The following is a 43,885-nucleotide window of genomic DNA, read 5'->3' on the forward strand; positions in this document are numbered from 1 at the left end:
GAAAAACGCTTATTTCCACTGATTTGCTGTTTATTGACAAACATAATTGCTTCTATTAGGTCCTGTTCTGAGATGTTGGGACAGCTTTGCCTGATCTCATTTAAGACCTGTCTTACTGTTCCTTCTTTTACAAGCAACTGCCTTATACTGCAGTCCACACTAATCAACCCAAAACACTTAACAGTAATCATACACCATAGTCTTCCAAACCTAACTTCTTCAGTCTACGTTTTGTTGGCACACCCTGGTCATCCCAGCCTCTGATTTTGTAGTAGTCCTTAAGCATTCCTTGCAGTTTAACCTGACTGTCAGCATCCTCTGCCCTTTGCAGTTCACTGGTAAGTCTCTTGGGCAGAGTATCATCACTACCCTTCAGACCTTGTCTCAGGTTGATAATCCTTTCTAGATTATAGCCCCTTTCACCAGTCTTGATAAAGCTTCCAATCGTTGCATTAAAGCCTGTCACTGCTTTAATGGAATATGGATGGGGCAGGATACTCTTAAGGTTAAAGTTCATTAAACTTGTATGGTTATGCAAAAGGCCCACTAGCCAACTAAAAGAAGGGATTGCCTTGTTAATAAACCTTACAAGACTCTGATTCGGATTTTTCACCAACACCTCTGGTAGTAATGAATAAGTGGTAAATAGACAGGTACCACCAGCTGATACGGCCTCCATCAAATCCTGAAAGAAGATGGTATAGGCAGCTTTTCCGCTGGCAATCTTTCCACTCACGTTCAGTCCCAGCCCTTCAAGCACAACCAGATAACCTCCGTTTAAGTGACAACCCCCTCTGTTTGACGTTGCATACCCTAAGCCCATTCCCTGAGCTGCACGTGGTTCATAAGCAGCAATTTCCAGACCCTTAACATTCATGGCAAAGTCACTACCGCCATATCTTTCTGAAATGCGTTTTGTTCCTTCCGCCAATACATCTCCAATTCCTTCACGAGTCGCTACTTGTTTAACTAATTCCTCTAGAAGTGAGCAATCGCCAAACGTTAAACCATTCTTCCATAAACCTTTTTCATTGAGCTCCATTGCAAAACCAACACTACTGCCAAAGCTAATGGTATCAAGTCCATACTCGTCACAGAGATGATTGAGGTTTAAGATACTTTGCAGATCATTGTTCAGCAGATTGCTGCCAAGCAAGCCCAAAGTTTCTAGCTCAGGCCCTTTAACTTCTTTTCCATAGGCTTTAACCACCCTGCCACACTGTATTGGGCAAGTCACACAGCCCTTATTTTTTATTGTATAATCTTGCTTTAATGTTTCACCATTAATCGCTTCAAAGTCGTCATAATTACCCCTTGAATAATTCTTGGTCGCCAGTTGATTGCGAAAATTCATCATACTTACAAGCCCAGCAGTTCCAAGCTTTGGCAGCTGTTCACCTGTAAGTAGATGTGACTTAAGCTTTTTAATCCAATTCTGGTTGTGCTTTTTGAAACCTTCCTGAGCGGAAATTTCTATGTTCTCTTTTCCGCTGGCAACAATCCCTTTAAGATTCTTGAAGCCAAACACAGCACCAACTCCACCACGCCCCGCTGCACGCTCCTCACTGATCACAGCAGCATACCTGACCATATTTTCACCAGCAATTCCTATGACGAACTTGCCTCTGCCTTTTCCACCCAACAGGTCTTGAGCCTCACCTGTATTTTTGCCCCATAAATGTTCAGCATTTTTGATTGTAATATCTTCAGATGTAATATCAATATAGACCTTTTCTTTGCTTTTTCCGCAAATAACAAGTCCATCGTAACCGGCACGCTTAAGGTGCAACCCAAAGCTTCCACCACAATTTGAGGAAACCAACAGACCTGTTAAAGGGGAAATTGTGGACACATTGAATCTGGAGGAACAGGGTGATGTTGAACTGGTAAGAGGGGAAGTCGTGATCACAATTATGTTTTCCTCAGAAAAAGCTTCCACCTTACTCTTGAAAGAATCATAAATGACTTTTGCAGCCAGCGTTTTGCCGCCTATAAACAGTTCTCGATCCTGATCGGATACAAGATAGTCTCCTACTATACCACTGCTCAAATTAATCTTAGCGATTTTCCCAGCATAACCAACCATATTCACCTACTCCTTAATCACATGATAAATCTTCATCATATCCTCTTTCAACATAATCTTTGGCACAGGATAAAGCGGGTTGCTTTCTGCCAGAGCACGTTTTACCATCAGTGGAATATCGATCTCCACAATACCTTTGAACTTTTTGGGAATGCCCATACTTTGATTGAGTTGTTTTATGGCCTCAATAAACTTCATTGCCTTTTGTTGCTTGGTGTCGGTCGGTGCACTTATACCAACCAAATCAGCTAATTCTGCTAAAGATTGGTGCACTGATTCACCATAATACTCTAGGACATAGGGCAAGATGATAGCATTAGCTAGTCCATGAGGAGCCGAGTAAAATCCGCCTAGGGTATGGGCGATGGCATGCACATAACCAACATAGGCCCGTGTGAAGGCAAGTCCTGCCAAATAGGAAGCCTGTTGCATATTAGCGCGGGCGACAAGGTTTGTACCGTTGGAATATGCCTCAAAGATGTTTGCAAAAATTAACTTTATTGCCTCTCTGCTCAGCTGCTTTGTCTGTGTTGTGTTACTTCTGCCAATGTAAGCCTCGACGGCATGTGTCAAAGCATCAATTCCCGTAGTCGAAGTAATATGCGGCGGCAGATTAATAGTAAGCACCGGGTCAAGTACAGCATAATGTGGAATGAGTGAAGTGTCATTAATGGCATACTTTTCATGGGTCTTGCTGTCGGTTATCACGGCAGCAATTGTGGTTTCACTCCCTGTACCAGAGGTTGTTGGAATGGCAAATAGCGGTGGGATCTTTTTCAAAACTTTAAAAACGCCCTTCATCTGAGAAATGGTCTTTCTAGGTCTTGCTACGCGCGCACCCACACCTTTTGCGCAATCCATCGGCGACCCGCCACCAAAAGCAACAATACCTTGGCAATTGTTTGCTTTGTAGATCTGCAATGCTTCCTCAATATTATCAATGGTTGGGTTCGGAACAGTCCTGTCATACACAACAAAGTCCACACCCTCAACACTTAAGCCTTTAAGTAATTCATCGAGCAGTCCAAGTGAGGCAATAATCTTGTCAGTTACTATCAAAACGCTGTTAATACCTTTGCTTTTTATTAGCTTGGGCAGCTTTTTCAAGCTGTTTGCTCCTTGAGTTAACTCGGGCTTACGCCAAGGCAGCAGGTAAGAAACCAATTTAAAAACACTTTGATAAATCCTGCAATACAATTTATACATTATAAACCCCCTCTTTCTATTCAAAGTTAATGGCAATTATATGTAATGATTACTTTTTTCACAACCCCCTAACCCTTCATATGTACTTATCTGTCGTCCGACCGACCGATAGGCCCTAAAAAAATTATTCAACCTTCGAAAAGATATCGGCTATGCCGTCAATGGGAATTTTTTCCACACCAAGTCTCCACTGAATTGTAAATCCGTCAAGTGCTGCTAGTATTATATAGGATAATACGCTATAATCGGCTGTTCTATTTTTTAATACCTTTCTCAAACCATCTTCCAGTGTTATTCTCCACTCCTTATATTTTTCTCGGAAGCGTTGCTTAAGAGGTTCATTGCTTGTTACTGCATCACTAATCAGGTAAAGATGTAGCTTACCTCTGGTTTCTGCAGTGGATATTCTTTCGAATACCACCTTTAATATTTCCTCTGGCGCGATATTCTGTTCAATATTATCTATCCAGGATAAAAGCTCTTCTGTTATTTGTTTAAGATGAATATCCGCAATGTCATAGATAATATCATTCTTATTCGAATAATAGTAATATAATGTTCCTTTGCTTATGCCAACTTCTTTTGAGATATCTGCCAGACTGGTATTTTTGACGCCCTTCTGGGCAATCAATTTACTTGCTGCATCAAGGATACTTTGTCGTGCACTGGTTAGTTGTCCTTCTGTATCTTCTTTACTCATTATTTCACCCCATATCTCGGTCAGTCAGCCACCCGACCGACTTAGTAATTACATTGTAATTTTATTTTGACGAGTAGTCAACATGTTGGCATGGCGTCATAGCAATTCACAACTACGAATTAACTAAATAATTTAGCCCAAAAGGGACCGTATTGAAACTAAGTTGATATGCTCCTCCCCTGGTAGTAGGTTTTATTATTTAACCTGTCTACCATGGGGGGAACATATCAGTTTCGCCACGGCCCCTTTGCTTTTCCCACGATGGTGTGATTAATCATCTCTTTCTCTTATTAAGGAAGAGATTTTTATATATCCAAATTTATTTACTCCCTAAATGAGAAATAAGCGATAGATCCAGGTCTTTTTCTTTCACTAATTTTCGCTTGATTTGGAATTGAACTGCCACCTCGAAAATTACAGGATAGATCTTCTTTACCAATTCTGAAGGGAGCTCTAATTCATTGCCAAGATTAATAAGGCGCTGTAAAACTTCTCTTTCCCGAGCGGTATCCTTCACCCGATCCAGACGCTTTTGATCCGCTACTTTCTTGACGATTTGCATCCGAGCAGCTAGACATTCGATGATTGTTTGATCAATATCGTCAATTTGATTGCGCAAGGATTCAAGTGACTCCTCATCCTTTGTCTCACCACAGGCGAAGATTCTCTTGACCGATTCGGCGACTACACCCAGTTCCCCAGCAAGTTGGATAAACTGTTCAGGGTGCAAAGACTGGGCTCCATCGCTGACTGCCTCGGCAGGATTAGGGTGCATCTCGATCAATAGCCCATCCGCTCCGCAGGCAATAGCGGCCTTAGATAGGGATGCGATCAAATCTCTTCTGCCCGCTGCATGACTTGGATCGACAATCACAGGTAGATGTGAAAGCTCTTTAGCGACTCCGACTGCACTAAGATCTAAGGTGTTACGAGTACTGGGTTCATAGGTGCGAATTCCCCGTTCACAAAGGATAACCTGCGGGTTGCCAGCAGATAAAATATATTCAGCCGCCAGCAGCCATTCTTCTATCGTTGCCGATAAACCCCTTTTGAGAATTATCGGTTTGTTGATTTTACCAGCCATTTTTAGAAGCTCGAAGTTCTGCATATTTCGGGCACCGATTTGAATAATGTCAATCTCGTCGACCACTAACTCAAGGCTTGGAGCATCGATGACTTCTGTAACACAAAGTAAATCCTGTTCCTTAGCAGCTTGCACTAAATAATTAAGCCCCTCCCTGCCCAAACCTTGGAAACTATAGGGGGAAGTACGTGGCTTGAAAACCCCACCCCGCAGAATTTTTCCTCCCGCTTTTTTTACGGTCTCAGCCGATTGACTCATCTGAATACTTGATTCTACCGCACAGGGTCCGCCTATGAGAATAATTTCCTTGCCCCCAATAGTTACCCCTTTAACCTCAATAGAACTACGTTCCGCCTTCAGTCCTGCTAATTTCAAATCTTTCATAGTAATTGCCTCCCTTATTTTAAATTAAAAAAGTCCACGGCACATCCCCTTATAGGGACGAAAGCCGTGGACTTCCGCGTTACCACCCATTTTGACCAAATTGGTCCTCTCAACAAAGGTACAGTCTATCAATTCACATTTGTCGAATATCTCAGTCTAGCTATAACAAAAATAAAAAACTTCTCATCCCATGTAGGGACGAGAAGTTATATCTCGCGTTACCACCCAACTTAAGCCAAAAAGGCCACTCGACAAAGGTACGGGAATTGATATCCGATACCCCCTTCCTGTTAACGGTGAAGAACCGTCCTGGCCTACTTGATTACGTTCAGCCGGGCAGCTCGGGAGGGAACTTCACCTATCATCACACATAGAAGAGTTTTCAGTCGAGACTCTTCCTCCCTGAAAGGTAATAAATAGACTACTTTACTCCGTCTTAGCTTTTAAAAAATTTAATTAATTGTATTATAACACTACTAGGAATTTTGTCAACTATTATTATAAATTGATAAAAACAGAGCCCATCAATCTGGGCTCTGTTTGGATGACTAATTCACGTTCTACTTAGGATTTGGACCAAGCCAATAAGGCTGTAGCGATTGCAACCAATGCCAACGGCAGTATTTATAACTTGTCAATCAGTCTGAATTTGCCATGAACTTCATCTCAAAACATAGTATAACCCGTTTCTAAAGTATTATACATGGTCTGGTTTTTTTCTCTTCTAGCCTCAAATAGTCATCACTGGTGGCTTTCGTCACTTCAGACTATCGTTAACTGAAGCCTCGATGTCCGGCTTTAGCTGAACGAGTTTACCTAAGTCTTCCCTCTAACTTAACTCATGAATAAATATTCCGCTTCTCAGCTTCGGCTCAAACCAAGTCGATTTGGGGGGCATCAATTGACCTGCATCGGATACTTCAAACAATTCATTAATTGAAGTCGGAAACATTGAAAAGGCAAGCTTCATATCACAGTTGGCTCTTTTTTCAAGTTCTTTAAGCCCTCTTATTCCACCGACAAAGTCTATTCTTTTATCTGTTCTTATGTCGATGATATTGAGAACTGGAGTTAAGATATGATTTTGAAGCAATGCAACATCGAGCCCGTCAACAGGATTCGTTGAACGGATTTCATCCTTTGCCGTTAACTTATACCATACTCCCTCTACGTACATCCCAAAGGTAGATTTTTCTATAGGTTTATAGGGTTCTGCCCCCATTTCTTCCACTAAAAAGGCTTTAGATACTTCAGCCAAAAATTCATCTTTACTATGCTGATTTAGATCTTTCACTACGCGGTTATAATCCAAAATCATCAATTGGTCATGTGGGAAAAGCACAGACAGGAAGAAGTTGTATTCCTCGTCTCCAGTATACCCTGGATTTTCCTCTCTTCTTTTTAAGCCAACCTTTACCGCTGAAGCTGTTCTATGGTGGCCATCCGCTATATAGATGCTTTGTATGGTTTTAAATTCTGTAGATAAAGTTTCTATGTCGCTTTCCTGATCTACTTTCCATACTGTATGTCTAACTCCATCAGGAGCTACAAAATCGTATAATTGAGTTTCCTTCTTTATCGAATCCACCACTTGATTGATAATTTTTTGAGAACGATACGCTAAAAATATAGGCCCTGTTTGAGCATTACAAATATCGACATGGTTTATTCTATCAATTTCTTTGTCTTCTCTTGTTTTCTCATGCTTTTTGATCACATTACCGAGATAATCGTCTATTGCTGCACAGCCTACTAAACCAGTCTGGGAACGGCCGTCCATTGTCAGTTCATAGACATAGTAGCAGCACTGACCTTCCTTAATTAATAGACCGTCATTGATCATATCTTGAAGACTATCTCTGGCTTTCTCATAGACCTTAGTATCATAAGGATTGAAGTCCTTATCAAATTGTGTCTCTGCTCTATCAATTTTTAAAAAGGATAAGGGTTGCTTTAATACTTCTTCTAAAGCTTCTTGACGATTATAAACATCATAGGGGAGTGCTGCCACTTTACTGACAACATCTTCTCTAGGTCTTAGCGAATTAAAAGGTCTAATAACAGCCAATGCTCTTTCCTCCACATCATAAAGCTCTTCTGAAACGGTGGTGTGAAACAAGGGGACAGGCACCCAGGCACCTTGTTTCTCCACCAGCGAAACACGATGCCTGTCCCCTTGTTTCGCTGGTCCTCTTGACCTTCGTACTGATTATTTAATGATTCTAACTTTTAAAACCCCGTCAATTTCTCTGATTTTCTTTTCTAATTCAGGGGTCGAAGGGGATTCAATATCAAGTACGGTATAGGCATACTGTCCTTTGCTTTTATTGATCATGTCCGGAATATTGATGTTTTCTTTGGCGAAAGTTGATGTGAATTGGCTTAGCATGTTCGGGATATTTCTATGATTAATGGCAATCCGACCAGCTTTAATACATACCCCCATGTCACAGTTTGGATAATTGACTGAATTTATGATATTTCCATTTTCAAGGTAGTCCATTAATTGCTTGACTGCCATAACTGCACAGTTATCTTCTGATTCACTTGTCGAAGCACCTAAATGAGGAATGGTAATAACTCCTTCGATACCGCACACTTTAGGATTTGGAAAATCCGTAATATATCGACTGACTTTTCCGGACTTCAAGGCTTCAATCATATCCTCATCAATGACCAAGGAATCTCTTGAAAAGTTGAGTATTTTCACTCCATCCTTCATGATAGCAAATGTTTCTTTGTTAAACATTCCCTTCGTGGTATCGGTTAGAGGGACATGAACCGTAATAAAATCACATTCTCGATAAATCTCTTCTAACGATTTAGTAGGTTTAATGAATTTTGAAAGCTTCCAGGCTGCATCCACTGAAATGAAAGGATCATATCCGTAGACCTCCATCTCCAGCTTATTCAAGGCATTAGCAACTAAAACTCCTATCTCGCCTAGTCCTATGACCCCGAGTTTTTTGCCTTTTATTTCTGTTCCGGCAAACTTCGATTTATTTTTTTCTACGAGTTTAGCAACCTCTGGATCATGTTGACAAGAGTTTACCCAGTTAACTCCGCCAAAAATATCACGTGAAGCAATAATTAATGAAGCAATGACAATTTCTTTTACGCCATTGGCATTAGCGCCTGGGGTATTAAAGACTACCACTCCACTTTCGGCACACTTATCCAAGGGAATATTGTTAACACCAGCACCTGCTCTGGCAATAGCCTCTAACGAAGGGGGTAGCTCCAAATCATGAACACTAGAACTTCTTACGAGCACGGCATTTGCATCATTAAAACGATCAACCATTTCATAATGATCCGAAAATAGGTCTAATCCAACATTGGCTATGGGATTTAAACAGTTAATTTTAAACACGGTTACATCCACCCCTTAAATTATTGATTATCTTCTTCAAATTTCTTCATGAATTCAACTAAAGCCTTGACCCCATCTTTTGGCATCGCATTGTAGATACTTGCTCTCATGCCACCTACGCTTCTGTGTCCCTTTAAGTTCTCAAATCCAGCAGCCTTAGCTTCCTTTATAAATTTAGCATCCAATTCATCAGAATCCGTGACAAAAGGGATATTCATTAAAGAACGATCCTTCTTTACAACTGTCCCTCGATATAACTTACTGGAATCAAGGAAATCATATAAAATAGCGGCTTTTTCCACATTCCTTCTTTTCATTGCCTCGAGCCCGCCTAGCTTCTGAACCCACTTAAATACTTTACCGCAAATATAGATGCCATAGGCTGGAGGGGTATTATACAGCGAATTGTTATCTGCATGGGTCTTATATCTTAGCATCGTTGGGGTCCCCGGTAAGACATCCTCCCTAATTAAATCTTCACGAATGATGACTACAACAACTCCTGCAGGACCAATGTTTTTCTGAACGCCAGCAAAAATAAGACCATAATTTGTTACATCTACAGGTTCGGAAAGTATATCTGAGGACATGTCAGCGACTAAGATCTTCTCCCCAGTTTCAGGCAATTCATTATATTTCGTTCCATAGATGGTATTGTTATGACAGATATAGACATAATCAGCATCGTCTGAAATCTTAAGGTCCTTGAGATCTGGGATATAGGAAAACGTCTTATCTTCAGAAGAAGCTATGACATTGATCTTTCCATAGATTTTACCTTCAGAAATCGCTTTTTTTGCCCATTGTCCTGTGTTAATGTGATCGGCTACTCTATTTTTCATTAAGTTCATAGGAATCATGGCAAATTGTTGGGATGCCCCACCTTGAAGGAACAAAACCTTGTAATTATCTGGAATCATCATTAAATCTCTCAAATCTTTTTCAGCATCACCAATAATATGTTCGAAAGCTTTCGAACGATGACTCATCTCCATTACGGACATGCCTGTTCCGTTGTAATCTAACATTTCCGCTGCTGCTTCTCTAAGTACCTCTTCCGGTAATACGGCGGGACCTGCAGCAAAATTGTAAACTCTTGACATTGAAAATCCTCCTTTATTTTATGCATTTGAATTTATATTGGAATATTTAACCACTACACTATAAGCCAATTTTGTTTCCATAAAGTAGTACTTTTCTATAAAACACACCTTCTTTTATAAATTATTAATAAAATGTTATAAACTGGATTTCCAGGGAAAAACAAAACCCACCCCAGCATTGGGGCGGGAATTCCGCGGTGCCACCCAAGTTCTAGTCGATTAAGGGTACAGGAAAACAGACGCTTAAAATTATAAAAACCCCTCGTCCCAATTAGGGACGAGAGGTTATTCCCGCGTTGCCACCCATGTTGCCAAAAATCGGCCAACTTATGTCCGCGCTATCGGGCGGAACCCGTCACAATTCATCATTGGCCACTCCAGGATGGAATCCTTCAGCTCTGTAGACTGACTTGCACCAACCGTCAGTTCTCTAAACTCTAAAAGCTAGGGACTTCCCTTCATCGTGTTAATTTAATTTGGATTGTTTTGATTCTAATAGATTAATGTCGTCGTGTCAAGTCCTTATTTAAAATTTTTTGTTTCTATAATGTTACCCGCTTCTTAAGTGGTCGCTTTCTTGTCATCACGGCTTTTTTTCAAGGCCATTACTAGAGTCCTTTCCAGAAATCTCTTTCGCTTATCTGAAGTTGCTTATGTAATATTCTATCCCACAAATTCTTAGGGATTTCTTTACTAATAGCATGACTTATTTTTGTTCGTAGAACAGTCCCATTATTAAGCATTCTTTCATAATACCAATGATCGGTGTTGCGAATCATCACCCAACCGTTTTTATCACAATAACGTTTTAAGTCTCCAAATTTCGGTGCCATATATTATAGTCCTAAAAGAGTGCGAATTTCTTCGTCATTGTCGCAGAGCAAAATTTTCAAAACATATGGAAAATGGGATTTGCGGTTAGGTGCATGAAAGAAAAGTTGAGAGCGTTCCATATAATCTTGAGCATATATTTTAAGGTCTTCAACCAAATCCTTGGCAGCTAAATCTGTTGTAGAATTATTTGCGTACATTTCCAGAGAATCTAGAGCAAGCGTAATTGAACTATCCTCTTCATGAATGATTTCAGGGTTTAGTTTGTAATCATTTAATAGCATCTTAAGAAGATCCACTCTGAGCAAAGCAACTTGTTCTGTTTGTTTTCTTTTAATAATAGCAGGGTTAAAAGAATTAAATACAGAATCATAAAGAGTGGAAAATTGGCTCCTTGCCTCAGTAAATTGTAGTTCAGATAACATTGTCATTCCCTCCTCACCTCCAATATATCATATGATGTACATTGTGCATAGTATGACCATTATGTACATTATGTACATTATGTACATTATGTATAAATTTGGGGAGGGGACACTTCACTTAACAAGGTGTTTCCGTAACTTAGTCAATATGATCGTAGTATGACGCTCTATAACCTTGGGTCAACTGGTTCAGCCTCTAAAGCCAAGGTTGCCAAAACACATTCATGAACTCTTTCTACCGGCTCCTTGTCAACAAAACGCTTGACCCCTTCAATTCCTAAGGCAAATTCCATTAAAGCATGACGCTGCTTGCGGCTGACATTGCGTTGTTTTAAGCGGGCTAAATTCTTAGACTGCAAGTAGTCGATGCCATAAATAATATGCAGATAGTTTCTCCCCCGGACTTTAATCGCGGGTTGGATTAAACGTCCTTTATTATTCCGAGCAATATAAGTCTCTGGCTTAACCACAAACCCCTCATGTCCATCTTCCGTGATTTCCTGCCACCAGCGAATGGCCTCCTTCTCAGACGCTTCATCTTTAACGACTTTATACTCCGTTTCTATGAATAAATCAGATATTTGGACGAGTTCCCTGCCCTGTTCCATATGCCAAAGATGGGGTTGATCAAAATTCGTTCGTTTACTATAGGCCAAAACATGAAACGCAGCAATTTTTATCCCCTCAATCCCTTGGGTATCCCAACAGTACTTTTGAAACACAGCACGGAAAACCTCAGCACTTTCTAACTTACTCTTAAACTCCTCCAGCCACGGATTAACCTCCCAGCCGTTTCGCTCAGCTTCCTGCAGTTTATCTAACATCCTTTGACGATCCATGATCGCCACTTCTGAAACATGAGCATACTGAGCACTAATTAATTCTTTGGCTTTTAAGTTCCAGGGTAAAATCTCCGCATCAAGCAAAACGAAATCCGTCTTGTTCTTGGTAAAATACTGGGCCCTATTCAAGTCATTATTGAGTTGCCCCAGAACTGTCTGGGTCATAGCCCGATCAAAGAATGCTCTGCCCGTCCTTGTATAGATTGTTCCTAGAGTTGGATTTCCAACATAATTCACTGCAGTATCTGCATCTTTAAACAGGAGTAAAATTGCGCGACTTCCCATATGTTTCTTTTCCACGACCATTGTCGTTATGCCTTGTTTTCGGTAATACTCAAAGGCTTCTTTGGGATGTTCGAGATAATCCAATTGAGGAGAAGGGTCTGTGGTCGGGCTCATGGTTGGCGGAATATACACTAGTTCTTCGATTGGAACAGTATAATGGGAAACTTCTTCAATCGACGACTTAACAAATTCTTCCTGTATCCTTATGTCTCCGTAGACCTCTGTGCTGACAGAGAATCCATTGAGAAAACTCTGGATGTTCGGAGGACTAAACCTTTCTTTTTTCCATTTCTGCAAAAAACTCTCTGGGTCGTTAGCATAATCCTCATGTGCTACCACAGAGACAAACGTCTTTTGCGGATAGCGATACGCCGTCAATCTACCACCAAAGACGACACCTTGGTCAATATTGATCGTGTTGTTAATGACTTGGGGCAGTGGCCTCGGATCATGCCCCCAAACGATAATTTCCCCCGACTGATGGTGGACAAACCAATCTTTTCGAATCGGTTTGCCAGCATCGTCCGCTCCATCCGTATCACCATATCGGCAAAAATCACTAATTCTCTTCGATTGTTTTCCAATATAGCTATCTCTAATTCCAGCATGGGTTGCGACAATTACGCCAACTCGATGTTTAAGAAACACGAGATTTGATGGAGCAGTGAGGAGAAAATTCTTAACTTTTTCTTTGAATTGTTCTGCGGCTTCTTTTCCCTGTCCCTTTTCTAAGTTTTCAAATTCTGCTGCGACAATCTCATCCCCGTGAGCCAACTCAACGTTTCGGCCTGAGAGCCAGCGAGCGATCTTCCAGCCATGATTGCTATCTACCATGTAAGCGAGTTCCTTCTCCACGTGATTTATAAAAAATTTCAAACATTCAATACTCTGCGGTCCTCGCCCCAAAATGTCACCTACTGACACAAGTTTTCGTCCTTCAGGATGAACATACAACCCTTCTTCATTCTGTAAATAACCGAGTTTATCGAGCAGTTCCAAATACTCAGAATAGCAGCCATGAATATCCCCAATAAAATCAAGGCCTGCTCCTACCTCTTTCACTATGGGGTTAAATAAACGCACAAAGGTACACTGTTCGAGCTCAACATCGTTTAAGCTATATAGAACTGCAAACCCTTCTGTTTTTAGGGAACGTAGGTTATTTTTAAAGGTACGCACCTGCTTTTTGATCCGATCTCGTCCTCTTGGCAGTTCTCGCTGAGCATCCCGCTCTAAAAGTTTCTTTTCCGGCACGTCTAAGACGATCGCCATGACTGGGACGTGGTTTTTATTGGCGATATCTATAGATTTCTTTCGATCCTCAGGCCAAAGATGGGTCGCATCAACTACTGTTAATTTACCAAGGGCACAGCGGATATTGATGAGAGCAAACATCGATTCAAAGGCCTTTTCTGAAATCTGCTGATACTTTGCAAAGAGAACTTCCTGCTCATCCTTTGAGGGTTTACCATAATCAATAAAATCTGTATCTGAAACTAAAACTCTAAACTGGTCCGAACTCACAATTTCTGATCCCAGTAATATGCTTTGCTCCACGAGGTAATTAAGTAACGATGACTTTCCACTGTTCGACGGCCCTACCAACAATACAATCCCTGCATGAGGAAATGCAATCTGTTGACTCATAGTTCTATCCCCACCTGTCTTGTGAAAATCCCGATCTGCGTGGGATGACCAAATCCCTCAATTTCCTGCCCGATCCCGTCAAATTGAACGCCATACGAGTATTGATTAGCCCAAGTATTGCACTGCTGTGTAAATTGAGCCCTAGTCCATTCAAATCGATGGTCTTTATGGCGAACTTCTTCGTTCATTTCGTATACTTGATTATATTCTACATTCGGAGTAGTCATAATAAGCGTTTTGGGTTGGTAACTTGCAAAGATTGTGTTCATGACCCGGGGCAAGCGATACTCATCTATGTGCTCTATCACCTCTCCTAGAATCATGATGTCCTTGTTACGCATCCTCTCATCATAATAAAAGAAGGAACCCCAGACCGGAAGGGGAGAAATAAAGCCCTCTTGTTGACTTGCCTGTGCAAAACGCTTCATAGCTCTAAGTAGTAACTTTTCAGTCGGTTCCACGGCAAGGATTTCCTTGACTTGAGGAATGAAACCTAAGCGCACGGAAAGTTTTCCTTCTCCTGCGCCGAAATCAACGATTGTCTCTTTTGACGATAAATTTTCAATAATCTTGACGATAGTTTGGTAACGTTGCTCATTTAAACTAACTTGCGGTTTAGGCTCCTCTATTCGGAACTCCAGCGTTTCTTGTTCTTGTTCTTGTTCTTGTTCTTGTTCTTGTTCTTGTTCTTGTTCTTGTAATGATTCTACTGATTTCTCAGAACGTTGCACAGGATCATCGAATAAATTATCTAAGCCAAACTCCTCAGTTTTCTTGGCCGTTAATTCAGGTGGCACTTTATCTATGAGTTCCCTAAACCGTAACGAACGTTTGACAATCACTTCATTAAGCGGATGATTTAGCAACCACCCTTCCCCATGGCGCTGAAGTTTCTCAATTTCTCGTTCATCCATGAAGTAATGCTTATAATTATCCAGTACTGGTATGAGGACATAAAGATGCTTCAAGGCATTCTGAAGGGTGACTGCACCATGAAGATTGATAAACCGGGCAGAACTTTTATCTTTAAGCTTAAACATGTAGTTTGCTTGTCCACGCTCAATATTGACTTGGTAACCCAAAGGTTCGAAAAGCCTCCTGACGACAGCATCTGGCAAATCAGAAGCAATTGGCCCGAAACCTATGTTAAGTTCGAAGGCATGAGTAACCCAGGGGAGGTACTCCTCTAAAGTCCGTCCATTAAGAGCCGTCCCTAAAGCTGAACGGGCATAGGAGCAGAACAAACTGCTAGCGACAAATTCTCGGTCGTTGATATACTGCGTAATCTTAAAGGAATCCGGACTATTTTTTACCAGTTCAATCGGATCAGGAGTAACAAACAAGATTACTTCCACTTCTGTTTCTGTGAAAACCGTATAGGTTAGACGAACACGATACCCTTTTTCAGCCCTGTCATATAGATTTTGGGGATTCTTAGCGAGAAGAAACGATAAGGCCTTAGCCCCTTCTCCCACCGCCTTGATTGCTAACTGCACGGAAAAAACTCCTTATCAACTTGTACTTCCTTTAATTATACCTCAAAAGGTTGAGGGACATGAACTATAGCATCATGTCTTACCAGTTAAACTCATCCCGGAACAAGGATTTCTTGCTAATAAATACGTTTCCCAAAGGCTGAACAAATCAACCCTACTGCGAGCTCCGCCGTCTTATTCTGGTAATCTAAAATGGGATTTACTTCTACCATATCCATACTCATGAGCAGGCCCGAATCCGCTATAAGCTCCATCGCCAAATGTGCTTCGCGATAGGTTATTCCTCCAGCAACTGGCGTACCCACGCCTGGTGCTTCTACTGGATCAAGGACATCTAAATCAAAACTAACATGAATTCCATCCGTTCCCAGAGAGGCCAAACGAATACCTTCATTGATAACAGCCTTCATTCCTCTTTGGTCAATATCATTTATCGTAAATACTGTAATCTTGGAGCGGTGAAGCATTTCCTGCTCTTGGGGGTCCAAATCACGCGCCCCAATAATTACCGTGTTTTCTTCTCTTATTTTTTTCTGTTCCCCCCCAATCGAAGTTAATTCCTTCGCTCCGATTCCGTTGGCCACAGCCAATGGCATTCCGTGAATATTGCCACTGCTCGTTGTCTCAAGGGAATTATAATCCCCGTGCGTATCAAACCAAATCAAGCCAAAACGCCGCCCACTTGAAGCCAGTCCTGCCAGAGAACCAATCGATAAACTATGATCCCCTCCAAGGAGCAAGGGAACAACCCCTTCTTTGATGGCCTCCTCTACCCTGAGATGCAGTTGCTCGTTAATCTTGACAATTTCGTCTAAATACTTCAGCCGCTTATTCTTAATCTCGCGTGTTTCTGGGATCGGAACCTCTATATTGCCAACATCCTCAACATCCCAGCCCAACCGCTCTAATCTAGCGTTTAACCCAGCATAGCGAATAGCACTTGGTCCCATATCCACTCCACGCCGGTCTGCTCCAAGGTCAATGGGTACTCCAATAACTCGAATGACCGCTTTTTTCACTAAGATTCCCCCTGCTCAATTTTCTTGATCAGTTTAATTTATATAACGCTTATGAACAAACGGAGAAGTCATAGCCCCCAGCAATCCCCCATAGCTCAAATTAAATTCTAACACTGAACCTACCGTTAGGTCCGGAGCTTCTGTGAGATCCACAATTAAATGATCCGAACTCGCCCCAAATATTTTAAGTCGTGCATCCCGTAATTCTAAGCCCTCAGTTGGAACATCCTGTCGTCCTAAAGCTATTATTCCCCGTTTTCGCCACCCTTCATCAAGAAACTTCGGTATTTCTCCAAAAGCGTCCTGCCCAATTGAGCCTATGGGAATGGTTGGCTTATCATAACTTTCCAAAATCTCAGCTTTTAAAATAAAAGCATCAGAAAATGCACCTGGTAGACGATTTCGGTTAACCGTCTCGCACCCTAGTACAATTCCTTCGCCGATGCGCAATTGATTAACTCGCGGCGGTACGTCGCCCTTCTGAAGAAGAGCTAACGTCGCAGAATTCCCTCCAGAAATAACAGGTAGAGAAATTCTAAATTCTCTCTCCATCACTGCAGCCAGCTCAACAAGGTGTCCTAAATTCTCGGACGTAGGGATCACTCCACCATAGCAGGCTAAATTTACGCCCAATCCCTCCAGTATTAAACCCTTCAGGGGAAGGACTTGGGCAACCAATTGGGGTAATTCTTTAGGCCAAATCCCTTCTCGCAAATCCCCCATATCCACCATCAGAATCACCCGATGCGATTCTTGGCGTTTTAAGGCTGTTCGAGAAAGCGCCAGCAAGACATCCCAATTTGAGTTTAAACTAACCTCTGCCAAAGCCACAGTCTCATCTACCTGAGAAAGCCCTGGCGGACGCAAAAGCATCAAAGGAGTCTCCGGAAAGGCCCGTTTTAAGCGCGCAAGATTTTCTAGCCGAGAATCTGCTAACATCCGTATTCCTCCAGCCAACATAGCTGCAGCAATTTTAGGTTCACCCGAAAAAACCTTGGTTACGCCAACCACATCCACTTGATAGGGTGCGGCTATCCGCTTTATGACTTCCACATTCTTGGTGATTTTAGCAAGGTCAATAACTATTTCGGGCAGACTCACGCCTATCCTCTCCCTCTAATTTTCTACTCCAAGTGATTGGCGTAAAAGGTGCCAAACACCTTGGTGAAACGTTGTCGCTAATACTCCTAGGGACGCCATAATATAGTCGGTGTCCAGCATCAACGCCACCCCCGGCTTTGGCAGCAAAGCATCTCCAGCCTGTTGAAGGCTGCTCCTCATCATTTCCAGACCATCTGGTAGCCGTGTAAGCGCCCCACCTGTTCCTACAATCCAGCGGATCCGAGTGAGGTCACGTCCATCGACGCGCGTAACCCTACCGCTCGTCCCATAGTAGTGGCGATACCGACCACTATGCCGCAACAGAGCGATTCTTAACGCCTCAGTGGTCAACTCCGCACTTAAGGCCATCTCTTCTGGAGTTTCAGGCACAGGTTTCAAATATTTAAACCAATCCTGACCATGATGCTTCAATATTTTTTCTTTACCCATGAGTTCCACTAAGATATTAGCGTTGATATAGACACCAAGATCTCCTTCAACCGTTCGCTTTGCTAAAGGCTCTGGTCCAAGTGCTAATTTTTGATTTTCCTCAGCCCCCAAAGTTATCGAATGGACATCCGTCGTTGCTCCCCCGACATCAAACACCAAAACGTCTCCCACTTCATCGTAAATCAGTTGAGCCGCCTGCATCACTGCACCAGGCGTTGGCATGATCCTGCCATTGACGATATCCCGAATTCCTTGCATCCCCGGAGCCTCCGTGATGTGTTGTTCAAAGACTTCCTGAATGGCGTGCCTAGTCGGTTCAATGTTCAGTTGGTCAATCTCAGGATAAACATTGGGTACAGCTCTAACGTCGATATTTGCTTGAGCAAGAGCCTTTTGCACACCCGCTGTAGCAGTGACATTTCCTGCATAAATGATAGGAATTCGCCATGAGACTTGACTAAACCAGGCCGCTAGTTTCTTAGCGTTTTCGAGGACAACGCGCCGATCTCCATGATCCACCCCACCTGCCAAGAGCATGATATTAGGACGAATGCGAAGAATTTCTTCCCAATCTTCCTCAACTAGTTCTCCTGCAGTTTGATAGCGGACCACCGCCCCCGCTCCTAAGGCAGCCTCCCGTGCAGCACGAGCCGTCATATCTGGAACGAGACCATGAACCGTCATTTTCAGTCCTCCAGCTGCCGAGCTCGTTGCGTAAAAAGGAATGTCGCTAAGTAAACCCACGGGTCCGATCATTTTCTCAAGATCAGCCACAGCCCGCCTCAACCCAATCCCCACATCCCCATCAAGCACGGTCGTAGGAGAGAGGCCTTGCCCAAGTAGCCGCGGATTATTCGTATCCAAATCACCGAAAGCATTCACCACAGTTGTCGTGCTGCCGATTTCAGCCACCAAAACCTTTTTTATCATGTAATCCCTCACTTTGGCGGGAAGTTCTCCTCCCGATACTTGACCAGAAAGCTGGCCACATCAATCCCTTTGGTTCCCCTACCAAATCCCGCGTCCATGCCCCATTCCCTAGCCAATTCATTGGTAACTTGTGTTCCTCCACCCACAAGAATTAAGCGATCGCGAACTCCACGTTCAACACACAAATCGTGTAACTTCTGCATATTGAGACGATGCATGTCTCCATGTGAAATAATCGTGCTAATTAAAATAACCTCTGCACCCGTCTCCAGTGCAGCATCCACAACCTTTGAAATCGGAACGGATGTTCCTAAGTAGTGAAACTTCATTCCGAACCCTTCTATCCCACCATGTTTAATATCCAGGATTTCTCGCAGCCCCACGGAATGTTCATCTTCCCCGACGGTAGCTGCCACTCCTAGCATCGGTCGCGCCTGGACTTTCTCTCGAATAACTTCTACGCTAAGCCGTTCCTCTTCTTCTGGCATTTGAAGGGTCGAGGGATCAATCGCGATTTTCAGTTTACCTTTGACCTCTAAAACAGTTCCCTCTGCGGGATGCATGACTTGTTTATGAATAACCTCTGTTTCCTCCCATCCCATTTGTTTAGCAATCTCTAAGGCCGCAAAATGAGCTGTTCGAATATTTGTCGGCAAGAACAGGGTCATACTCACAACTCCATCCCCTGCCCATTGGACTTCAGGGGTTAACTTTTCTTCACGGTAAGGACGACTTTTCTCTAAACGTTTATTGACATTATCCTCCTCATCAAGCTCATCAAGCCATTGAATTTTTTCTGGGACGCAAAGAGTGCATCCTCCTATCTTCGAACATGGACGCTCCACCTCAACTGGTCTGTGATTATTGCCAAAGTGTCCACAAACTGGAGCAAAATAATCATGGGCTCGGAGCAAAACCTCTGCCCCCACTCCACCTTTGATATCCCTAGAAATACCGTCACCATTCCGTTCTGGATAAAGCCCTGAATCCACGAAGAACCCTTGTTGAACCGCTTCGAAATAACCGCCTGTCTCAAGGATTTCTTCTAAAAACAAAACGGCCCGTTCTTTCAGTTCGCGCACACGATCTCCCAAGATCCCTTCCCGTTTAATCTCGACCATCTCTTGCAAACCGTCCAACCCCACCAAGGCCTGCTTAGCCGTGTTTACGCCATTTATCGTGTTATAGTTCCAAGGAACATTGCGACCCTCATCTGGAGTGATGGTACTTTGGATATCTGCAGAAGTGAGGCGAGAAAGCAAAACATTTAGGGTATGAGTGACTGTCACTTCCCGTGTATCTGACTCCATGTATTTTGTATTCATCTGTGCCCGCATTCGATACTCAACAAACAATTCTCGCAAAGCCACGGCATAGGGCAAATCCAAACGGAGTGCCGGAGCTGGAGGTGCCGTTGGGGGTACAGTCGAAAGGCAAATACGATCTTTGGGCATCCCAACTTTGACAGAATAGGCACTGTTTATAGCGTGTTGAACTAGGAGTTCCGGCATGACCTTCCAAGCTTCGCGGGCAGTGGCATTCGCATTATGAGCTCCGTCAATCTGAGCAATTTCAGCCCAATTCATGACTTTTTTTGCTTCAGCGGCATCGACAAAGGAGCGAACAGCATTGATATTGCGATATAGCACGTTATATTGAGGGTCTTGGTGTGCCCCGTTGACCCCTTCTTCCGCTAGAAGAACGGCGACCTCTGGCCCAGCCACACCACTAACATAAGAATGCAAATTAATCTCCCGACCCACTTCATCCTCAATCATATCCAACGCTTTACGTGTTGCCCGCAGTTGTTTCCGGCTAATCGGAACCCCCCCAATCCCTTCCGGCGTTCCTTCAAGCAAGCCATCATAATGGCTTTGCCCAGCGGTTCGAATGACCATAATGTGATCGGCACCATGATAAGCTGCCATCCTCATTCGTCTTAAATCATCTTCAAATCGCCCAGAAGCAATCTCCGAAGTCAATGTGCATTCTGGTTGAGGATCAATTCCACCAAAGAAACCCGCGGCTGGAAGAGGCTGGCTGGCTTTTAAACCTTCGGAGGTCTGAGAATACGTAAAGGGTCCTAACTCCTGATGAGGTATCAATTTACGCCAAGTCCATCCCCTCCGTCTCGGTCGATAGTCTTCCAGATTCTCCATGATTTTCTCAATATTCATTCTAATGTGCGGATCAAGAATATAATCAGGCATTATCTTTCCCCTCTCCAAAAAGCACTTTGATTTCCTTCCAGCCTTCTCCACGAGCTAACCTTTCAACAGCTTGAGGGATCTCTAAGCCAAATATTTCCGCATAACGCCAGACACAATGACCTGCTCCATGTTCAAGCACTCCGTTCAGTAAGGCCTTTTCCACGATCGCCTTAGCCGTAAGGCTATTCAAGCCCATCCTCAAGAGCACAGAGCGCTCAATAGAGGGGGTCGTATGGGTGCGGGCTAATTCCAGCAAAGGATCTACGACTTGATTGGCTAACTGCCAAAAACGTTCTTCTAATTCTATTTCACTGAGTTCCGCGAGATGTCCACGCCGTGCTTCGTAGTCGTCCTTTCGTTGTATACCCATTGCTTAACTCTCCTTCTTAAACATTTAAGGCTTCCCTGATTCGTGTTTGACCCCAGCGCGTTTCAGCCTCCAAGTATTCCCGGTCCTTCTCTAGTAGGCTAGAATACGGTATTTCGCCCATCACATTTTTCAAGTAGCTAAGTCGTATATGATCCAGCTCAATATCTTTTATCTGAATTTGGGCTGGATGGGTTGGTATAATAATACTTTTCCCAGGAATGCTCTCTCTCGGATCCCCACGCCGCACTTCAATTCCATTTTCTTTAGCAAACGTCAACTGAGCTTGAGGATGTTTACCAGCACCGGTATACTCAGTCTCCTGAACGACAATGACTTGATCCTCTCTCATTTCCTGTGCCAATGCAAAAGCAGCCGCTAATGACGTATTTCCAGCTGGGCCACGTTCCAAGCCTTCCAGCTGAGCCAGGGCTTCCGTAATATAGAATGCTTCCCCCTGGGTCACAGTGATATAGCGATCTAAATAGCGCAACGGCCGAGCAGCATTGCGGGGAACATCCGAACGATCTGGCCAGACAGCAAAGGGGATGCCAAACCCAGTATGCCCTGTCGTAAACGATTTGCGGTTAAAATCCTGATCACTAGCCATATGCAACCCTTTAAGGTCAATACTCGCCCCGATGATCTGGGCCGAACAAGCAGCTTTCTTTAACCCTCGCGCCGTACCCGTGACATTCCCTCCACCAGCATGGGTGATGACCACAGCATCTGGATCTTTACCAGTTAACTGACGGGTTTGCTCCACCATTTCATATCCTAAGGTTTCCACGCCCGCAATCCCAAACGGTGTATAGAGAGAAGCATTGAAAAACCCGGTTTCTTCTAACAATTGCAAAAAAATATAAAAAAGCTCCGGTCCAACCGACAGCTGAAGAACCTCTGCCCCATAAGCCTCACACGCCCGACTCTTTTCAATGATTTCCGGTTGTCCCTGTCCTCGGGAATCAAAAGCTTCCTGAACAATTAAACAAGGAATTCCAAGCATCGCTGCTTGGGAAGCAACCGCAGCACCATAGTTTCCGGAAGTAGCTGCGATCACACCAGCATACCCACGTTTTTTCGCTTCATAAACTGATAAAGCAGCTCTGCGTGCTTTAAAACTACCCGAAGGATTAGCAGCTTCATCTTTGACGAAAATTCTCGCGCCTTTCCCCTGAGGAGCGACTCGACGAGCCAAGTTTGTAAGCTGGCGAAGCTCTAACAGAGGCGTGTTCCCTACCCCTGTTGCTCGTTGAATGCGGCTTGTTTCCTCCAAAGAGTAAGCCACCGAGCCCATCATTCCTTCATAATCAAAACCTAACTTGCCATATTCAAAAACGGCATAATCAATCCCGATGGCCTTTCGCATGATCTCTCCCTTACGAGCTATAACTGCCTCATAAGACTGGTCCAACGGTTTACTCATCTCCAACCCTCCCTTTCTTCAGAAAGGTCCGTAGTTCTTGCCCAATATCTAAAAGCACCTTTTGCGGTTCTCCGAACGAATGGTTATACCGGGGATGAAGCGAGACCAATTTCCCGTCCACCACTCGCCCAATACGAGTGCGAACAGAGACCATCTCGCCAAGTTTTGCTTGCTCATTGACGAGAAAGCCCCGCAAACGCATCTCTAAGGGAACCTTTTGTGTATCCTCTGGAACTTGAGGAGCCCGTTTTCCCGGTTCCATAATCACGTTCCAAATTTCGACCCAGTCTCCACTCACTCCGTGCTCTTCTAGGGTGCTTTTATAATCTGAACTCATTTGTTTACTCCCCCTTTCGCCAGGTCAGAAGCGCCCTAACGTCTCCCATCAGAGCGGCTGGAACTGGTAATTCCGCCATGCTTAAAAGTCCTGGGCGAGCCGCTAAAACTTGGGGAATCATGTTCACTGCCATCGCCATGGTTCCAAGACCGCCCGGGATTTCCGGTTTAAGCACTAAATGAATATCCGGCTGTCCGCTGATGTCGATATAATCTCCCGTCTCAATCCCTTCCAGCTGAGGCAAAACCTGCTGTGGATGAATTAATTCGATCTTAGGAACTCCATCAACATACCCTATCGCAGAATGTTTGCACCCCGCCACATGACCAGGTTCAACTTTCACATGCTCAGTTTCCCTGTACACCTTTGAAATAATCGGAAATCGAGTTTCTTCAATTCTATCCAATTTCCAGCCCAGTGTTTTTGCTAAGAGATGAATTGATTCCTTAAACCCAACATGTCCGACAATCTCTCCGCTTTGCAACCCCGCTTCAAACGCTTCAACGCTCACTCCCACGCCCTGAGTCTGCATAACCGTAGGACCAAATGGAGAAAGATCATTAATTCGAGTAGCTTTAATATGATCAACCTCTAGACAGGGTCCCGTCATGGCTAATATTAAAGTATCCAGAACAAATCCCGGATTAATCCCCGTTCCTAGGACGCTTACCCCATACTCTTTCGCCAAACTATCAATATGTTTCGCTAGCTCAGGTTCTTGGGCCCATGGGTAAGCCATTTCCTCCGCAATGCTAATCACATTTAAGGAATGTTTGAGGGCTATCTCAATTTGGGGAGCAACATCCTTCGTAAAGGAGGATGTTGCCAGGACGACAAGATCTGCTTTTTCTAAACTCATCTCTCCCACATTGGGTGGCTGTTGAATCCTAACGCCATTCTCTGCTCCCCCTAAAAAATCTCCCAAATCCCGCCCAATCTTCTGTGGATCTTGATCATAGGCACCGACGATCTTGAGCCCAGTTTTAGACTCCATTAAGCGAGCCATTCCACTCCCCATGGCACCCAAACCCCATTGAATCACACGTATTTCAGACATATTGAACCCTCCTCACCTTTATCAGCCAAAGTTGTTGCAAATTTCTTACATTGTTCTTATTAATGCAAAAGTTATGCCATAAACCAGCCCTGCTATCCATGAATAATTATTGTGCCTTATCTCAAGAACAACCACTTTTTCATTGATAAACATGTTAAAAAAGCAAGATATTTTGCCCTCCTGCAAAATATCTTGCTTTTATTAAACATCCTTACTGTTTCAAATTTCGTAACTTATATTGAAGTAATTGGCGTGAAATCCCTAATTGTTTAGCAGCTTGGGTTAAATTCCCTTGGGTCTTACCCAAAGCCGCCCGAATCAAGCTCACTTCTAATAGATGAAGACTTTCCTGAAGGGGCAAGGCCGCTAGTTCCTCCAAGTCTCTCTGCTGCTTTTGAGTTGGAGCTTTCGTTTGCAAATAATTCGGCAACTCGTTAATACTAAATACCTGATCTGATGTTACCAGCCCCCCTTCGACAATATGTGCAAGCTCTCTCACATTACCAGGCCAGTCATGCTTTTTCAGGGTGAGAAGAACATCAGAATTAATCGTTGGAATGCTTCGCTGATGTTTATTTGCCATTTGCTTTAGAAAATGATGAGCTAAAAGTTCGATATCTTCCTGACGTTCCCTCAAGGGAGGGAGAGCGATTTCCAAAACATTAATCCGATAATAGAGGTCTGGCCGAATTCGACCTTGAAGTATGCTCTCTTCAGTGGGCTGATTTGTGGTTGCCAAAATTCGAACATCAATTACTTTTTCCCGCACGTCCCCCAAGCGACGAACTCTTCCTTCTTGTAAAACCCGCAGTAATTTTGCCTGTAGGTTTAGCCCCATAGAATCAATCTCATCTAATAAAATGGTCCCTCCCTGAGCCTGTTCGAACAGGCCTGGACGATCCATGGCCCCAGTAAAGCTTCCTCGTACCGTACCGAATAAAATCCCTTCTAGTAAGCTCTCTGGCAATGCGGCACAGTTCTGAGCAATAAACGGTCCACGAGCACGTGAACCATAGGTATGAATACTCTGGGCAACCATTTCTTTGCCAGTCCCTGTTTCTCCCGTAATTAATACACTCACTCCAGTATTCGCCGCTCGTTTCGCCTTTTTCAATAATTCGAGCATGGCTTCGCTCTGAGTCATAATATCATTAAAAGTATAGAAAAGTGATCCCTTGCTAGCCTTATTGGGTAAGGGTGGGTGGAGTTCACTCTGGAGCTGAACCACTTGCTCCGTTAAGCGGACCACCCGGCTTAAGTCCTTAGACACCTCAAACGCTCCCACAAACTCTCCTTCTATATATAACGGGAATGTATTATTTACACTCGTTATCTTCTCTCCACGAGGACTGAGATACGTCTGACTAACTTGTACTAAGGGTTTACGGGTCTGTAAAACTTGCCAAAGTGTACTGGTTTCCTTGGACAAGGAAGGAAAATACCGTAATAAACTTTGCCCTAAAACATCCTTTGGCGCTAAACCTTCCATGCGCCCTATGGCCTTATTATAGTATATGGTGTTTCCCTGAAGGTCGACAACATGCACTCCTTCATCTAGTTGGTCTAAAATTATCGCTAGGCTGACTTCATTCATATTATTTCTCCATCTGCAAATTTTTTTGCATATCATACTGGAATATTCGGGAGAGAAAATGGTTTTCCTTCTTGTCGATTTTCTTTTTACTTAATAATCACCCAAGGACTTGCTGAGTTTGCCCATTCAGTAACGCTATTTAACGATGAATTGATACAATATTGGTAGAATCATTAAACGGCCTTATGCTTCTGGCATAACTTTTGCATTATTCAGAAATTAGAATGTAGAATAGGAAATTAATCTTTCATTCAAAGCATTCAATAAGTAAAGAAAGGATGACATATGAACGTTTCTCCACAACATCGAAAACCTAGCCATGGAAATCCTGGCTGAATCTGGGATTATCAGCTCAGTTGATTTATTTTTTAATAATGCAAGTAATTTTATATAATAAGTAATGATTTTTCAATAGTGAACTTTGCGAAAATTATAAAAATTAAACTTTTCGCAATAAATAAAAAATAATTGGGGGAATTGTTTTGGCTAAGGAAAGGCGAAAACCATATTTTTGGGAGGCTATTCTTGTAGTAATCGTTCTAATGTCATCATTGCTGTACACTATTAAGGTTCTGGAAGGTGATCCACAGATTCCCCTGGTGCTGTCTGCCGTTTTTGCAGGGCTAATGGGACTAAGAACAGGGAAGAAATGGAATGAGATCGAAGAGGGCATAACTACGGGAATTACTTCTGGTTTAAAAGCAATGATCATTTTAATGATTATTGGAATGGTTATAGGTTCATGGATTATTGGCGGGGTAGTACCCTCAATGATATATTACGGTCTTTTAATTCTAAAACCTTCAATATTTTTAGTTGCAGTCTGTATGATAGCCAGTCTCACTTCCTTGGCTATCGGCAGCTCCTGGTCTACAGCTGGTACCATAGGCGTGGCTGCAATCGGGATTGGACAAGCAATGGGGATTCCTCTGCCAATGGTAGCTGGTGCCGTTGTATCAGGCGCCTATTTTGGCGATAAGATGTCACCTCTATCAGATACTACTAACATGGCTCCCGCTGTTACCGGTACTGACTTATTCGACCATATTCGTCATATGGTCTATACTACTTTGCCTGGGTGGATAATTGCCTTAATCTTATATGCAATTTTAGGAGTCAAGTACGCTTCAGGCACAGCAGCTACTGACAACATTAGCACGGTTCTTGCTACCTTAAATGACTCCTTTTATATTCACCCTATTCTATTACTTCCTGCTCTATTAGTAATTTTAATGGTTTATTTCAAAATTCCTGCAATTCCTGGGCTAATTGGCGGAATAGTATTTGGTTGTATTTTTGCAGTTATATTCCAAGGGGCAAGCTTGGCAAGTATAGTTGAAACTTTACATTATGGTTTTGCTGCTGAAACAGGCGTAGAGTTTGTAGACGAGTTACTTTCCAGAGGCGGTCTCGACTCAATGCTGTGGACAATTTCTTTAGTCATGATTGCCTTAACCTTGGGCGGGATCATGGAAAAAACGGGAATGCTGGAAGCTATTGTTGAAAAAATATTGACATTTGCTAAGTCAACCGGTTCGCTGGTACTAAGCACCGTCTTAACTGCTATTGCTGTAAACTTGCTGGCAGCTGACCAGTACTTGTCTATTGTTCTTACAGGTAAGATGTATTCTCCTGCGTTTAAGGCGAAAAACCTACATCCTAAAAACCTCTCTCGGATAATAGAGGACGCTGGAACAATGACATCACCTTTAATTCCCTGGAATTCATGTGGTGCGTTCATGTTCGCCACTTTAGGCGTTAGTCCGTTTGCCTATATTCCTTATGCCTTCTTGAATTTATTATCACCTGTTATATCAGTCATCTATGGTTACACTGGTTTCACCATGGAAAAGCTTAAGCCAGAAAATGAGCCAATAACAGTTGCCAAAACGATTATCAGTAAATGACATATCCAAGAATAGAAGTAGATGTTAATAAGATTAGATTGAATGCTTCTAAACTGGTTGACGAATGTAAAAAAAAGGGAATAACTGCGACTGGAGTAACTAAGGTGTTTTGTGGCAATGAAAAAATAGCTAAGGCGCTAGTAGAGCTTGTTTAAAGATGATCTTCTGCCTTTGGAAGTTAATCAACTTAGACTTGGTGCTTCGATCTCACTAGGAATCGGCTTAAATGATGACCCTATTGACGGCCTCTATTATGATTCGTTCAAATTAATAGTTGAGGTAATTGAAATAAAGAATAAGCCTTCTTTACCGATTGGTGAAATTGGATTAGATTCATTCGGAAATAAGCTCGTTTTTGAAGATAATGGTATTAGAAAAAGAGCTATTTGTGCCATAGGTAAGCAAGACATAGATCCAAAAAACATTATACCTTATGATAAATCTATCGTGATTTTAGGTGCCAGTAGTGACCATCTGATATTAGATGTTACTGAAGCTAAAAGTAATTATTCAGTAGGCGATAAAATTGAGTTTAATGTTTCATATGGAGGCTGTCTGGCCGCGATGACATCAGAGTACGTGTATAAAGTGATCTTGGAGCCTACAGGTCAGGTTACTGAACCTTCTCAAACTCTGAATACCATAACATTACCCTATGAGTCAGACCGTGGCGGATAAGTAATGGTTTACTAGTTAAGGAACTGCACGATTTTAAGTAAAAAACTCTATTAAATTTAATATTTACCCTATAGAGTAGACAAATAATAAAAGTCAACCCTATAGGGTTTTTTTATTAGGTCTCCGTCAAAGTCAGTAACCAGAGATATCCAATACTCAACTAATTTTTTAAAAACATCTCCGTTATAACCGAAAACGTAAGAGTTCTTGTCATAGAAAAGAAGCTTCATAAGACCTTATGGACAAAAAGGGAATTCAATATACGGTTATCAACGAGAACCAGGAATTGTTTGATCTCCTGATCTAAGACCTTGATATAGCAAGCGGGTATCTGATCGTAATGGTTGTTATGGTCGTAATGCTCGCCTTAGACTTTTTGGACTACCTGATTAAATTTCTGTTTGCCTAATTTTTTTGAATATCTATTGCATTGGAGGTTATTCTTGCGATACATTATAACTATAATCAATATAAACCTCGCACTTTAGCGATTATAAGAAAGCAACGGCGCTTTGGAAATTACTCGAAAACGAACGAGTCTTTCTATAGCGCCGTTTTTGATTTATTTTTTGAAACTCCGATAACGCTAAGCGGCACAACTGATGAATTCAACTGGGCTATTTCCAGAGCAGAAAGTATAATTTTACAGTTGTATACTTCTGGTCATGGCCAGCGCTAGGCGCTAACCAGTTTTCTATCTCTCCTATTAGGAAGTCCTTCCATTAATTACGAGGAGGTATCTGACTATGGAAAACCCCCAAATAGTGAGCACTGGCTTTGCTAGATTGGATGACGTGATCCAGCATCTGAGGATGGGAGATAATGTCGTTTTTCAGGTTAGGGAGATTGAAGTATATCAGAGATTCGTCAATGCTTTTATTGAAAAGAATTCAGATCCACCCAGAAAGATTATCTATATCAATTTTACTCGACACGATCCACTTATTAAGAATACCAATGAAGTTGAGATTTTTCCGGTCAATGCTGAGAACGGATTTGAAGAGTTTTGTGCCCAAATTCATGAAAAAATTACGCGTGAAGGACGAGATGTTTTCTATATTTTCGACTGTTTATCTGAGCTTTTAGATCGTTGGGCCACCGATTCGATGATCGGAAATTTCTTTAAGGTAACCTGTCCTTATCTCTATGAGTTGAATACCATCGCTTATTTCGCGACCTTCAAAAACCACAATTCCTTCCATACCACGGCTGTGATTCGTGATACGACTCAGGTCTTGTTCGATGTTTTCCAAGTCGATGCCACGACCTACATTCACCCATTAAAAGTTTGGAATCGCTATACTCCAACCCTATTCCTTCCCCATTCTATCCATGAAAGTCAATTTGCACCCATAACCAGCAGTGGAGATGTGGCTGCTCTCTATTCTCAGCTCGGAGAGGATGATGAAAATCCTGAGCGTGATCTCGATTACTGGGATCGTTTATTTTTAAAGGCTGCCGAACTCCTTTCTTCCTCCTCTTCAACTTCAGCTCAAGTGAAAGAGCGCATTCAGCAACTAGCAAGGATATTTCTAACCCGTGACGAGAGAATTCTTGAACTAATCTATGAACATTTTTCTCTTCAGGATATCTTGTCCACAAAGTCACGCTTGATCGGCTCGGGCTTTATCGGCGGTAAAGCCATCGGAATGCTTCTAGCGCGAAAAATTCTAATCCAAGCCTCTAAAACATGGAAAGGCCTCCTTGAACCTCATGATTCATTTTATATTGGCTCAGATGTGTTTTACTCTTTTCTTGTTGATAATCAATTATGGAAACTCAAGCTGGAACAACGACGAACACGTGAACGATATTATGAAAAAGCCTCTTATCTGCGCGATAAAATTCTCCAGGGACAGTTTAACGATACGATAAAAAATAAATTTCTTAGAATGCTTGAATATTTCGGTCAGTCCCCGATTATTGTCCGTTCCAGTAGCCTTCTAGAAGATGGCTTTGGAAATGCCTTTCCTGGTAAATACGAAAGTGTCTTCTGTATCAATCAAGGTACCCTTGACGAACGATACCATCACTTCACTGAGGCTGTTCGAGAAGTCTTTGCCAGTACCTTAAGCGAAGAAGCACTTGCTTATCGGGAAAAACATGGTCTAACCAATACTGAAGAGCAAATGGCCCTGCTTGTCCAAAGGGTGTCTGGATCAAATAAGCAAGACTATTTTTTTCCTGATCTTGCAGGGGTGGGTTTTTCTCACAACGCCTATGTTTGGGATACTCAGATGAATCCTAACGCCGGTATGATACGGCTTGTGCTTGGCCTGGGGACAAGAGCCGTGAATCGGCTTGAAGGAGATTATGCTAGAATTGCGGCTTTAGATCGACCCCAATCTATGCCTTATGATAGACTTCAGAGTTTCAAGGCCTATTCCCAACAAAAGATGGACGTCTTGAACATCCGTCAAAACCGTCAAGAATGCCTTTCTATTCAAAGTCTGATGGATCAAGATATCGACTTACATCAAACGACAATTGCTGAGCGTGATCTAGAAACAGAACAAAGAATGAAACAACTCGGCCTGAAGCGCAAAGAGTCTTGGGTTTTTAGTTTCAACCCATTATTTGCTGACACCGATTTTGCGCCAACCTTCTCGAAGCTTCTTAAAACTCTTGAAGCGGCCTATTGCCATCCTATAGATATTGAATTCACGCTGAACTTCCGAAACAATGGCCAGTATCTCATTAACCTCTTACAATGTAGGCCCTTACAGGTCCAAGGGTTTAGGGAACGCGTTGAATTCCCTCAAGAAATTCCAGCGAACCAAATCCTGTTTAAAAGCAAGGGACACTTCATGGGTGGTAATATTTGCACAACAATTCATAAAGTCATTGTTGTGGACCCCTACGCTTATAACCTACTCAGCCAGTCGGAAAAATACGAAGTTGCTAGAACCGTGGGCAGGCTTAATAAGCAAATCCACAAAAAGACCACCACAACCCTTCTTCTCGGTCCAGGAAGATGGGGATCGCGAATTCCATCTTTAGGAGTCCCCGTTGCTTTTGCGGAATTGAATCATATTTCGATCTTGGGAGAGATCGGCTACCGTCACACTGGCTTCCTTCCCGATGTATCCTTTGGCACCCATTTCTTTCAGGATATGATCGAAAGCGAGATATTTTATCTGGCCCTTTTTCCCGAAAAGCAAGATGCAATTTATCAGGTAGACTTACTAGAAAAATTCACTCAAAAATCTCTTGTTAAAGGAACAGGAAAGTTCGATCTTAGAGACGCTGTGAAGGTATATGACCTCGAACCAGGCAAACGAAGCTTAGTCATGATTTCAGATATCACAAAACAAGAGATTCAATGCTTTTTTAAGTGAGACTTTTTTGATGAGTGATGACATCCTCTTGCGAAATCCTAATAATTTCTATTATATAAAGCCAAAGGGATACCTAGTTTTGATGAACTAGGTATCCCTTTTTATTCATACTTCTTTATTATCTCTTCAGCGACCAGAGCTTGAGAAAGTCGCAAATCCATGGCCCTCTTCTGAATGAGACGAAAGGCCTGGGGCTCGCTCATATTTAACTTTTCTACGAGGATCCATTTGGCTTGTTCCAGGATCTTGCTCTCATCGATCCGCTTCTTTAATCTGTCTCGCTCATTGATTAATTGAGTCATCGAATTTCGTACAGATAGTGCAAACCGAGCAGTTTGAAGCAAGGTTAAGCGATTAATAGGCTTAGGCAGAATCAGGGCACCTATCTTTTCGAGACTACATTGCATATCGAGCAGCTGATCCGGTCTTGCGATCACCACTATGCCAGCGGATGTTTTATCGTGGGCATCGAAGACCAAATCCGTTCCTTGTTCATCGGGTAGTGGAGTGCTAATAATTACTAAATCTAATACAGTGTTAATAATACTTCTGCGCGCTTCATTAGCAGAATGAGCGCAACTTACCGGATAAAAACCTTCTTTTATCAGCATGGCTTGCATACTGCTCGCCATATCAGCTTTTCCACAAACGATTAATACACTCCCCGCACTCACTACAATCACCCCTTTGAGCAGGGTAAAGAAAACTTAGTTGGCCCTATGCGTTAGCTAAGGCGGCCACCTAGTTGCACTTATGCCACCCAAAACATATACTTTCTATCTTCGTAAACCGACCGTTAATAAGGTTTTAGATACTTTTCAATCTCCCATGCATGGACTGAGTTATCGTAGGCTTCCCATTCCAAAGTCTTGGCAGCTAAATATTTGTTAAACGTATGTGCACCAAGTGTCGACTGAATCAGCGGATCTTTCTTCATCTCTTCAAGGGCGAACAAGAGGTTAGAGGGTAACCGTTCGAGTTTAAGATCTTTCTCCTGTTCAGGGGGCAAGTTATAAATATTCACTTTAACTGGATCGACCAGTGGCAAGCGATTGTTTAAACCATCCAGTCCCGCCTCTAACACCACTGCTAAGGTCAAATAAGGATTACAGGTAGGATCAGGACTTCGAAGTTCCAGTCTTGTCCTTTCTCCCCGAGGTGCCGGAACTCGCAGCAAGGGACTTCGGTTCATGTGAGACCAGGCGATATGCACTGGAGCTTCATAACCTGGTTGTAGTCGTTTGTAGGAATTGACAAGGGGATTGGCGATGGCCGTAATCCCTTTAATATGATTTAACAACCCTGCCGTAAAATACTTAGCCGTTTCAGAAATATCGTTTTTAGTTTCACCCCCATTAAAGAGGTTGATTCCGTTTTTGGTTAAGGACATATTAATATGCATTCCCGAACCATTGACGTTAGGAAGTGGTTTGGGCATAAAGGTTGCATGAAGACCGTTGCGCTGAGCAATAATCTTAACCACCATTTTAAAGGTCATGATGTTGTCAGCCGCTGTGAGAGCATCCGTATACTTAAAATCGATTTCATGTTGCCCTGCCGCTGTTTCATGATGCGACGTTTCGATTTCGAACCCCATTTCCTCTAAGACCATACAAATTTCACGACGAGTATTTTCCCCTAGATCGATCGGGGCTAGATCACAATAACTGGCCGAGTCATGGGTAATCGTGGTTGGCTGCCCTTCGTCATCGTTGTAAAACAGAAAAAACTCGCATTCGGGACCAACTTGAAATGTATAGCCTAAGTCTTGCGCTTTCTTCAAGGTTCGTTTAAGAATATAGCGGGGATCTCCTTCAAACTGCATACCGTCATGGTTCTTGATATCGCAAATGATTCTCGCGACCTTACCTTGTTGCGGCCTCCACGGAATGATGGAGAAGGTAGCTGGATCTGGAAAAAGAAACATATCGGATGATTCGATACCAGAGAATCCTGCCACGGCTGAGCCATCAAACATAACTCCGTTTTCGAAAGCGTGTGCAAATTGTTTATCCGTAATCGCAATGTTCTTCATACTGCCATAAATATCTGTAAACTGTAGGCGTATAAACCGAACATCATTTTCTTTCACAAACTTAAGACAATCTTCTTTTGAAAAATGCAATTCAGATGCTCTCCTTTCTCAAGTAAAAATATGAACTAATTCTCTTTTATTAGCCTTATTATATCTCAAATAAGGCTGTTTGTAGCCATAGTTCATAAAAAATGCTTACCAGCCACAATAAAGATTGCCATAGGGTCTTTTATTATAAGGAATCAACTTGGAAAATCTTTTGGCTATAATCTGCTCATAATTTCCGCCAAAATATTTAACATAATCTTTAACATAGCGCTTAAGCTGTTCTTGATCTTGCTCAGAAAGTTCTACTACTTTGACTTCTTTGCCCAGTTTATAGTCTTCCACTTCCCCTCGAATATACATAACTCCACCATGCATCCCCGTCCCGCAATAGGAACCTACTATTTCTTCATCGTCTTCCAGGCCTAGACCGAGGACGACAATAACCCCACCGGCCATGTATTCCCCTAAGAAATCTCCTACTTTCCCTCCCAAAACAATCGCCGGAATCTTTGCTTGGTATTCCTTCATATGAATTCCGACCCGGTATCCACCATTCTCCCGAATATAAATCTCTCCACCCCGCATGGCATAACCGACAGTATCACCTGCACTTCCATGAACCACAATTTTCCCATCATTCATAGTATTCCCGATACTGTCTTGAGTATTTCCTTCAACAAATAACTCTAAGCCATTCATAAAGGCTGCCATATCATTTCCAGGGGTTCCTTTAAGCGTTAAACGTGCCTGGCCTGTGATTCCATCTCCAATATAGCGTTGCCCATTCACGTTTTTAACCACGATTTCTTCAGAGCCAGTAGCAAGTTCCTCACGAATCTTGCTGTTCAATTGTCGATAATAGAGTCCTTTGGCATTGATTACAATCATCCGTTTCACTTCCTTAGGGTAAGTCTTTGACTGCGTAGTTCTTTGGGAAAATGAATATAGCCAAAATCCTCTTGCAAGAGATGCTCTCGAAAAGGGGTCACATCGACTTCTTGGTCCATGAGTCCCGTAAGAATTCCTGCCCGATCCACGCTATTTAAGGCAATATACCCCACCAGTTTTCCGGCCCGCAAAACAATTTTTTTATAACTTTGCTTGGCCTGATCTTGTTGGATATATTCTTGAAAATCGGGAGCATTAGGTTTAATAATACCTGCAGTGAGCATGGGCAGGTCAAAAAATCCGATGGCGTTCATGGCGAATCCGCCTAGGTATGCGGAGCTTCCTCCAGCCATGTTCACTCCTGCATTAAATCCTTGCTTATAGGCATTCGGCAGAATCGGTAAGACACGGTTCTCCTGACAGATCTTGTCATATCCTTCTGAGACATCGCCGGCTGCATAGACATCGCTAACACTCGTTGCCATCTGCGGATTAATCAGGATACCTTGATTTAGCTTGATTTCGGTATCCCGGACAAGATCCAGATTTGGTCTGACTCCGATAGCTAGGATTACCCGATCACACTCTATATTTTCTCCATTCTGCAGGCGAACTCCAGTTACCTTGCCCTTCTGACCTAAAATCTCGGCCACCGTATTATTTAATTGAAACTTTACGCCTTGTTCTTCAAGATGATTCTGGACGATTTGAGCCGAGTCTTCATCAAGAATGGCACTTAAAATGCGATTCGAGAGTTCAGCGACTGTCACATTCGCTTCTCGCTTAACCAAGGCCTCAGTGGCTTTGAGGCCAATGAGGCCCGCCCCAATGACCACCACTTTGATTCCCGGAAAGAGTTCTTTTCCCAACTCCTTCACATCGTCCCAAGTCAAAAAGGTTGACACTCCAGAGTACTCTCTGCCCGGGATAGGGGGGCTAATGGGTTTTCCGCCAGTTGCAATCAAGAGGCGATCATACGCCGTCTTTTCCCCTGTAGGAAGTTCGACCTTCTTTTCTTCAAGCCTTAAGGCTTGAACCTCGATCCCCAGATGAGCCTCTACTTGCAGACGTTCATAAAAATCGGGATCTCGATAATACATCTTCTCCGGTGTAACTTTACCTGAGAGATAATAGGAAATCAGAGGACGGGAATAGGCCGGATGCGGTTCTTTGGAAAAAAGCGAAATTTTTCCTTCTCGGTCTACACTACGGATTCCTTCCACGGCCCCGATTGCTGCGGCCGAGTTCCCGACGATCACATAATTCATGCTACTCCCCTCCCTCTATACCGCTATCCATAAACTGAAGGGCACGATTAGGACAATTCTGAACGCAAATCGGCACATTTGAGGCATTCGCTGGATCTGAGTCGTCTGCACCGTTAGAACAAAGGTCACATTTTGAAGCTACTTTGTGTCCTTGATTATCTCGCCGAATCGCACCGAAAGGACAAGCGAGAATACAGGTCCAACACCCCACACACCGGCTTTCATCATTGCGTACAATTCCCGTAACCAGATCTTTCTGCATTGCTCCACTGATACATGCTTTGGTACACGGTGCTTCATCACAATGTCGACATTGGAGCGCAAATGAAATTTCTAAATTGTCTTCGACCAGAATTCTCGGTAAGGGCTTTGTCCTCTGCTTCAAAAAGGCTTTGACAATGTCCGACGGATACTCTGAATGGGCCGTCGCACAATACACTTCACAAAGTTTACAGCCCACACATACCTCTTCTCGGGCATAAACACGTTTCATTCGAAACCTCACTTCCTCTCTCCTGAGGCAAAACTACCTGCCCACTTACTCAAATAAAACAACGCTATTAATATCAATTCAACGAGTTTATTAAAAAATCCAGCTTAGAATTTACTTGATTGTCATAGCTATCTTATCTGTCTCAATAATCTCAATAGCCTAGCAACCTCTGGTACTTACGAACTATATCTTTATTCACCAGCTGCTAAGACCCCCAGAATATTTAACTCACGATCTGATAGTCCGATTCCCCTAAGCATCAGGCGATTTCCTCGCAAGCTTTCAATAGCATTAATCCCCATGCCACCGAGGAGTTCCTTAACCTCATGTTCCCAAGCTTTTAAAAGATTCGTGACTCTTTCTGCTCCGATCTCAGGATTCAGTCGTTTGACTAATTCGGGTTTTTGCGTAGCAATTCCCCAATTGCATTTTCCAGTATAACATTTCTGGCACATATGACAGCCGAGGGCTATAAGAGCCGAACTGGCTACATAGACAGCATCAGCACCCAGCGCGATGGCCTTAACAATGTCTGCGCTATTCCGGATACTTCCCCCGACGACCAGGGAGACCTGATTCCGAATCCCTTCATTGCGCAAACGGCTATCCACGGCAGCTAACGCTAGTTCAATCGGAATTCCGACTGAATCCCGAGTCCGAAGCGGGGCAGCCCCAGTTCCCCCACGAAAACCGTCAATGGCAATGATATCGGCACCCGCCCTAGCAACCCCGGAAGCAATTGCGGAGACATTATGCACAGCGGCAATTTTAACAATAACTGGCTTCTCATAATTCGTTGCTTCCTTTAAGGAGTAAATAAGTTGAGTTAAATCCTCGATAGAGTAAATGTCATGGTGGGGTGCCGGTGAAATTGCATCCGAGCGTTCTGGAATCATCCGAGTACGGGATACTTCCGCACCGACCTTTTCACCCGGTAAATGCCCGCCAATTCCTGGTTTAGCTCCCTGCCCAATTTTTATCTCAATGGCTGCACCCGCATTCAAATACTCTGAATGAACCCCAAAACGACCGGATGCCACCTGAACAATCGTATTCTTGCCAAATTTATAGAGGTCTTCATGGAGACCTCCTTCACCAGTGTTATAGAAAGTCCCTAGGGTTTCTGCCGCTTGAGCTAAGGACTTAGCCACATTAAGACTTACTGAACCAAAGGACATGGCCGAGAACATGATCGGCAAATCGAGCTCTAGCTGAGGAGGTAGGGGGTCAACAAGCTTTCCATTTTCCACTCGAAGCCGCTCGGGTTTACGGCCCAGAAAGGTTTTCAATTCCATGGGTTCTCGGAGTGGATCGATGGAAGGGTTCGTTACTTGACTGGCGTTGAGCAGCAAGTGGTCCCAATAGATCGGATAAGGGCGATCTGTCCCCATCCCGGTCAGCAAGATCCCACCGGTTTCCGCTTGTTTGTAGATTGCTTTCATGGTGTTCGCTGTCCAATTCGCATTTTCACGAAATTCCAGAGGAAATTTCCGAATGAAGAGCGCATGAGTGGGACACATAACCACACACCGATGACAATTCACACACTGGACGTCATCTGAGACGACCTTTTCTTCTTCTGCATCCCAACGATGTGCCTCGTTCGCACATTGCCTTACGCAAACCTGACAATTAATGCAGCGATCTTTAGTTCGTTCAATAAGAAACTCCGGCGTATTCATACTGAGTGCCATACCCTTGTACTCCCTTCTTCTCGAGTGTCGCAATCACTGGTTCTCCCCCGCGGGGAGCCCAGACCTTTTCAGGGTGAGGGCAGACTTCCCGGATGGCAGATTCTTCAGAAGCAAGATAAAGAAAATCCCCTTTGGTTGCCGCGACCATCGATCGTAATTTGAGTCGATCATTAAGTGCGATCAAGCCTTGGCTTGAGCCAAGAATTATGGAGAAAGGACCATTCATTAATAAATTACCATACATAGCACGCACAGCTTTAAGAAGAACTCGTTTTTCAGGAATCATCCGTTCGATGTCTCTCCAAAACGGCACCGCTAAGGTCGCGATGGCCACATCCATCGGCAATTTCTGTTTTCGAACTAGAAAGTCAAACGCATACGTAATCGCTTCAGTGTCGGTTTGCAGGGATAACTTATAGCCGTACATTTCTAAAAAGCGTCGATTTGCTCCATAGGATGAAATTTCTCCATTATGCACGATGGACCAATCGAGCAGGGTGAAGGGGTGGGCTCCACCCCACCAACCAGGGGTATTGGTCGGGAACCGTCCGTGCGCTGTCCAGCTGTACCCGTAATACTTGTCTAAGCAAAAATACTCTCCGATATCCTCAGGGAAACCCACCCCTTTAAAGGCTCCCATATTTTTGCCGCTTGAGACAACGAAGGCTCCCTTGCATTCGGAATTGATGTGCATCACACTGCGTACTACAAACTCATCTTCATTTTCCTCTTCCAGCAAAAAACCTGGTTTAGGTCGGACAAAGTAACGCCAAGCTAGGGGAGGGTTTTTAATCGCCCGGGTTTTCTTGGTCGGAATTTCACCGCTTTCTGCAACATGGAAAAAGTGATTGAGATAATCCTCTGTTTGTTTTTTTCCTTCCGATCCTTCAAAGTACAAGTGAAAAGCATAATAGTCCTCATACTCAGGATAAATACCATAGGCGGCAAATCCTCCACCTAAGCCATTGGAACGGTCATGCATCAAAGCAATCGACTGAATTATATCTTCTCCGGAAAAAACTTGTCCGCTGCGGTTGATAATCCCACTGATCGCACAACCGGACGGAATCCGGACTTCACCTTCTCTAAGCATTTTTGTCTCTCCTTTCAACTGATCGGATTAATTCTTACTTATTAAAATTTGGGCAATCCATCCCCCGAAGACTCGATGTCCTGCTTAAGCTGAACGACTTGAGAAAATGAAAAAGACGCCCCTAAAAAACTCATACTTATCTCAAGTACAAATTTCTTATGAGCACCTTTGCTCTATTCATTATTGTTTTATACATTTAAACTAACATAGAGACTGCCCTACATTCAACTGTTTCAGGCCAAGTATACAATATTAAATTTAGAATGGACATCTCTAAAAGCGTCTTGCTCAGAACTTGAATCGAATTAATCTCAGCCCTTTAGTCTAGGGGTTAATCTCTCAACAATGGCCGTAAATGCCACTGGAAGAGGGATCCCACCTAAATCGTTTATGGAAACCCAGCATCCCCTTTCTCCAAGCGGATTTATTTTTCTAGAATCTAAGCTATATTCTCCATCTAATTCTTTCATTGAGAACGCACACGATGGTCCAGTCTCAAGCGGTTCGGGCAGATTGAGCGAATCGGGACAATCCGGCAGATCGATGATCGCCCAGATCATTTTCCATTGTCGGTGGCTAAAGGTATACCAGATCGGACCATCAAATCTTAAACCTTGCTCGAATTGGTCTCTGACTAAGCTGTCAAATGTCCGCTCAGGTACGGATTGTTGAAAAAGGGCAAAGCACTTACCCAGAGCAGAGGCAGGCAGCTTATCGTCCAACTCACAGAAATGGTCAGGACTTAGTTCCACACCTGGAAACTCCCATAGATCGGCCAATAACCCATTGGAAGGACGTTTCTGCAAATAACACGTATTCCCTCTGCGCAGCACAAAGGTCAAGCGTGTCACCACTTGGCGCTGAGCCTTGGGTTTCTTGACAGGGTAGCGCAGGAAGTCCCCTTGCCAATACCCCTGGCAGCTTTCAGCTAACGGACAACGTACGCAGTCCGGTTTCTTTGGGGTGCAGACCATCGCCCCTAGTTCCATCAAGGCCTGATTAAAGTCCCCCGCTTGAAGAGCCGGTTGCCATAGCATGAGTTGGTCTCTAAAGTGACGATAACTGCGAACAGTTTCCACTGGCTCCGACCAGGCTAAAAGACGAGAAACTACTCGCTTTACATTTCCATCGATAGCAGCTACTCTCTCCCCGAAAGCAATACTGGCAATGGCTCCCGCCGTATAGTCTCCAATCCCCGGAATCTGTAGAAGGTTTTTATAATTTCTAGGCATTTTTCCACCCAATTGTTTGAGAAGATAATTAGCCCCTTCCCACATACGCCGAGCTCGAGAGTAGTATCCCAGCCCACTCCAAATCGTCAGGACATCATCCAGGCTGGCCGTCCCCAGTTGTTCCACGCCGGGAAAGCGCTGGATAAATCGTTCATAATAGGGAATGACCGTCTTAACTTGAGTTTGTTGTAACATAACTTCAGACACCCAAATCCCATAGGGCTCTCCCGTCCTTCGCCATGGCAAATCTCTTTTTTCTACTCCATACCAGCTTAGTAATCGGGTCGAAATAGTCTGATCTTGGGCAATATGTTTTGCACTATCGTACGATGCTGTCATTGTATCTCGCTCCTAAAGTAATAAAGAATAATATTTGCGACTAAGGACCCCACACTGATATTCCACCCCGCCCTATACGCCAGCAGATATCCCAATTCAAGGCCCACTATTGTTGCACCTAGAGCAAAACTGGTCCAATTTAAGTCGTTAAAGGATTGAAAAAAACCTTTATCCGTTTTATAAAATGGAAATGCCACTAAGGTTAAAACTGCAGCAGTTAAGTAAGTAATCAGCAACGCCGAAAAAGGGTTAGCACTTTGAGGTGTGGATTTTTGGCATACGTTGTAAACAATATTCGATGTTACAATAAGTACTATCGGAAAAACATACATAAACATTCATGCACCCTCATTCATCTTAACTAGATTTGCTGTGTCCATCCATCTATTAAACCATGAAAACGAGCGATAAGCCTAGTGCCTTTCGCTCGTTTTGGGCAAAGATAAATAGTAATAATGAACAAGATGGCCCGCAACGCCATTTTTCAGGGTTGGGGCCATCTCCTAACTATTTAATGACACTTTTACCCATGAGGTATTTATCAACTTCCCGTGCGGCAAGCTTTCCTTCTTGGAGAGCCCAGACGATGAGACTCTGACCTCTCCTCATATCGCCGGCGGTGAATACCTTATCCACATTAGTCTCAAAAACCTCATAGTCCGCTTTCACATTGCTGCGGGAGTCTCTATCCAGCTTAAGCTCATTGGCAATCGTATCTTCCGGACCAAGAAATCCCATAGCCAGAAGCACAAGGTCAGCTTTCCATACTTTTTCGCTCCCTGGAACTTCCTGAGGCACCATTCTTCCAGAGGAGTTCTTGACCCAAGCGATTTCTACGGTATGAACTTCAGTGACCTCATCGTTCTCATTTCCCACTAACTTTTGAGTGGATATAAGGTAGTGTCTCGGATCCTTGCCATAGAGGCTTATGGCCTCTTCTTGGCCGTAATCCACAGTAAGTTTCTTAGGCCATTCCGGCCAAGGATTAGACTCTTCTCTTCTCTCGGCAGGCGGTTCAGGCATGATTTCAAATTGGTAGACGCTCTCACAGCCATGCCGTATGGAGGTGGCTACGCAGTCCGTGCCTGTATCCCCTCCACCAATAATGATGACCTTCTTGCCTTTGGCGCTAATGAAATTGCCGTCCTGAAGATTTGAATCCAAGAGGCTTTTAGTATTAGCCTTGAGAAAATCCACCGCAAAGTGAACCCCTTTAAGGGCTTTTCCTTCAACATCAAGTCCTCGCGCCTTGGTTGCACCGGCGCAAAGCACAACCGCATCATACTGATCCACCAATTCCTGAGCACTGATGTCTTGGCCTACCTCTGTGTTAAGCACGAATTGGATTCCAGATTCCTTCAACAGTGCGAAGCGTCTTTCCACGATGTGTTTTTCCAGCTTCATGTTGGGAATCCCGTACATCATTAAGCCGCCGACTCTGTCGCTTCTCTCATAGACAGTTACATCATGCCCTACTGTATTTAAATAATAGGCAGCAGATAATCCGGAAGGGCCGGAACCGACGATAGCAATTTTCTTTCCTGTGGCTTTACCCTTCCTGGGCGCAACCCACCCTTCAGCAAAGGCTTTCTCGATGATTTCATATTCCAGACTGTTTATGGTAACAGACTCCATGATATAGCCTTCTGTGCAAGCGCCCTCACAGGGTGCAGGGCAGACTCTGGACGTAAATTCCGGGAAAGGGCTGGTTCTGGTCAACCTTTTGTAAGCTTCTTCCCACTGACCTTTATAGATAAGTTCGTTCCACTCCGGAATAAGATTGTGCAGAGGGCATCCCGAGGCCATGCCATTTAACAGCACACCGCCGTGACAGAAAGGGACTCCGCAGTCCATGCAGCGTGCACCCTGAGTTTGTATAACCTCAGGATCCCGCGGCAACCTTATCTCCTTCCAGTCTTTGATTCTTTCTTCAGGAGATCGTTTCTTAGGTTTGATTCTTTGATACTCTAAAAATCCTGTCGCTTTTCCCATTTCAGTCCCACCTCACCCTTAAGTCCTGGAAACATCTTTAAAATTCTCTTTAAAGGCAACCATTAAAGCCTCTTCACCGCTTAAGCCAGCCTTGTGAGCTTTATCAATGTTCTCCAGCATACGTTTGTAATCTTTAGGAATGACCTTAGTCAATCTCAGTGAATAGCTTTTCCAGTTATCAAGAACTTTCCTGCCCTGAGGACTGCCGGTATACTCGACATGTTTTTGGATCATTTCCTGAATCTCGTTCATTTCTTCTTCAGATTCTAGTTTCTCCAGTGTCACCAGCGACTTGTTGCAGTATACTTCGTCAAAGTCCAGAATGTAGGCTATCCCGCCAGACATTCCGGCAGCAAAGTTTCTTCCTGTTTTACCGAGGATAACCACTTTGCCTCCAGTCATATATTCGCAGCCATGGTCACCCACACCTTCGACGACTGCTTTTACCCCACTGTTCCTGACACAGAATCTTTCCCCTGCTATCCCGTTGATATAGGCTTCCCCTGAAGTTGCCCCATAGAAGGCGACATTTCCAATCAGGATATTTTTCTCAGGCTCAAAGTCAGAAGTCTTCGGTGGATAAACCACAACTTTTGCGCCTGAAAGGCCTTTTCCTAAATAGTCGTTGGCATCCCCTTCCAGTTCCAGAGACAGTCCTTTCGGAGTAAATGCTCCAAAGCTTTGTCCAGCCGATCCTACAAAGGTAAGCTTGATGGTATCCTCAGGAAGCCCCTTTTCACCGTATCTCTTGGAAATTTCGCTGCCGACGATTGTGCCGACAACTCGGTCGACATTATTGATCTTTAGCTTAGCTCGGATGGGTGTTTGATTCTCAAGTGCCGGTTTACAGATCCTAAGCAGCTTTTTTAAATCCATTGATTCTTCCAGCATATGGTTCTGTGACTGGGTGTTAAATCGGCTGACATC

General features: G+C 43.4%; 32 protein-coding genes, 2 pseudogenes and 1 other annotated feature. Of the genes and pseudogenes, 3 read left to right on the forward strand and 31 right to left on the reverse strand.

What is annotated here, in order from left to right; genetic code table 11:
* The 20 genes from JL57_RS29120 to JL57_RS29220 all read right to left on the reverse strand — a co-directional run.
* Positions 1–191 (reverse strand): MoaD/ThiS family protein (locus JL57_RS29120; protein ID WP_034145384.1); only part of this gene is annotated, 191 nt, incomplete at its 3' end.
* On the reverse strand, positions 188–2,086 hold the full coding sequence (locus tag JL57_RS29125; RefSeq protein WP_034145385.1) for an aldehyde ferredoxin oxidoreductase family protein: 1,899 nt from the start codon (positions 2,084–2,086) through the stop codon (positions 188–190). The genes JL57_RS29125 and JL57_RS29120, both read right to left, overlap by 4 nt.
* A 6-nt stretch (positions 2,087–2,092) precedes the next feature.
* Positions 2,093–3,292, reverse strand: coding sequence for an iron-containing alcohol dehydrogenase (locus JL57_RS29130; RefSeq protein WP_034145386.1), 1,200 nt, complete (start codon positions 3,290–3,292; stop codon positions 2,093–2,095).
* A 124-nt stretch (positions 3,293–3,416) separates the two neighbouring features.
* Positions 3,417–3,992: a TetR/AcrR family transcriptional regulator gene (locus JL57_RS29135; RefSeq protein ID WP_034145387.1), complete on the reverse strand. Its 576-nt coding sequence runs from the start codon at positions 3,990–3,992 to the stop codon at positions 3,417–3,419.
* A 319-nt stretch (positions 3,993–4,311) separates the two neighbouring features.
* Positions 4,312–5,460, reverse strand: a complete 1,149-nt coding sequence (locus tag JL57_RS29140; protein ID WP_034145388.1) for a bifunctional 3-deoxy-7-phosphoheptulonate synthase/chorismate mutase — start codon at positions 5,458–5,460, stop codon at positions 4,312–4,314.
* A gap of 191 nt (positions 5,461–5,651) precedes the next feature.
* Positions 5,652–5,907 (reverse strand) — a binding site (T-box leader).
* A 382-nt stretch (positions 5,908–6,289) separates the two neighbouring features.
* Positions 6,290–7,528 (reverse strand): DUF1015 domain-containing protein, encoded by a 1,239-nt coding sequence (locus JL57_RS29145; RefSeq protein WP_034145410.1) that lies wholly within the window; start codon positions 7,526–7,528, stop codon positions 6,290–6,292.
* 141 nt (positions 7,529–7,669) lie between these two features.
* Positions 7,670–8,833, reverse strand: coding sequence for a phosphoglycerate dehydrogenase (locus JL57_RS29150; RefSeq protein WP_034145389.1), 1,164 nt, complete (start codon positions 8,831–8,833; stop codon positions 7,670–7,672).
* A gap of 20 nt (positions 8,834–8,853) precedes the next feature.
* Positions 8,854–9,936, reverse strand: coding sequence for a 3-phosphoserine/phosphohydroxythreonine transaminase (gene serC, locus JL57_RS29155; RefSeq protein ID WP_034145390.1), 1,083 nt, complete (start codon positions 9,934–9,936; stop codon positions 8,854–8,856).
* Between the two features lie 836 nt (positions 9,937–10,772).
* Positions 10,773–11,198 (reverse strand): exoribonuclease R, encoded by a 426-nt coding sequence (locus JL57_RS29165; protein ID WP_366557130.1) that lies wholly within the window; start codon positions 11,196–11,198, stop codon positions 10,773–10,775.
* A 161-nt stretch (positions 11,199–11,359) separates the two neighbouring features.
* Entirely contained in the window at positions 11,360–13,966 is a 2,607-nt protein-coding gene (locus JL57_RS29170; RefSeq protein ID WP_034145393.1) for a polynucleotide kinase-phosphatase, read from the reverse strand.
* A complete protein-coding gene (locus tag JL57_RS29175; protein ID WP_034145394.1) occupies positions 13,963–15,462 on the reverse strand; it encodes a methyltransferase type 12 in 1,500 nt (499 codons plus the stop codon). The genes JL57_RS29170 and JL57_RS29175 overlap by 4 nt, the downstream gene beginning before the upstream one ends.
* A gap of 116 nt (positions 15,463–15,578) precedes the next feature.
* The gene (gene rocF, locus JL57_RS29180) at positions 15,579–16,481 is read right to left on the reverse strand and encodes an arginase (RefSeq protein ID WP_034145395.1); all 903 of its coding nucleotides are present in this window, start codon (positions 16,479–16,481) and stop codon (positions 15,579–15,581) included.
* Positions 16,482–16,514: 33 nt separating this feature from the next.
* On the reverse strand, positions 16,515–17,582 hold the full coding sequence (locus JL57_RS29185) for an alanine/ornithine racemase family PLP-dependent enzyme (RefSeq protein WP_034145396.1): 1,068 nt from the start codon (positions 17,580–17,582) through the stop codon (positions 16,515–16,517).
* A 15-nt stretch (positions 17,583–17,597) separates the two neighbouring features.
* Complete coding sequence (locus tag JL57_RS29190) at positions 17,598–18,962, reverse strand: GlmL-related ornithine degradation protein (RefSeq protein WP_034145411.1); 1,365 nt, start codon at positions 18,960–18,962, stop codon at positions 17,598–17,600.
* Positions 18,963–18,970: 8 nt separating this feature from the next.
* Positions 18,971–21,172: a D-ornithine 4,5-aminomutase subunit OraE gene (oraE, locus tag JL57_RS29195; protein ID WP_034145397.1), complete on the reverse strand. Its 2,202-nt coding sequence runs from the start codon at positions 21,170–21,172 to the stop codon at positions 18,971–18,973.
* A complete protein-coding gene (locus JL57_RS29200) occupies positions 21,165–21,542 on the reverse strand; it encodes an ornithine aminomutase subunit alpha (RefSeq protein ID WP_291300732.1) in 378 nt (125 codons plus the stop codon). The genes oraE and JL57_RS29200 overlap by 8 nt, the downstream gene beginning before the upstream one ends.
* Before the next feature lie 16 nt (positions 21,543–21,558).
* The gene (gene ortB, locus JL57_RS29205) at positions 21,559–22,965 is read right to left on the reverse strand and encodes a 2-amino-4-oxopentanoate thiolase subunit OrtB (RefSeq protein WP_034145398.1); all 1,407 of its coding nucleotides are present in this window, start codon (positions 22,963–22,965) and stop codon (positions 21,559–21,561) included.
* Positions 22,958–23,302, reverse strand: coding sequence for a 2-amino-4-oxopentanoate thiolase subunit OrtA (gene ortA, locus JL57_RS29210; protein ID WP_045691618.1), 345 nt, complete (start codon positions 23,300–23,302; stop codon positions 22,958–22,960). The genes ortB and ortA overlap by 8 nt, the downstream gene beginning before the upstream one ends.
* Positions 23,303–23,306: 4 nt before the next feature.
* Positions 23,307–24,359, reverse strand: coding sequence for a 2,4-diaminopentanoate dehydrogenase (gene ord, locus JL57_RS29215; RefSeq protein ID WP_034145399.1), 1,053 nt, complete (start codon positions 24,357–24,359; stop codon positions 23,307–23,309).
* Between the two features lie 211 nt (positions 24,360–24,570).
* A complete protein-coding gene (locus JL57_RS29220) occupies positions 24,571–25,953 on the reverse strand; it encodes a sigma-54-dependent Fis family transcriptional regulator (protein WP_034145400.1) in 1,383 nt (460 codons plus the stop codon).
* A 482-nt stretch (positions 25,954–26,435) separates the two neighbouring features.
* Here JL57_RS29220 and nhaC point away from each other — a divergent pair, with 482 nt between their 5' ends.
* The 3 genes from nhaC to JL57_RS29235 all read left to right on the forward strand — a co-directional run bounded on the left by nhaC (position 26,436) and on the right by JL57_RS29235 (position 31,876).
* Complete coding sequence (gene nhaC, locus JL57_RS29225; protein WP_034145401.1) at positions 26,436–27,860, forward strand: Na+/H+ antiporter NhaC; 1,425 nt, start codon at positions 26,436–26,438, stop codon at positions 27,858–27,860.
* A gap of 147 nt (positions 27,861–28,007) precedes the next feature.
* Positions 28,008–28,538, forward strand: coding sequence for a hypothetical protein (locus JL57_RS29230; protein WP_291300733.1), 531 nt, complete (start codon positions 28,008–28,010; stop codon positions 28,536–28,538).
* Between the two features lie 746 nt (positions 28,539–29,284).
* Positions 29,285–31,876 (forward strand): PEP/pyruvate-binding domain-containing protein, encoded by a 2,592-nt coding sequence (locus JL57_RS29235; protein WP_034145402.1) that lies wholly within the window; start codon positions 29,285–29,287, stop codon positions 31,874–31,876.
* Between the two features lie 101 nt (positions 31,877–31,977).
* On the opposite strand, the gene JL57_RS29240 is transcribed toward JL57_RS29235, so the two are convergent.
* The 11 genes and pseudogenes from JL57_RS29240 to JL57_RS29290 form a co-directional block, all read right to left on the reverse strand.
* The gene (locus JL57_RS29240) at positions 31,978–32,550 is read right to left on the reverse strand and encodes an ANTAR domain-containing response regulator (protein WP_034145403.1); all 573 of its coding nucleotides are present in this window, start codon (positions 32,548–32,550) and stop codon (positions 31,978–31,980) included.
* A 122-nt stretch (positions 32,551–32,672) separates the two neighbouring features.
* Positions 32,673–34,001 (reverse strand): type I glutamate--ammonia ligase, encoded by a 1,329-nt coding sequence (gene glnA / locus JL57_RS29245; protein ID WP_034145404.1) that lies wholly within the window; start codon positions 33,999–34,001, stop codon positions 32,673–32,675.
* A gap of 105 nt (positions 34,002–34,106) precedes the next feature.
* Entirely contained in the window at positions 34,107–34,847 is a 741-nt protein-coding gene (locus JL57_RS29250) for a hypothetical protein (protein ID WP_034145405.1), read from the reverse strand.
* 5 nt (positions 34,848–34,852) lie between these two features.
* Complete coding sequence (locus tag JL57_RS29255; protein WP_034145406.1) at positions 34,853–36,115, reverse strand: NAD(P)/FAD-dependent oxidoreductase; 1,263 nt, start codon at positions 36,113–36,115, stop codon at positions 34,853–34,855.
* 1 nt (position 36,116) lies between these two features.
* A complete protein-coding gene (locus JL57_RS29260) occupies positions 36,117–36,620 on the reverse strand; it encodes a 4Fe-4S dicluster domain-containing protein (protein ID WP_366557131.1) in 504 nt (167 codons plus the stop codon).
* A gap of 179 nt (positions 36,621–36,799) precedes the next feature.
* Positions 36,800–38,302, reverse strand: coding sequence for a glutamate synthase-related protein (locus JL57_RS29265; RefSeq protein ID WP_034145408.1), 1,503 nt, complete (start codon positions 38,300–38,302; stop codon positions 36,800–36,802).
* The gene (locus tag JL57_RS29270) at positions 38,265–39,395 is read right to left on the reverse strand and encodes a glutamine amidotransferase family protein (protein ID WP_045691621.1); all 1,131 of its coding nucleotides are present in this window, start codon (positions 39,393–39,395) and stop codon (positions 38,265–38,267) included. Before JL57_RS29270 ends, JL57_RS29265 begins: the two co-directional genes overlap by 38 nt.
* Positions 39,396–39,706: 311 nt before the next feature.
* The gene (gene mutY, locus JL57_RS29275; protein WP_045691622.1) at positions 39,707–40,966 is read right to left on the reverse strand and encodes an A/G-specific adenine glycosylase; all 1,260 of its coding nucleotides are present in this window, start codon (positions 40,964–40,966) and stop codon (positions 39,707–39,709) included.
* A 23-nt stretch (positions 40,967–40,989) separates the two neighbouring features.
* Positions 40,990–41,304 (reverse strand): annotated as a pseudogene (locus JL57_RS29280) (hypothetical protein); the annotation flags it as partial.
* 169 nt (positions 41,305–41,473) lie between these two features.
* Positions 41,474–42,958: a glutamate synthase subunit beta gene (locus JL57_RS29285; RefSeq protein ID WP_034140549.1), complete on the reverse strand. Its 1,485-nt coding sequence runs from the start codon at positions 42,956–42,958 to the stop codon at positions 41,474–41,476.
* 18 nt (positions 42,959–42,976) lie between these two features.
* Positions 42,977–43,885: pseudogene (locus JL57_RS29290) on the reverse strand (glutamate synthase subunit alpha); the annotation flags it as partial.

The sequence above is a fragment of the Desulfosporosinus sp. BICA1-9 genome (assembly GCF_000802135.1).

Coding starts and splice junctions, on each gene's coding strand:
- JL57_RS29125 (WP_034145385.1), bottom strand. CDS start 2,086: ATGGTTGGTTATGCTGGGAAAATCGCTAAGATTAATTTGAGCAGTGGT.
- JL57_RS29130 (WP_034145386.1), bottom strand. CDS start 3,292: ATGTATAAATTGTATTGCAGGATTTATCAAAGTGTTTTTAAATTGGTT.
- JL57_RS29135 (WP_034145387.1), bottom strand. CDS start 3,992: ATGAGTAAAGAAGATACAGAAGGACAACTAACCAGTGCACGACAAAGT.
- JL57_RS29140 (WP_034145388.1), bottom strand. CDS start 5,460: ATGAAAGATTTGAAATTAGCAGGACTGAAGGCGGAACGTAGTTCTATT.
- serC (WP_034145390.1), bottom strand. CDS start 9,936: ATGTCAAGAGTTTACAATTTTGCTGCAGGTCCCGCCGTATTACCGGAA.
- JL57_RS29165 (WP_366557130.1), bottom strand. CDS start 11,198: ATGACAATGTTATCTGAACTACAATTTACTGAGGCAAGGAGCCAATTT.
- JL57_RS29170 (WP_034145393.1), bottom strand. CDS start 13,966: ATGAGTCAACAGATTGCATTTCCTCATGCAGGGATTGTATTGTTGGTA.
- JL57_RS29190 (WP_034145411.1), bottom strand. CDS start 18,962: ATGATAAAAAAGGTTTTGGTGGCTGAAATCGGCAGCACGACAACTGTG.
- oraE (WP_034145397.1), bottom strand. CDS start 21,172: ATGCCTGATTATATTCTTGATCCGCACATTAGAATGAATATTGAGAAA.
- JL57_RS29200 (WP_291300732.1), bottom strand. CDS start 21,542: ATGGGTATACAACGAAAGGACGACTACGAAGCACGGCGTGGACATCTC.
- ortB (WP_034145398.1), bottom strand. CDS start 22,965: ATGAGTAAACCGTTGGACCAGTCTTATGAGGCAGTTATAGCTCGTAAG.
- ortA (WP_045691618.1), bottom strand. CDS start 23,302: ATGAGTTCAGATTATAAAAGCACCCTAGAAGAGCACGGAGTGAGTGGA.
- ord (WP_034145399.1), bottom strand. CDS start 24,359: ATGTCTGAAATACGTGTGATTCAATGGGGTTTGGGTGCCATGGGGAGT.
- JL57_RS29220 (WP_034145400.1), bottom strand. CDS start 25,953: ATGAATGAAGTCAGCCTAGCGATAATTTTAGACCAACTAGATGAAGGA.
- JL57_RS29235 (WP_034145402.1), top strand. CDS start 29,285: ATGGAAAACCCCCAAATAGTGAGCACTGGCTTTGCTAGATTGGATGAC.
- JL57_RS29250 (WP_034145405.1), bottom strand. CDS start 34,847: ATGATTGTAATCAATGCCAAAGGACTCTATTATCGACAATTGAACAGC.
- JL57_RS29255 (WP_034145406.1), bottom strand. CDS start 36,115: ATGAATTATGTGATCGTCGGGAACTCGGCCGCAGCAATCGGGGCCGTG.
- JL57_RS29265 (WP_034145408.1), bottom strand. CDS start 38,302: ATGGCACTCAGTATGAATACGCCGGAGTTTCTTATTGAACGAACTAAA.
- JL57_RS29270 (WP_045691621.1), bottom strand. CDS start 39,395: ATGCTTAGAGAAGGTGAAGTCCGGATTCCGTCCGGTTGTGCGATCAGT.
- mutY (WP_045691622.1), bottom strand. CDS start 40,966: ATGACAGCATCGTACGATAGTGCAAAACATATTGCCCAAGATCAGACT.
- JL57_RS29285 (WP_034140549.1), bottom strand. CDS start 42,958: ATGGGAAAAGCGACAGGATTTTTAGAGTATCAAAGAATCAAACCTAAG.